The sequence below is a fragment of the Corynebacterium sp. ACRPS genome, assembly GCF_022346005.1.
GTDB lineage: Bacteria > Actinomycetota > Actinomycetes > Mycobacteriales > Mycobacteriaceae > Corynebacterium.
On record NZ_JAKRMY010000013.1, the window covers coordinates 1 to 56,254 of the forward strand.

The following is a 56,254-nucleotide window of genomic DNA, read 5'->3' on the forward strand; positions in this document are numbered from 1 at the left end:
GTTGTAATGTGGGCCTTAGGGGGTTGGTTTTGGGGGTGGGCGGTTAGATTGATTTTCATGAGCCCGTATATCCGCACCGTGCGCACCGCCTTCGGGTCGACTGCCGTGCAGGTCGTGTACTCGCAGAAACGCGGCGCCAAGACCATGAAACATCTCGGTTCGGCGCACACTGACGAAGATCTTGCACTGCTTTAGGCCTAGGACCAGTGTCTTCTTGACGGCGACCAGGTGAGCCTGGATCTTGGTGTGGACACCACACCCGCCGGCAGCGGATCCGCCGATGCGCCGGTGCCGATTACCTCCGAGCGCGCCGGCCGCCTCCTCGAGGTCATCCGTGCCGCGTACAGCGAGCTGGGTTTCGATGAGGCCACCAGGGATGATCAGGTGTTTTTGACCTCGTCACCGCCCGGATCGTGCAGGCAGGATCGAAGGTCGACAGCATTGAGACACTGGCGGAACTCGGTGTGGCCTTCGCCAGCTACCGCACCATCCAACGACACCTGCCGGCCTACGCCACCGACGACTTCCGCGACCGGCTTACCCAGGCTTGCGCGAACCATGCCGGGATCGGACCCGGTGTCCTGGTTCTTTACGACGTGACTACCGTGTACTTTGAAACCGATGAGGGCGATAAGTTCCGCAAGCCGGGCTTTTCCAAAAACGCAGGCTCGAGCCGCAGATCACCGTCGGCCTGCTGGCGGATGCCCGGGGCTTCCCGCTGGCCGTGGGTGCGTTTGAGGGGAACATGGCTCAAACACGCACCATGTTTCCTATGATCAGAAACGTCCAGGACGCCTACGGCGTGGAAGAGGTCACCGTTGTCGTCGACGCCGGGATGTTCTCTGCCGGCAACAAGGCCTCGATCATCGAGGCCGGCCTGCACTGCATCCTCGGAGTGAAATTCAACGACATCCCCTATCCGGTGGCGCAGTGGCGCAAGAACAACCCCGGCCAGGACTATGAGGACCAGCAGATCTGGACGTGAGCCGACCGGACGGGCCGTGGCCCAGGCGGTGTGCCGCATTCGGTCACCTACTACCGGTACTCCTGGGACAGAGCACGCCGCACGTTGAAGGGTATTGATGAGCAGGTCGCCAAAGCGGAGAAGGCCGTGGCCGGGAAGTTGCCGGTCAAGCGCAACCGGTTCGTGGATCTCAAGGCGCCGAATAAGCAGGTCAACTGGGCGTTGGTGACCAAGAACAAGGCCCTGGCCGAGCTCAAGGGGTACCAGACGTCCCGGGTGGATCTGCCTGCCGAACAGGTGATCCACGCCTACCGGCAGTTGTTGAAGATTTAAGAAGGCGTTTCGGATGTCGAAGTCCGATCTCGAGGCCTGGCCGATCTACCACCACAAGCGGGAATCCATCGAGGCGCACCTAAGTGTGGTGATGGCGGCGATAGCTGTGGGGCATCTGCTGGAGGAGCGCTCGGGGTTGTCGTTGAAGCGGCTGGTGCGGACGTTGCGGAGGTACCGGACCTTCCAGGGCAGGTGGCGGGGCAGACGATCCATGCTGCTTCACCGGTACCTGATGACGTCACGGAACTGCTGGGACGGCTGAGTTCAGGGAACCAAGGTGTGCACTAATATGGCCTAAGTCGGGGTTGAGCAAGCTCCGTGTCTTTTTATTGCTGGGATTTCGCCATTGCTTGTGCAGTGGTGGCCTTAGTTTTGCGGATCCACTTGTGCAGTGTGGCTGGGTTGATATCGAATATCCCGCCGATCTTTTGGCGTGCACCGGACTTCGTGGCACCATCTTCGGCCACAGCCTCGCAGTACAAGCCTAACGCGCGCTCACAGGTATCCTGATCGTACTTCGCAACAGTTATGGGCCAAGTATCTCCTATGTAAGTCCATGCCCGTCACAAACCCAGTACCCCTCAGAAAGTGCTTCACACCCATGAAATGGCCGGTTGTACAGCCGACCGCCGTAGAAATCAACCGAATCTCCCCTAAGTGATACCTTCGTATCCTTCACAGAACTAAACATTCTTAAATGACCGCTTCTGTAATAACTTTCCTCAGGGGGCCTTATGGCGAAAGCCCTGATTTCATTGCAAACCGAATCCCAGAAAGTTATCTATGTCACTTCAGAAGTTTTACCGCAAGTCAATCGCAGGTGCCCTAACTGCTTCACTCATCTTCGCTGTTCCGGTGGTTGCTTCAGCCCAGGAGTCCATCTCCACGGCCTCCGTGTCCAACGCGACGGAAACGCGGGAGCGCCCATCACGCACTAATTCCATCGAACGAGTTCCGGTTGAGCAAGTTCAGATCAAGCAGAATTCGGGCACTCCCGAAGCCGAGGAACAGGGAAAGATATCAGCAATAATCAAGGCTGCTCTTGCGGCCCTCAAGAAGATCAATAAAGGGTGGTACAACAAAGTCGTATCTAAAGCCAAAGAAGGAAAGGACGCATTCGTTAATTGGTGGGATGCATCAGTTCCAGCATGGATTAAGAACTTGTTCAGTGGCATAGCTGCGTCTGCTATTTGGGAGTTTATTTCCACCTATATTCTGTAACGGAAACCTTTATGGCCGGGCGCCATGGAAGGCTACCCGGTCATGCTCTTAAGTATCGAGTAAAATCAACCAGCATCCCGAGCGGGATGGCAAGCAGAGGAGTGAATTTCCATAGGGCTTCCATTGTCTCTTGCATACCCTGATTGTGGAAATATACATGTAACATAGCGAATCCTGCGGCTCCCAAAATAAGTCCCACCAATGTGAATAGGTAGTACTTCTGCTGCTCTCGGTCCGGGTAGAGGGCTCGAACGTATGTCTCGGGAGTTCCAAATTCTTCAACCGGTGTTGAGCCTGAATGTTCTAAAGTTTCTTGAACTCTTGCTAGTGTATGCTGCATCTCCGAGGTTGAAACGCTATGCCTTTTCAACTCTTTTGACAATTTCGCCAGATATACGTCGTTTTCGTTCATGCTCTCATCCTTTTCTAAAGTACTTTCATCAGAATCAGTAAGCGTTCTAGTTTTTCTAGCTCTGTTTGGAGAGTTTTTTCTCCTGACATCGTTAAGGAATACACCTTTCTCGCAGCGCCTCTATCGGGAATATCCTACTTGAAAGAGATTAGATTAGCTTCTTCCATGCGTTTCAGCAGTGGATAAATGGTTCCACCCTTGAAGTCACCAAACCCACTTTCACTGAGACGCCTCCGTATTTCATACCCATGCGCAGGCGATGTGCCGACACACGCTAAGACAAATACCGGAAGAAAGGCGCTTACGGTATTGAGGTTACCCTCGTTTAGTGGACACCCGATTAGTGCGGATTTTGTGTCCGTAAGAGAGGATGTTCATTGTGAGTCAACAACGTCAGAAATACACGCCGGAGTACCGGCGTGAAGCCGCGAACCTGGTAATCGAGTCAGAACGCCCGATTGCTCATGTGGCTAAGGAGATTGGTGTCGCACCTGGCCTTTTAGGTCGGTGGGTGAAAAATGAGCGTCAACGCCGAGGATCCTCCGATGGGCTAAGTGAGGCGGATCTTCGTGCTGAGAACGCTCGTCTGCGTCGTGAGCTGGCAGAAGCCAAGATGGATAACGAGTTTTTGTCAAAAGCGACAGCCTTCTTCGCCGCACAGCAACGCGATCAGAAAAGTTCGAATTGATGCAGCAGGAGAAGGCGAATTTCAGTATCAAGCGCATGGCGCGCTTGTTGAAGGTGTCTCGGTCTGGATATTACAAATGGGCCCATATACAGCAGAAACGCTTATCCGGTAATGATGATCGGACATCTTTTTACGATGATGTTGATCGCAAGATTCATCAGATCTGGAAAGACTCCGACGAGGTCTATGGTGCCCCGCGGATTACCGCAGAACTCGCCGAGCGCTACCAGATCAGTGTAAATCGTAAGACTGTGGCCAAGCGGATGCGTCTGATGGGAATTGAAGGGATTTCACCGCGTGCTTTTGTGCCCGTGACAACGATTCAATCTAAACGTAAGTCAAGTCTTCCTGACCTGGTCAAGCGCATGTTTGATGCTGGTGAGCTTAACCGGGTGTGGATGTCAGATATTACTTACCTGCGCACCGGCGAGGGCTGGTTGTACTTATGTGCGGTCCGCGATGGTCATTCCCGCAGGGTACTGGGCTGGGCTATGGATAGCGTGCAAGATACTTCCCTGGTCGAAAGGGCCCTACGGATGGCGCATACACTTCCGCGGTGACGTTCCTGACGGGCTGGTGTTTCACGCCGACCGTGGGACGCAATTTACCAGCGAGAAGCTCTGGGAGGTGTGCCGCAACCTGGGCATTGCTCAATCTGTAGGGCGTACCGGGGTGTGCTTCGATAACGCGATGGCCGAGTCGTTCTGGTCGACGCTGAAAACCGAGTTCTACGACCGGAAGCGCTGGGCCACCCGCGATGCTGCCCGCAAGGCCGTTGCCTACTGGATTGAAGTCGTCTACAACCGTCGACGCCGGCATTCCGCTCTCGGGATGGTCAGCCCCGTCGACTTCGAAAACCACACCAGCCTAACCACCAGCAGAAAAGAAATCGCTGCCTAACCACTAGGTAGCTCCACTACGTGTCCACGATTTGCGGGCAACCCCAGACTTACGCGGTCGTTTACGTGCATTGATGTCAGCGACGCCAGCCTCGTGCAACCATTGTGCGATTAAAGCTCGTGACGGTGGTTGGTCGTAGCCGAGTTCGTCGAGGAAGAAGTAGAAGATTGACCATGGGCCGCAGTCTTGGCCGCGGGCTTTTAACGTACCGCGAGCTTGCAGGACCTGTTGTCGAATCTTGTCATCGTAGACCCGTCGTGGGTTCAGCGGTGCCGTGCTGTCCGGCACGATGCCAGCCCGCCCGCGTTCGGCGATACGTGCTTTGATGTTGTAGTACGTCTGCTTCGATACGCCGATGTTCTTGCAGAACTGCTGGACCGTGATGCCCTCACGGATGGGGTCGAAATCCGCTATCTTCTTGCGGAGAGTAATGGGAATTGCCATCCCCACATTGTCAAGAAGCCAGAGTCCAAAAAGTAGTTAGACATCCTGTCCATAAACTTCCTGGACTCCGCGTCAAAAAACTAACTGGACTCCGAGTCCAAAAAGTCAATGGACTCCGAGTCCAAAAAGTCACTAGACATCACAGTTCTAGCTAAAACGTACGAGTTAGTTGGCTCGAATGGAATCGGCTCGAGCGAATCCACATGTGCCCCGCCGCACGACTTAGGTAGCGCGGCGGGGCATCGCTTAAGATTCCTCGTCGGCGAAGGGATCCATGATCTTATCGGGAATATCTGCAACCGACTTAAACACGGCGGTTGGGCGGTAAGGATAGCGGGAGATTTCGCGGTCATCGGAAATGCCGGAGCGCACCAAAATGGAGCGCATACCTGCTTCTAAGCCCGCCTTCACATCGGTATCCATGCGGTCACCAATCATGATGGTGTTCTCAGAGTGCGCGCCTATGTGGTTGAGCGCTGAGCGCATCATGACAGGATTAGGCTTTCCCACGTAGTAGGGCTCGCGGTGGGTAGCGGCGGTGATCAATGCGGCCACCGCGCCGGTTGCTGGGAGCACGCCCTCGGGAGCAGGACCCGTAACGTCTGGGTTCGTGGCGATGAAGCGGGCGCCATTACGGATGAGGTTGATAGCGGTGGTAATCGCCTCAAAGGAGTAGGTGCGGGTTTCACCAAGGACCACAAAATCGGCGTCATCGTTGGTGAGGATCCAACCGGCCTCGTGCAGCGCAGTAGTCAGACCGGACTCTCCCACGACGTAGGCCTTGCTGGAGCTGGCCTGGGTGGCCAAGAAGTTTGCCGTCGCAGTGGCGGAGGTCCAGATACGCTCGGCCGGAATATCAAGTCCGGTATTGCGTAGCCGTGCCGCCAAGTCGCGCGGGGTGGACATGGAATTATTGGTGAGCACCATGTACTCAATGTCGTTATCTTTCAGCGTTTGAATGAATTTATCAGCGCCGGGGATCATTTCCCCTTCCTTGATGAGTACGCCGTCCATATCGGATAGGTAAGAAATCATTGGTGGTCCTCCAAATAGTCAGCGATATCGCCGATGGTCTCGCAGTTAAGCATTGTTTCCTCAGTAAGCCGTACCTTAAAGAGCTCTTCGGCACGCACGGTGAGCTCTATAAGCTCGAGGGATTCCACGCCGACATCGGAAAGCGCGGTGTCCCTGCCAAGTTCGGCCTCGGTTCCGGTGACTTTGACGATGAGGGCGATGAGCTCGCTCAACGTATCACGAGCCTGGTTTTGGTTCTTATCCGGAGCAGAACCCTGAAACTTTGCCTGCAATTGGGCACTGAGGTCATTTGCCATAGTGACCAGTGTAGTAGCGATTGGTGCGTGACATAGGAGAAATAGGCTCACGCGGTACTGGTTAGGGGGATTGGGTGAAAAATAATTCAGGCGCTTCCAGCATTAAGCCGGAAGCGCCTGAGCTACATCTCCATGGCGGAGGTGCGGGCGATATTACTCGCCGCTATTAGGTGCAGTTGGATCATCCAACTGCAGCTCGGAGGCCGCCTTTTCTACGACGGAGCGCTCAATCTTGCCGTCGCGGGCAAGGCCATCGAGCACGGCGACGACGATGGATTCCGCGTCGTTGTTGAAGAAGCGGCGGGCACCCTCGCGCGTATCGGAGAAGCCGAAGCCGTCTGTGCCCAAGGTGATGTAGGTACCTGGGACGTAGGGGCGAATTTGTTCCTGCAGCTCGGTGGTGAAGTCCGAGACACCAACGAATGGGCCCTCGAAGTCCTTGAGCTGGGAGGTAGCGAATGCCTCGGAAGGCTCCTCGCCCTTGCGCAGCGCTTCCTTATTGCGGCGAGCACCGTCGCGGGCCAGCTCGTTCCAGGAGGTCACGGAGAACAGCGATGCCTTGACATCGTAGTCCTCAGCCAGCATCTTCTGTGCGCGAAGAGCTTCGTGCACGCCAACGCCCGAGGCCAGGATATTGGCCGGGGTGGAACCCTTTTCGGCGGTATTGAAGTGGTAGATGCCCTTGTGCAGACCCTCCACGTCCAAGTTCTCCGGCTCGGCCGGCTGGTGTACCGGCTCGTTGTACACGGTGAGGTAGTACATGACCGGCTCGTTGTCCTCGCCGTACATGCGCTCGATACCGCGGGCTACCAGGTGGGCAACCTCGAAGCCGAAGGCTGGGTCATAAGAAATGACCGCCGGGTTGGTGGCTGCTAAGACAGGGGAGTGGCCATCCATGTGCTGCAGGCCCTCACCGGTCAGGGTGGTGCGGCCGGCGGTAGCACCGATGATAAAGCCGCGGCCCATTTGGTCGCCGGCGGCCCAGAAGGCATCGCCAGTGCGCTGGAAGCCGAACATCGAGTAGAAGATGTACAGCGGGATCATGGCCTCGCCCTGGGTGGCATACGAGGTAGCGGCGGCGGTAAAGGATGCTGCCGCACCGGCCTCAGAAATGCCCTCGTGCATAATTTGGCCATCGGTGGCCTCGCGGTAGGACAACATTAGGTCGTGGTCCACCGGCACGTAGTTCTGGCCGCGCGGGTTCCAGATCTTCATGGTGGGGAACCAAGAGTCCATGCCGAAGGTACGGGCCTCATCCGGGATGATGGGCACGATGCGCTTGCCCAGTTCCTTATTGCGCATGACCTCCTTGAAGGTGCGCACCAAGGCCATGGTGGTAGCGACTTCTTGCTTGCCAGAGCCCTTGCGCACGGAGCGCAGCTTGTCCAAGGAAGGTGCTTCCAATGGGGTGAAGTCCGTGCGACGCTCAGGCAGGAAGCCGCCGAGTTCTTTACGGCGCTCCAACATGTACTTGATCTCCGGGGAGTCCTTGCCCGGGTGGTAGTACGGCGGCAGGTAAGGATCCTTTTCCAGCTCTTCATCGGAGAAGGGAATCTCCTGCTTATCGCGGAAGTTCTTGAGATCCTCCAGCGTCAGCTTCTTCATCTGGTGGGTAGCGTTGCGGCCCTCGAAGTTGTGGCCCAAGCCGTAGCCCTTAATGGTGTGGGCCAAGATGACGGTCGGCTTGCCGGAGCCCTTGTTCTCCAGGGCGCGGGCATACGCTGCGTAGACCTTGCGGTAGTCGTGGCCGCCGCGGCGCAGCGCCCAGATTTCCTCATCGGAGACGTCCTCTACCAGCTTTGCGGTGCGCTCATCGCGGCCGAAGAAGTGCTCGCGCACATAAGCGCCGTCGTTAGCCTTGAAGGTCTGGTAGTCACCGTCAGAGGTGGTGTTCATGACGTTGACGAGGGCACCTTCGGTGTCCTTGTCCAGCAGCTTGTCCCAGCCGCGGCCCCAGATGACCTTGATGACGTCCCAGCCGGCGCCGCGGAAGAAGGACTCCAGCTCTTGGATGATCTGGGTATTACCGCGCACTGGGCCGTCGAGGCGCTGCAGGTTGCAGTTAATCACGAAGGTGAGGTTATCCAGCTCGTACAGCGCAGCGGTTTGCAGCAGGCCGCGGGATTCTGGCTCGTCCATCTCGCCATCGCCCAAGAAGGCCCAGACGTGCTGCTTGGAGGTGTCCTTGATGCCGCGGGTTTCCAGGTACTTATTAAAGCGTGCCTGGTAAATGGCGTTCATCGGGCCAATGCCCATGGACACGGTGGGGAACTCCCAGAACCATGGCATCAGGCGCGGGTGCGGGTAGGAGGGCAGACCCTTGCCTTCACCGAGGGAGACTTCCTGGCGGAAGCCGTCGAGGTCTTCCTCAGAGAGGCGACCTTCCATGTAGGCGCGGGCGTACATGCCCGGGGAGGCGTGACCTTGGAAGAAGACCTGGTCGCCGCCTGAAGGATCGTCCTTGCCCTTGAAGAAGTGGTTGAGGCCAACCTCGTACAGCGGGGCGGCACCCGCGTAGGTGGAGATGTGGCCGCCGACGCCGATGCCGGGGCGCTGTGCGCGGTGCACCATGATGGCAGCGTTCCAGCGGATCCAGCGGCGGTAGCGCTTTTCTAGTTCTTCATCGCCAGGAAATTCCGGCTCCATGTTGGTGGGGATGGTGTTGACGAAGTCCGTCGACGTCAACGAGGGAAGCTCCACGCGCTTGGCGGTGGCGCGCTCCAGAAGGCGCAGCATCAGGTAACGCGCGCGCTCTTGGTCAGAATGGTCCAGCAGACCATCGAGGGAATCCATCCACTCGCGAGTTTCTTCTGGGTCGCTGTCGTGAAGGTACGATGCAACACCATCGCGGATAAGCGGGAAGTTGGAATCGCCCTTGGCGGGGTCCTTCTCGGCCATGTAAACCTCCTAATAAAGGGTCTGCAGAGTTTATCTCCTACGATACGCGTTCCCAGATCACGAGTGGGAGTCTATCCCGGATAAAACGCCGTGCTTGCCGATGCACCCCCTACCACCTGCGGTTTGCCTCCCTCACCCGGTGTGCAAACGTGGGTAGTAGGCCCCTAAACGGCGCTAGTTCTCCCACAAAACAGACGTCGGTGTGAGCAGAAAAGGGCCTGCAAATTGGGGGAAAGGGGTGCTATAGCAAGTAAAAGACGCCCTGGGACGTTAAACTACATGTAATAACACACGCCCTCCGCGTTAAGCGCGGGCCGGGCGTGAGTAAGAATTCACCGGATAAGGAAGGAAATGCATAGTGGCTGACGCTGCAGTCAAGCTCGGAATCAAGGAAGGGCAAATCGCTCTAGAGCTTGGTTGGGACGAGGATTGTGACAACACAATCTCTGAATCGATCGAAGCCGTACTCGGTGAGGATTTCCTCGAAGAGGAAAATGATGAGCTGTGCGATGTAGTCCTTCTCTGGTGGCGCGAGGAAGACGGTGACCTCGTGGACGGCTTGGTGGATGCCAGTCGGCCGCTTGCAGACAATGGCTCCGTCTGGTTGCTGACTCCGGGTGCCGGCAAGCCGGGCACCGTCGAGCCTGGTCTCATCTCCGAATCGGCGCAGCTAGCCGGTTTGGTGCAGACCAAAGCTGAGCGCTTTGGCGAGTGGCAGGGTTCCTGCCTGGTACAGCGCGGCTACACCAAAAAATAGCCTTCACCAGCTGATTTGTGTAGCTTCACAATCCTGCGCTACTGTACATAACAGCGCAAGGGCGCATGCGGCTTTAGCTCAGCTGGAAGAGCAATTGGTTTACACCCAATAGGTCGGGGGTTCGATCCCCTCAGGCCGCACCAAATTAGACCCCGCTTTTCGAGAAATCGAAGAGGGGGTCTTTAACATTTTTACTACAACCATGCGGCATCCGGCCTAAATGACATTTTGTGTTGGTGGGGTGTGTGGTTTAGAGCATGTGACCTTTGTATATTCCCATAGAGTGGTTGTAGCTAGAGTCGATGCCGCTGTTGAAACATGCTGGTCGGTCGTCTCCACGGCCGTTGGTGGCTTGTGCTGCTTGGTGTGTCCACTTTCCGGGGTCAGGACCGTATGATCGCGTTTAGGAAATAATTGCTGTTTCACAGGATAATAAGGCGGTGAAACGGAAACGTGGCGGAAAGTATAGCTTTTGTTACTGATGCTCGGCTGGCTAGAGTAATTAAGATTCTCGATACAGCTGGAGAGTGCCTTAACCTAAAATCTGATGATGATTCCCAGGAAACTTACAGATTTAACACTCCTAGTGGTGCTTATGTAACTGCTTTTTGGGATTTGAAACCAGATATCGACGAATATGAAACGGTTGTCGATGTTTATGAACAAACTGATACTGGAGCGGCTGCGCGACTTTTTGAAGTAGTTGCTAGCTCCATAGAACAAAGAATTGTTTTGTTTGGTCCCGATTCTGATGAAGTAGTTGCCGAGTCAAATGTCTACTAACGGAAGGTCCCTGTTCGGCTTATCTCCTTATGCAGGTTGGGAACCTACACACAAACCATTAGACACTCTCAAACTCGGGGCACTTCAATTTTGGTATGGAATGGTTGGCCATCGCACTGGGTATTCTTTCCACCTCATTGCTCACGGCAGGCCTAGCTGCGGTGATCGGTACCGCAGGTGTGGGAATTGGCGAGGTGCTGACTATCTTCCTTGACAACCCACTCTCAGGCCTAGCCACCGGACCATGGTTGCTCTCTGCTGGCTGGGTTACCTTGGGGCAGTGGATGCCCATTGGCGCTACGGGGTACCTCGTTCGTTCCTTGTCCTATTTTGATGGCCAAGGCGCAGGACACGCGTGGTGGGTATTCGCGGCCTGGATAGCAGTAGGCTTCGCATTACTCATGTGGGACCGGTCTGCCAGCGATACAGAATCGAGTGCGGGCCAGGTGAGCTCGGAAAGTTAGTAGCGCTCGCGGCGGCGCTTTTTCAGCTTGGCGTAGTGGTCCGGCTTGGAATCGCCGTAGCGGGAGCGGTTGCGCAGCTCGGTGGCGAGAGGTGCCGGATCGGTGTTGGTATCGGCAGCGGCAGTGGCAGCGGTGCCAGGTTCGCCGTTGGAGGTTGGGGCATCGGCAAGCGATTCTGCATCCGCGTCGAGGGCCTGCATGGCGGCTTCTTCTTCGCGCAGGCGGCGGCGCTCGCGAATCTCGGACCAAATAAAGTAGCCCAAACCCAGCGGGGCCATGATGCCAAAGGCAATCCACTGGTAGCCGTAGGAGAGGTGGTTGCCGCGGTCGAGCTGCGGGATGGGCATGGCGTTGAGGACTCCCGGCTGGTCCTCGGAGAGCTGGATATAGTCTTGGCCTAAGTCAGCACCGATAAGCGAGCCCACCTGCTCGGTGTGGATGGAATAGACCTGCTGGTAGCCCTCCTGCGTGATGGGCGCGGTTTTGTGCTCGGCCTCATTCGAGCGCACCATGCCGGTAATCGTTACCTCCTCGGAGGGGGCGGGCGGAATATCCGGCACCGCATTGCCCTCCTCAGCGCTGACCCAACCGCGGTTAACCAGCATGGTCAGGCCCGCATCGGTGCGGAAAGGAACCAAGGACTGATAGGACGGGCCGGAACCGGCGGGGCGCAGGCGAAGCAGCACCTCATCCTCGGGCAGGTAGTGGCCCTTCAGAGTGGCGCGGGACCATTCATCGCCGGAGATGGCCCCGTCAGCGTCCACGACCTGGTCAATCGGCTGCGGATCGGCCTCGTAGGCGTGGGTGATGTTTTCATTGCGCTCCACAATGTCATCGTCCTTTCCCAGTTGCCACGGGGCAAGGACACTAAAGGCCAGGTAGGAAAATGCCACCACGAAAAGCAGCATGAGCACCCAGCCAGGCTTGAGGAACGTCTTTAGCATGCCCCCAAGTCTAGTCGTGGTTCTCGCGAATCCAATCCAGCAGGCCGGGGACGGCGGCTTCGATATTCTTGCGCGCGGTTTCGAAGTCTTCTTCGGTACCGTAGTAGGGGTCTGCGACCTCGGCGCCTTCCGGGGAATTGGGATCGAAGCTGCGCATCAGGCGGACCTTGGCGGGCTCGATACCTAAATCGATGAGCGAATCATAGTGCCCGGAATCCATCGCGATGAAGAGATCGGCGTCCATGTGCTCTTCGCCCAATTTGGATGCGCGGTGGGAGGCGCCATCGTGTCCGGCGCGGCGTAGCTCCGCCACGGCCCGCTCATCCGCGCCTTGCCCCACGTGCCAGCCGCCGAGCCCGCAGGAATCCACCGTGGCGAGGAGATCCAGCATGTCATCTTCCATTTCATCGCGCACGATGATTTCGGCCATGGGCGAGCGGCAAATATTGCCGGTGCACACAAAGACGAGGTAGAGACCCGAGTGAGAAGAAGATTCAGTCATGCGAAAACCCTTTGCGCAGATAGTACTGTAGTGCGGGAGACAGGATATAGCACTAGCGTAATTTACAAGAATCGAGCATAAAGGAGTATCCCCATGTCTGCTGTGCGAGTGGGCGATGTGCGCCGCGTTTTGGACCAGGCCTATCCGCCCCATTTGGCCGAAAAGTGGGATGCCGTAGGCCTTATTTGCGGCGATCCCGCAGACGAGGTGCGCACCGTCGCCTTTGCTTTGGACTGCACCCAAGAGGTTGCGGACCGCGCGGTTGAGCTCGGCGCGGATATGTTGGTAGTCCACCACCCACTGCTACTGCGCGGCGTGGAATCCGTGGCGGCCGACACGCCCAAGGGCAAGGCCGTACACACCCTGATTAAAAATGGCGTGGCGCTTTTTGCCGCCCACACCAACGCCGATAAGGCCCGTCCAGGGGTTAACGATAAGCTCGCGGAACTCGTGGGCATTACTCCGGGGCGGCCCATCGTGCCGGAGGCCCCAGAGACCATCGATAAGTGGGGAGTGCATATTCCTACCGGCAGTGCGGAGCAGGTAAAGCAGGCGCTTTTCGATGCCGGCGCAGGTCACATCGGCGCCTATTCTCACTGCTCCTTCGATATCGCAGGCAAAGGCCAATTCCAGCCGGAGGAGGGCGCGGACCCGGTAGAAGGGGACATCGGCAAGCTGCACCGCGGCGAAGAGATACGGGTGGAGTTTGTGGCTCCCGCCTCGTTGCGGGCCACGCTGATTGCGGCGCTGCACGAGGCGCACCCGTATGAGGTGCCCGCCTATGACATCGTGGAAACGGCCGGAAACGGCGACCTTGATACCGCGCTGGGCCTGGGGCGCGTGGGCGAACTGCCCCGCGAGATGACGCTGCGGGAGTTTACGCAGCAGGTGGCCAACGCCCTGCCAGAGACCGCGTGGGGCATCCGGGCTGCCGGCGACCCGGAGCAGACCGTGCGCACCGTGGCGGTTTCGTCTGGCGCCGGGGATTCCTTCCTGGCAGCTGCGTCAAAGCTGGGCGTCGATGTCTATGTCACCTCCGATCTGCGCCACCACCCGGTGGACGAGCATCTGCGCGCCGGGGGACCAGCCGTCATCGATACGGCCCACTGGGCCAGCGAATTTCCCTGGACGGCCCAAGCAAGCGATATCGTAGAAGCAGCATTAGAACTAGATACGGAAATTATTAGCCTGCGCACTGATCCGTGGACTATCTCCGCGCACCCAAAGGAGTCATAAGTGAAACTATCGCAAGAACTACAGCCGGTACTGCTGGAATTGGCCAACCTGGAACGCTCGCAAGGCATTGGCGGGGAAAAAGAGCTGCCAGAAAAGGTTGAGTACGACAAGGCGCAGCAGGAACACAAGCGCCTGCTCGATGCTTCCGGCTCCGCGCAGATGGCAGTCGATGACATGGAAAATGAAATCCTGCGCATCCAGGCCGATGAGCGCAAGCTGCGCCGGCGCGAACGCGATGACAAGGGCCAGCTCGGTGCCGAATTGGATACCGAAAAGCGCAAGGACATCGAGCACGATCTCTACGCCACCAAGTCCCGCATCGCAGATCTAATGAGTGAGCTGCAAGAAGCCCACAACGAGATCCACGCGCTGCGCTCCAACTTGGACGTCCACGGCGCGCGTGTCTCGGATTCCGAGCGCAAGCTAGAAATGCTGCGCCGCGCCGCCGACGCCGCCCAAGAGGCCGCGGATAACCAGCCCGATCCCGCCGTGCGCATCGCGGATTTGCGCGAACAGCTGCCCTCCGATGTCCTGGAGGAATACGACGCGCAGCGGCAAGAAAACGGCGTTGGCGCCGCGCAGTTTAAGGCCAACCGGGCCTGCGGCGGCTGCTTCATCGTCTTGCCACCCGCCGATAAAAACGCCGTGCGCAATGCGCCTGCCGATGAGCTGCCGCAATGCAGCGACTGCGGCTCCTACCTGGTGCGCCTGGCATCATGAAGGTCATCATCTACGCAGATGGCGGCTCGCGCGGCAATCCCGGAGTAGCCGGTTCAGGCACCGTCGTTTATGCCGCGGATGGCACAACCACCCTGCGCGAAATCGTCTATGTGGTAGGTACTAAGGCCACCAATAATGTGGCGGAGTACCACGGCTTATTGCGCGGACTCGAGGCCGCCTCTGAGCTCGGTACCAGCGAGGTGGAGTTCTATATGGATTCCAAGCTCGTCGTGGAACAGATCAACGGGCGCTGGAAAATCAAGCACCCCGATATGCAAAAACTGGCCCTTAAGGCTCGCACGCTTATCGGCGGCTTTTCTTCCTTCAGTCTCGAGTGGGTCCCGCGCGCGAAAAACAAGGTGGCGGATGCGCTATCCAATGACGCGATGGATGCGGCCGCGGCGGGGCACAAGGTGGGCATCGTCAAGAGCGAGACCGACGAGCCTGCCGCCGAATCCTCGTCCGATGCCGAGCCAGCTAAGGGCGAGCAGGAGTGGGATACCTCCGCGCCGCATCCCTCCGACTGGTTGGGCGAGCGCGGCGATACAACCCGGTTTATTTTGCTGCGCCATGGCCAAACCGAAATGTCTGCCGCCAAGCAATACTCTGGCCGCGCCAATCCGGAGCTTACGGAATTGGGCAAAAAGCAGGCGCTCGCCGCCGCGCAGGCCCTTGCCGGTACCACCATCGACGCTATCGTGTGCTCGCCGCTGAAGCGCTGCCAAGAAACGGCTGCCGCCGTCGCGCATGGCCGCGATATCGAGGTAGTGACCGAAGAGGGCCTGAGCGAGGTGGACTTTGGCGAGTGGGAAGGAAAGACCGCGGCCGAAGCGCACCAGCGCGATCCTGAGATCCACGAGCAATGGCTCCACGATGCCGCCACACCGTGCCCCGGCGGGGAGTCGCTGCAGGCCGTCAACCGCCGCGTGCGGGCTGTCCGCAAGGAATTGCAGCGGCGCTATAGCGGCAAGACGGTGCTGATTGTCAGCCACGTCAACCCCATCAAATCCTTCCTCTGCCAGGCCCTGAACGCAGGTCCTGCCACCTTCCAACACCTGTTTTTGGATCTGGCGGCGCTATCGGACGTTGAGTTCTGGGACGGCGGCTCTATGGTGCATGGATTCAACGATGTGGGACACCTGGAGGGGCTGCGCTAGACTAAAGAGCGCGAATGAGCCGGCCGGGCGATCGCGTCGCCGCAAACGGGCAGCGTTGGTGCTGCTACGTGGGCGCCGAGGAAAGTCCGGACTCCACAGAGCACGGTGGTTGCTAACGGCAACCCGGGGCGACCCGCGGGCAAGTGCAACAGAAAGTAGACCGCCTTGTGCCTCCACTTGCGCTTCGGCCCAAGTTGGGGGCACAAGGTAAGGGTGAAACGGTGCGTTAAGAGCGCACCAGCACCGTCAGCGATGGCGGTGGCTGGGTAAACCCCACCGGGAGCAAGGCATCACGGCCCTGCCACGTTGCAGAGCCCGATCAGGCGTTTTAAGGCTGCTCGCTCGAGCCTGAAGGTAGCTGCTGGAACCAACCGGCAACGGTTGGTCTAGATGGATGTTCGCCGCGCGGCGTTCTGTTTAATGGGGCGCCGCGGTTAGACAGAATCCGGCTTATAGGCCGGCTCATTCGCCCTTAATCTTCTACCTTGGCTGGCTCGCCTGCGGCCAGATTCACCAGCAGGAAACCGTCTTCTGCCAGATCCGCCGCGAAGTTTTCCGCGCGGTTGCTGGGGACATAAGCAATAACGGCGCTAGATAACCCCGCATGCGCCGAGCGCGCGGCCACCGCCCCGCGGACCGTGACCAGCTCCGCGAGTTTTTCTGCGGAATCGAAGCCATAGATATTGGTCAGCGAGGCCTGCGATTGCAGCACAATGGGGAAAAGCTCATTGCGGCGGTGCGAGCGCAGGTAGCGCACGAAGTGCTCCACGCGGGAGGTCTCTTCCTCATAAAATGCCATCCACTCGGTAGCCGCATTGATGCTGGGGCGGCCCTCCTCGCCGTAGACCTTGTGCACCGCCTGGAGCCACTCCACCACGCGCTGTTGAGCATCGGGCAATAAGCGCAGCGACTCTGTGCCGAAAGAATGGCAGGCATCATCGACAAACTGCTGGCGCTGGCGGATGGAGTCAATTGCCTGTGACTGTTCTTCCGCAGTGTTCCCGGGCACCGCCACGGCGAAGGCCACCACGTCTTGGTCCACGACGTGGGGCGCGTGGGTGACCGAGCCATCGGCATAGTCGATGATGCACACACCGTCGCCACTGCTGCGCAGCGCGGCGGTGTGGCGCGCGCGAAGGGCGGGCTTATGGGCAAAGGTGGTCACCGCCTGCGTGCAGACATCCGCAACGCGCACGCGCAAGGGCGCGTCGAGGTTATCTGTTGGGCCCATTAAGGCAAGCGCTACGGCAACATCCGCCGCCGATGCGGCGCCTAAGCCGATATCGTTGGGGATATCGCTCACGATGGTGATATCCGCCCCAGCCGTCTCCCTGGACAGTAACTGGCGGTTGACCATGGTGTGTACGATGCCGCCGATGCGCGCGGCCAGCCCACCTTCTGGTGCGGGCGGAATGACCGGTTGCCCCTCCGAATCCGTCGTGGGCTGTTGCGCCGCAGCGAGCGCAGCCACCTCCTTCAGGCCAATGGAATCGTGCGCAGGCTCCCCAATTGCCGGCACGTAGTGGACGGAAACGATGCCATCCGTGCGCGAACTGACGGCCGCCGCTGCGCGGAGATCCGACAGGCTTGCGGCGACGATGCCTCCATAATGATCGATATGCTCACCAATGAGCGGCCAGGTCGCGGGCGCGCTGGCGACATGGGTGGGCTCCGTTCCCACGATAGAAGCGTGTTGTTGTGCAACGCGCTCAGCGATAGGGGACTTAGGCGTCGACCACAGTGGCATGAAGGCAAAAGCTCCTTTTCCAATTCGGCGGATAAAAATCACGCGGCTACGTGGCGCGGTCAAGCGCCATGGACAAAGTAGCCGGTAAAGCGGCTCCCTTGCTCTGCTTGACGGTGCAAGGGAGGCATGAAAAGTAATACTGCCCTCATATTCTAGCGGGCGCGTGTTTTCATGCATGGGTAGTGTGGGCACCAACCACAGGCGGGCAGCGCACACGTGCTGTCCAAAGTATATAGACGAAAGGGACTACCGTGGCGACTACAGCAGATGAGAAGTGGTATTACGACCCTTCCACCAAGGAAGTTAGCAAAGGCAAAGTGTCCGGCTGGGAAAACCGCATGGGGCCTTATGACACCCGCGAAGAGGCCGAGCACGCCATAGAAATCGCGCGCGCTCGCACCAAGGCCGCCGATGCTGCAGATAAAGAAGATGATGGCTGGGACTAGTTAACTTCCCAACCATCATCTAGCAGCTACCAATGCGGCACGGCTGGTGCCGCTGCCGCGCGCTACTTCTTCAGCTTCTTGCGCAGCGGCTTAAATGCGGCCTTGATGTCCTTGAAAGACTCGTTGTAATCATCCAAGGCGGCCAGGCCGATGGCGCGTTCGCGCTGGTACAGCAGGCCGTAACCAAAGGTATCTTCCCCGCGGCGGTGCGAAGCGTGGGCCAGTTCTAGCAATTTATCCCGTGAGGTAACCGAGTCTTGGAAATCCCCCAAGACCGATTGCATCTTCTTGCAGGCCTTGTATAGGCGCTTGGTCTTTAGCTTCGTTGCGGAACCGGCTGCTTCTGCTGCGTAACGCAGTTTCTTGGCAGCCTTGCGCATATCGTGGAAATAATCCTCGCGCTCGTGCAGCGAAAGCTCCGCGTTATCCCAATTGTCCACGGCCTTCTTATGCCGCTTGACTAGCTTCTTATAGGCCTTTTCCAAGTGGCGTGCCATGACGGCATCGACGTCCTCGGCTTCCGCATCGCCGGTGGAAGGTGACTTTTCCGTCTTCTTTTCAGCGGCCGATTCTTCCTCTGCGGGGTGCGTTTCCGCAGATTCATCGGTTGAACTTTCGGCTGCATCCTCAGACGTATCCCCGTCCGCGTCCACGGTAGCGGAATCGTCCTCGCCGTCGGCATCTTCTGCAGATTGGGCACCGGCCGTTGGGGGATCCGCCAAGAGGCGGTCGAGGGACTCGAGCAATTCGAGGTATTCCTCAGAATTTAGCGCGGCGACAACCCTGCGGTGCGCCCGGCGGTAGGCGGTACCCATGTCGCGGGAGATGTGTTCGCGGGTGGCGGCATCCAAGGTATCGGAGTCCTCGGACTCCAAGAGCTCTTGCCAGCGCTCTTCCACGACCTCTGCATCGCGGGCTACGCCCAAAATGCCGGCGAGTTCTTTGAGGTCGGCTTCGATCTTCTCAATCTGTGGGCCGACGACAATGCCGTGAAAAGTCTGCAGGTGGCTGCGCAGCTCGCGGGTGGCCACGCGCATCTGGTGCACCGAGTCCCACTCATCGCGGCGAACGCGCGGATCGTAATCAATGAGCTTGTCCCGGTTGGCTTGCAGCGCTGTAATAACTGCGGCTGCCGGGGAATCCTCGTCAACATCCGGGGTTACGAGTGCTGGCGGTAGGGGAGCATTGTTGTAGGAATCTCCCAGGGCTGACTTCAACTTAGACGGGGAGGAGGAAACGCGAGCCCCAGCGCCGATGAGAAGGGAAGTGGCGCGGCGAATGAAGTGGCTTCCTTCTTCGGTGCCTGGAAGCTCACCGGCAAGCTCCACTTCCCATTCGCGCCAGGATTGCTGCTGCCCGCCGGGCAGGAAGGAAAAGGCGGTGACGTGGTCATCGCAAAATTCCGCGACAGGATTATTGTGCTCATCCGCAAGCAGCATCTCGGTGCGGTTATTATCCACCTGCGCGATGGGGTTTAACTCGTTGTGGCGAACGATGGAACGCACCTGCCGTACCAGCTCTTGGGGTACCTCGTACTTGCCGTCTACCGGTTCTCCCAGCTCGGCATGGAGCTCGGTCCGGCCACCCTCGCTGGGGATCTTGATGTGCCAGCCATCGTCATTGCCGCCGGTGCGGCGGCGCAAGGTGATTTTGGCGTGCGTTAGGCGCAAATCTTCTGTGTCGTAATAGATGGCGGATAGAGCGTGGTGGCGCGTTTCTGCAATATGGTCAACGGATTCGAGTCGAGTGAGTTCAGGCAGTTGAGTCGATTCTGCTACGGCGAATTTCGCTTCTACTTCCAGGAAAGTCTGTGTTGACATTCACATACCCTTAAGCTTTTACAACAATTAATTTCACCTGTGATCCTACCCGTGACGAGCAGCACGCGCCTGAAAAATTTCGCAGCGTTTGCTGTGCGCACAGGTAGAAATGCGCAGCCGGCACCATGGGCTGAAAGCGGGCAGAAGAAGCCGCGGGGTGAGGGGCCGTCGGTATTAAGAATCGATGCCAGTGGCAGGCCCACCCAAGTGAGACTTATCCGCAGCCGTGATGCCATCAGTGATGCCATGCAGGCTATTCATGGATAGCGAGGATGTGGTCAGATTGGGAAATAGGCGGTCTCGGGTTTCCACAGCATGATCGGTGCGCGCCTGGAGCGCAGGTAGCGTCTGGGTGGCGATGAGCTCTGCGTGGTGGCTGCAATAGGGAGATTCATCGAGTTTTTCTTCGATGCCCTCTTCATTGGCCAACTCCAGCAGCTCCCCGATCCGGGCGGCATAGGAAAGCCGGAAGCTCCGGCGATAGGACGCGGTGGTCTGTGTCGCGCGTGCAAACTCGGCACCCTCGCTATTGCGCATGTACCAATCGCATTGGCGGTTCAGCGAGGAGAACAGATCGGCGCAGTGGGCGGCGTCTTCGGGCGCGCCGATGATGCAGGCAAGACCCTTTTCGTGGATGAGGAGGGTGGTGCATCCATTGGCATTGGCGATGGTGCCTAACAATGTGACCTGGTGCTTGATATATGGCGGGTGAACGTGCACGCGGTGGGAAATGAGGCGGGGCTGGTCCACGGTTAAGAGATCTTCGATGCGGTATTTCTGCTGCAGCGACTGGGCCTTAGAAATAAGCACCTCTGCCTCTTCTGCAAAGGATGTGGACTCGGCCTTGCGCAATAGCCCCAAGACCTTTTGTCGGATTTTATCCTGCTTGTCGCTAGAGCCATCGGCCTGGCTGAGTTCGCCGCCGGACAAAAGCTCGGTATCGCGCAGACGCGGCAGGTGCACCAGCTCTTTCATGATGGCGCGCATCTTATCGCGGGGAATGAAATTTTCTTGCGGTGCTTCTAATTGCAGCCACGCTTTGCGTAGCGCGGGTGAGGTGATGCGGGCAGGTACGTGCGGGCTAGCGCGGTAGATGAGGGGATAGGAATAAGCGCCCAGGACGTGGCACAAATCGTCCGGGGACCACCCGTATTGGGCGGCAGTAACTACGGCATCGATAACGCTGGCAGAAAGTTCATCAACGTGGGAGGTCATACTAGTTTCTTCCTTTAGAAAGGTTGTACAGGTGTTCGCTTGCCCCACTAGCAAAGCACGTCCACGAAGCCGTACCTGCTGCATTAACCCCCGCTTGCTACCCCCTGAATACTCTGCCGACCTGCGAATCTGACCATGTGGAAATTGACTAATGAACTGCACACTGGCTAGCGGTGAGCCGGTAAGGTTTAGGGCATGAATAGCCAACACGAATTCGTCTTACGCACCGTTGAGGAACGCGATATCCGCTTTATCCGCTTGTGGTTCACGGATATCATGGGCGCCCTCAAATCCGTAGTGATGAGCCCCTCCGAACTCGAATCCGCCTTTGAGGAGGGGATTGGCTTTGATGGCTCGTCGGTAGAGGGGTTTTCCCGCATCTCGGAATCAGACACCATTGCGCTGCCGGATCCCTCCACCTTCCAAATCCTGCCCTTTGATGACAACGAACCGGACCTGCAAACGGCGCGCATGTTCTGCGATATTGCGCAGCCAGACGGCCAGCCCTCTGTGGTAGATCCGCGCCATATCCTGCGCCGCCAGGTCACCGAGGCCGCCAATGATGGATTTACCTGCATGGCCTCGCCAGAAATTGAGTTCTACCTGCTGGAACACAGCAAGGAACTGACAGACTTGGTCCCCACCGATAATGGCGGGTATTTCGACCAAGCGACGCACGATACCGCGCCGCTATTTCGCCGCCGCGCCATGCTTGCGCTGGAATCACTCGGCATCGCCACCGAATTTAGCCACCACGAAACCGCGCCGGGCCAGCAGGAAATCGATCTCCGCCACGCCGATGTGCTGACCATGGCGGATAATATTATGACCTTCCGGCGGGTTATTAAGCAGGTGGCCACGGATTCCGATGTGCGGGCAACGTTTATGCCCAAACCCTTTGAGGACCTTCCGGGCTCAGGAATGCACACGCACTTTAGCCTGTTTGAAGGCCAGTCCAATGCCTTCCACGATCCGGACGATGAATTTTCGCTCTCACACACCGCTAAGCAATTCATCGCCGGGATTTTGGAGCACTCTACGGAGATGAGCCCCATTATCAACCAGTGGCCCAACTCCTATAAGCGGCTGATGTTTGGCAATGAGGCGCCGGGCTCGGCCACGTGGGGTGTGCAGAACCGTTCCGCCCTAGTGCGCGTGCCTACGTACCGCCTGACCAAGGAAGAATCGCGCCGGGTGGAAATCCGCTCCATCGATGCCTCCATGAACCCATACCTGGGCTATGCCGTCATCCTCGCCGCAGGGCTGCGGGGCATCCGGGAGGGCTACGAATTAGACGATCCCGCAGAAGACGATGTCCACCAGCTCACCCACCGGGAACGCCGGGCCATGGGGTATAAGGATCTTCCCTCCAGCATGGATCAGGCCCTGCGCGAGTTCGAAAAGTCCGAATTTATGGCAGAGGTCTTGGGCGAGCACGTCTTCGAGTTCTTCTTGCGCGCCAAATGGGAAGAATGGCGCGATTACCAGCGCCAAATTACGACAGTCGAGCTGCGCAACAACCTGAACTTCTAGGAGAATAATGCGTCCTGCCACGGTGCCGTCGCCGGCGTCGCTGGGCCTTAGCCGGTCCCATGCCGCACAAGACTTAGAACAACTGGGATGGAATAACCCGGAGTCCGTTGACCTCTTATGGACGCTGGCTGCGGTCGGTGATCCAGATTTAGCGCTTAATAACCTCGTGCGCATTTACGAGCAGGCCCCGGAGCTCGATGCGGAAATCCGCAGCAATGAGCAAGTGCGGGTGCGCCTTCTTTCGCTCTTGGGTGCGTCGACGGCGTTCGGGGATCACCTCGCCGCCCACCCGGAGCTGTGGGAGGAGCTGAAAAAGCCCCTTCCGGAGCCAGAAGAGATGCTTACTAGCCTGCTTGAAGTGGTCGGCGCGCAGCCGGCAACGTTCGCTGCGGAGCTCGATGCTCCCGATCCGGCGAGGGAGGATCTCAGCGCGCCGGGTACGTACCGCGCGAGCGAGGGCGAGCATAAAAAAGAGATGCGGACCCAGTACCGCACGCTGATGATGCGGCTTGCCGCGCACGATGTGGCGGGTACCTTCCACTCCCGCAAGGGGCAATCCCGACCGCAGCCGGAGGTAAGCTTCCGGCAAGTCACCACGCTGACTACGGCGCTTGCCGATGCCGCCCTCACGGCCTCCCTTGCCGTTGCGGTGCGCAAGATCTACGGCGACGATCCGCTCGATGCACAGCTTGCGGTCATGGCGATGGGCAAGTGCGGTGCCGGGGAGCTGAACTATATCTCCGACGTGGACGTCATCTTCGTCGGCAGCGAGGCAACTCCCAAGGCCACCCGGCTCGCCGCGGAGTTTAACCGGATCGGGTCGACGACATTTTTTGATGTCGATGCGAACCTGCGGCCAGAGGGTAAGTCTGGGGCGCTGGTGCGCACGTTGGATTCACACGTGACCTACTACCGCCGGTGGGCAGAAACCTGGGAATTCCAGGCGCTGCTCAAGGCGCGGGCGATGACCGGTTACCTGCCGCTGGGAGAGGATTACTTGGAGCAAATCCGGCCGATGGTCTGGACGGCCTCGCAGCGCGATTCCTTCGTGGAAGACGTCCAAGCCATGCGCCGACGCGTATTGGATAATGTGCCAGATGAGCTCAAACACCGCGAGCTCAAGTTGGGCGTCGGCGGGCTGCGCGATATCGAATTCGCGGTGCAATTGCTGCAATTGGTGCACGGGCGTTCTGATGAATCCCTGCGCGCGCTGTCGACGGTACATGCCCTCGACGCGCTTATCTCTGCAGGCTACGTGGGTCGCGAAGACGGCACGCAGCTCATTGAGGCTTATGAATTCTTGCGCCTTTTAGAACACCGCCTGCAATTGGAGCGCTTCCGCCGTACGCACACCCTGCCAGCAGACGATGATGAAGCGGGCTTGAACTGGCTCGCGGTGATTTCTGGATTCTCCCCGCAGGGCACTAAGTCTGCGGTGCAGGGCATGCTCGCGCATTTGCGGCGCATCAGGATGCGCATTTCTGAGTTGCACTCGCGCCTGTTTTATCGCCCGCTGCTCAATTCCGTGGTGACCATGTCCGCCGATGAGCTCAAACTTTCGCCGGAGGCGGCAAAGCTGCAGCTTGCGGCATTGGGCTATAGCTCGCCGGATCGCGCATTCGAGCACCTGACCTCTTTGGCATCCGGTACGTCCCGCAAGGCACGCATTCAAGCCATCTTGCTGCCGACCTTGATGGAATGGCTGGCAGACACCGCCGATCCAGATATGGGGTTGCTCAATTACCGCAAGTTATCTGAGGCCGCCCGGGATAGGTCGTGGTTCCTGCGCATCCTGCGGGATGAGGGGATAGTCGGCCAGCGCTTGATGCATATTCTGGGAACCTCGCCATTTACCGCGGACCTTATCATCAGCGCCCCGGATTCGGTGAAGCAGCTTTCCGATGGCGCGACCGGCCCCAAGCTGCTCGAAACCAAGCCGGAGCAGGTGTCTAAGGCGCTGGTCAATTCCAGCAAGCGCCATGCGCACCCGGATAAGGCGGTGGCGGTCGCGCGTTCGCTGCGCAGGGTGGAGTTGGCGCGCATCGCCAGTGGCGATCTCTTAGGGATTATCCCCGTTGAGCAGGTGTGCCAAGAGCTGTCGACCATCTGGAACGCGGTATTGGAAGCCGCCCTCCGCGCGGAGGTGCGGGCCTGGCGGAACGACCACGAGGATGCGGAACCGCCGGCGCGCATTGCGGTGATTGGAATGGGCCGGCTCGGCGGCCGTGAGCTTGGGTTCGGTTCCGATGCGGATGTCCTTTTCGTGGCAGAGCCTGAGGCTGCGGACGATGAAGGCGAGGCCATGCGGTGGGCCATCGGGATCGTCGATAAGCTGCGACGCCGCCTTGCCAAGCCCTCTGGGGATCCGCCCTTGGACGTCGACCTGGGCCTGCGCCCGGAAGGGCGATCTGGTGCGGTGGTGCGCAGCATTGCCTCCTACAAGCGCTATTACCGCGAGTGGGGCGAGGCCTGGGAAATGCAGGCGCTGCTGCGCGCGGCCTTCATCGCTGGGGACGAGGAAGTGGGCCAGCGCTTTATGGAGATGATCGATGAATACCGCTACCCGGATAGCGGCGCGAGCCAGTCCACCATTCGCGCCATCCGACGCATGAAGGCTCGGGTGGATAACGAGCGCTTGCCGCGGGGAGCTGACCGCACCACTCACACGAAGTTGGGGCGTGGCGCCCTGACCGATATTGAGTGGACGGTGCAGCTGCTGATTATGATGCACGGGCACGAACATCCCAAGCTGCGGCAGCCAGGGACCTTGCCGGTATTGGATGCGCTGGAAGAAAGCGGCATATTAAGCGCCGATCAAACCGGTGACCTGCGAGATGCGTGGTTGATGGCAACGGATGCCCGCAATGCGTTGGTGCTGGTGCGCGGCAAGCGCGTGGATCAATTGCCTGGGCCCGGACCACAACTGGCACAGGTGGCCGGTGCGGCCGGCTGGACGCCGGAGAATAACCAGGATTTCTTAGATACGTACCTGAAATTGACCCGGCACGCGCGCAAGGTGGTCGATGAAGTCTTTTGGGGAGAGGAGGAATCCTTCGAGCATTCTTAAAGTTGCCGCATAACTTGGTCTATGCAGCGCTAATTCCCTTAACTTTTAAAGTATCGGACTCTAAAGTAGGAACAAGTTAGAGAAAGGATCTTTGGTTATGTCATTTCAGCTGCAGCTCGATGTGGACTCCGCCACGGTTGGAGAATTGGCCGCGTTGCTTTCTGCCGCTCGCGCGGCTGGGGTCCGTGATGATGACGTCCTAGAATTAGATGGCACCACCTTGACCATCGCGGTCTCGGCCCCGCAGACGGGCGCGTCCCGCGCCGGGCAGAACGTCGATGCGCCGCAGCGCGCAGACGACTTCGAACGCGAGGGCAGTGCGGACTCCCGCTCCCGCGGGCGCGGCGACCGCATTGGGGAGGCCACGATCCGCTCGCTTATCGATATCTTGAATGAACGCGGCACTGGCAATTCCTCGCGCGGTAATGGATACGGATTCTTCGGGGGAAGTTCGGATTACCATGGCTAAATCACCGGGGGCCCACCGCAGAAAGCTTATCTACCTCTGGGGCTGTATCGCCGTGGCGGCCATAATCGCCGTCGTCGTTGGCACGTGGGCAACCAACCGCCATCACCCGCCTAAAGGGACGATGACCGTGGGCGATGCCGTAGCCGGGGGCGTGGTGCAGGAAGAAGCGCCCGCCCAGGTTAATGGTGCAGTGGGAGGCGATGCGTCTTCAGAGGCCAATCGCGTGATGTCGCTGGCGAAGGCGTTGGGTATTCCGTTGGAATCGGTGCCGCGCGATATTACCCAGAATAAATCCGGAAAGTCTGATGTCCGGCAGTATCTAGAGCGCGAGTTAAAGAGCGCCGTGGCCTCTGGTGAGCTGGATGAAGACGATGAAAAGGCCATCATCGGTGCCTTTGAAAAGGGGATTGTCATCCCAGCCAGCGATGGCATCGTGGCTGAAAGCGCCCCGGCTAATTAGGTCAGTACCAGTCTCTGCTTAGCCCCCGACTCGTGCTTCGGCTGGGGCAGCCGCTTGAGCGCCTTCCAGTCGAGGAATGCCCAAGAAGTTTCAGGAAACCGGCAGACTGGGGGCATGGCTTTAACAGCTCGTCTCCCTAGAGTTATCCCATAACGAAACGGTAACGAAGCAAGCTGAGCGTTACCGAGGGACTGGAGGAGACGATGACAATCAAGAATAAGTTATCCACAACCGCGGCGGTGGCCGCAGCCATAGTCTTTCCTATTAGCGGGGGATTAGGTATTGCCTTTGCGGTAAACGCGGTTCCAGCAGAGACCATAGCCCAAGCAGCAACCGGGGACCCATTACTCCTGCACCTCAAGTCCGCATTCGATCTAGCAACTGCAATAGCGCGGCGATGACGTGAATACCCCATCCGCGCACCGCCGCAGCTGCTAAAGTGCCAGGCATGTTGGTTGATGCCGTTCGCCTGAAATCCATGCCGCGGGATTATCGCCGTAGCCTGCCTGTCTTTGATTACCTGGCAGATTTAAGGCGCTTTTCCTTTACCCGCCCGGTGACGATTTTCGTCGGTGATAACGGCATAGGAAAATCCAGCCTGCTGGCCGCCATGGCAACGGATCTTGGGTGTTCTCCCAAGGGCGGCCGGATGGGGGATCCGGAAGCAATCTTGCCGTTAAGCCCGGTGGTCTGCGAGGGCACGGGACTCATTCAGCGGGCCTATTTTTTGCGCGCGGAAACCCATGAATACCTCCTTTCGCGCGAGCAATCCCCCGAGGAATCCGGCGGGCGTTCCATCCTGCCCTCCCAGGTGGACGTGCAGGCCCGCTCGCACGGCGAGTCCGTTTTCGATGTGCTCTATGAGCGCGTCGATGGCGCGGGGGTATATATCTTTGACGAACCAGAATCGGGCTTATCCGTTGTCCGGCAACTGGCGCTGATCGCTGAAATCGCCCAAGCCGTTGACCGCGGTGCACAGGTATTTATCGCCACGCATTCACCGATCTTGCTGGGCTGCCCCAATGCCGATATCGTGGAATTAAATGACACCGGCTTCCAGCGCATTTCCTTTGATGAGGCCGAAGCCGTGGCAGCGACCAAGGAGTTCCTCGCGGATCCAGAGGGAACCATCAACTTTATCTTGGATCCAAAGGCAGAAGAAGCGGAAGAAGAGACGGAAGCCACGGAGATAGCGGCTGTCGATGAGGCCGAAAGGACCGAATAAGCAGCGTTAGGTTACCTCCACGATCCTCACGGAGGGCCCCGCGTAGCCACCGCGTCGGCGCAGGATGTGGGTGATGACGACTCCGACCATGCCGCACAACCATACGGCCAAGACAGCGAGGGAGGCGGAGGTGAAATCGGGCATGGAGTAATTGGGGGCATCGGCAGAGTGGTCCAATACCATGCCGAATAATTGCGCGCCCAACATGCCGGAGGTAAACCCGCCCATATTGCCCAAGCCGGTTGCGGTAGCGACGACAGAGCGGTCCATGTTCTCGCGGACGATGTCGAAGCCATAATTCGACGTCGGCGTGCACAGCGCCAGGATGAAGGAGACCGCGGTGATGGCAGCGAGGCCCCCGCCGGTGCCGAAGGCGAAGAATAGCACCCAAGTCAGCACGTGCAGGCTGACGAACCCGAGCGCGACCCAGGGGCGGATATTCTGCGCGCGGGAAGAAATCCGGCCGTGCAGGGGCCCGACCAGAACCAAAAACACGGCCAAGAGGGTCAGTACGAGGCTGGCCTTGCCCTTGGACAACTCCATGCCTTGGGTCATCATGGGCATGCCCCACAGCATGACAAAGACAATCAGCGGCAACATGCCGCTGTAGTGGATAAAGTATGCCTGCCAGGCAATAGGCGAGGTAAAGACCGCCTTCAAGCGCGCACCGATGCTGCTGCCCTGGGAGTTTGGTGGTTCCTTCTCCAGCGGAATAACCCCGAGCTTTTCTGGGGAGTCAGCGACCGCGACTGCGGCGGCAATGGCGACGAGGATGCCCACTGCACCCAAGGTCACGAATGCCGCGGTCCATCCGGCTGTTCCTAGTAACCAGAGGAACGGGACGGCGGAAATGAATTGACCCATCTGGCCAATGGAGGAGGTCACCTGGGTAAACATCGGTGTGCGGTGCAGCGGGAACCAGTAGGGCAGGATGCGCATTACCGATAAGAATCCCGTGGCATCGCCGGCGCCGATGAGCACGCGCGCGAAGATGGCTACCCCGTAATTGCTGGTAAAGCCGAGTATGACCTGGCCGACGCCCATAATGACCGCGCCCACGACGAGCAGGATGCGGGGGCCAAATTTATCGATCAGCATGCCGGTGGGGATTTGTGCGATGGCATAGACGCCCAATTGCACGGAGGTAAATACCGCGATGCGCCCGGCATCGACGCCGAAGCGCTCGATGGCATCGAGGCCGGCTACGCCGAAGGAAGACCGCCCGGTAATGGCTACGAGATAGACCGCCATGGCCGCGACCCAAATCATTAACGCCTGGGTTGTGATAACTTCTCTTGGATTTGGCTGCGACATGGCTGATACCTTACGCGTTAACTACTAGGATTCATCTTGTGAAGTATATTTCGACCCGTGATACCACCGGCCAGCCCGCATCCTTTACGGATATCCTCTTAGGAGGGCTAGCGCCCGATGGTGGCCTATACCTGCCTGAAACCTACCCGCAACTGGACTCCGCCACGCTGGATACGTGGCGCACAGTGGTCAAAACTGACGGCTATGCCGCCCTTGCGGCTGAGGTAATCAAGCTGTTTATCGATGATATTCCAGAGGAAGATCTGGATAAAATCGCCGCCCGAGCATATACCAGCCCGAAGTTTGCCTCCCCTGAGATCGTCCCGGTCACTGAGCTTGGCGATGACCTCTTTATAGGCCACCTTTCCGAGGGCCCCACCGCTGCATTTAAAGACATGGCCATGCAGCTTTTGGGCGAGCTTTTTGAATACGAGCTCGCCCGCCGCGGGGAGACGCTGAATATTTTGGGCGCTACCTCTGGCGATACCGGCTCTTCTGCTGAGTACGCCATGCGCGGGCGCGATGGCATCCGCGTTTTCATGTTGACTCCGGCTGGGCGCATGACCGCCTTCCAACAGGCGCAAATGTTCGGCTTGGATGATCCGAATATTTTCAATATCGCCCTCGATGGTGTCTTTGATGATTGCCAGGACGTGGTAAAGGCCGTCTCCAGCGATGCGGAATTTAAAGCCAACTACCGCATCGGTGCGGTCAACTCCATTAACTGGGCCCGCCTGTTGGCCCAAGTGGTTTACTATATTTCCTGCTGGATCAAGGTCACCGATAATAACGAACAAAAGGTATCCTTTAGCGTTCCCACCGGTAACTTTGGCGATATCTGCGCCGGGCATATCGCCCGCAGCATGGGCCTTCCCATCGATCGCCTCATCGTGGCGACGAACGAGAATAACGTATTGGATGAGTTCTTCCGCACCGGCAACTACCGCCCGCGTCCGGCCGCGGAAACCATGGCCACCTCGTCGCCGTCTATGGATATTTCCCGCGCCTCCAACTTCGAGCGCTTCGCCTTTGATCTTTTAGGCCGCGATGTCACCCGCGTTGCGGATCTCTTTGGCACCAAGGTCAAAGAAGGCGGGTTTAACCTTGAAGAAGATCTCATTACGGCCGCGCGTGAAGACTACGGTTTCTTGTCCGGTTCCTCCACCCATGAAGACCGCCTCGCCACCATCAAGGACGTGAACGAGCGTTATGGTTACCTGGCGGATCCGCACACGGCCGATGGCATCAAGGTGGCGCGTGCGGCCCAAAAAGAGGGCGTGACGACGCCTATCGTCTGCTTGGAGACGGCACTGCCGGTAAAGTTCAGCGAAACCATCACCGAGGCCATCGGGAGCGCGCCGCAGCCACCGGAGCGGTTTGCTGACATCTTGAACGCGGAGCGCCACGTGGCGGATCTGCCCAACGATGCCGCAGCGGTCAAGGACTTTATTACCTCGAGCATCAAGAACACGGAGGTGTAGCAAACACATGGCATTAGAAAACTTCGCAGGGCCGGAGCACTATACCGAATTCGATCCGGAAAAATTCATCCGCGACTTAAAAGCACAAGCAGAGGCGGATAAGGAAGAACAGGACAAGGACTCTGCAGGTGACGCGGGTACGGATAGCCAGTAGTCTGCTGGCAGCAGCAGGGCTGTTTATGGTGGCATCGTGTAGCACCGATGCCACCCAGCAGCAGGATGGGGTGGTTGCGCAATCCACCGACACGCCACCGCCGGCGCCGCCGAACGAGTTTTATGAGCCCGCGGTGGTGCCGGTGCCCCCAGGCGCCGCGCTGAACTTAACCACGAGCGACCCACAGCCGGGCGAGTACTTTAACTTCCAGTCCTGCACGGCGGCGTGGTCCTTCGCGCTTGCCGATGGCCGCACCATCGCCGTGACGGCCTCCCATTGCGGCAAACCTGGCGATAAGGTCTGGGCCGGAACCCAAGAGGGCGATTTTGTATACCCAGCCGATCCGGTAGGCGAGGTGATCTATTCGGATTTCTTTGCCGAGGAGACTAATCACTTGGACGTTGCCTTCATCGAGCTGTACCGCGACGCGGACTACTACACCCCAGGCGAGGTAGCCACCACCGTAGCGACGCAGCTGGACAAGCTGCCGGATGCGGTATGCAAGCTGGGCAGTTTCACCATTGTGACCTGTGGGAACGTGAAAAACGCGGTGGATTCCACACAACTAAATTACCAGGGTCTAGAACATGATTCCAATGCGGCCCTGGCGGAGATGTGCAGCGCGGTCGGGGATTCCGGCGGGCCCGTCTACGGCGATGTAGACGGCCGGCAGACCATCGTGGGGCTGGTCTCTGGAATCACCGAGCCCTTGGACGAGGGGCATAGCTGTGAAGACACGCAACAAAACATCGACGTGGCCTTTACCACCGCACCGGATATCCAGGAACTGGCGCTGAAGGTCCTCGGCCCCGTGGCATAAGACCAGCCAAGATTGGCTACGCTAGGTGGTATGCCAACGCCTGATTATATTGTGAAGCTGCGTGAATCTATCGGCCACGATCAGCTCTTCGTCCCCGCGTGCAGCGCCATCATTCTCCGCGATGTACCAACCGGTGCGGCCCTGTGGGAGGTGCCGTCCGTACTTCTGGTCAAGCGCGCGGATAATGCCGTGTGGACCCCTGTGGAAGGCATTTGTGAGCCTGGCGAGGAGATTACGACCACCGCCTTGCGCGAGGTCAAGGAAGAGGTAGGCCTCGATGCCAAGGTGGAAGCGCTCCTTGGCGTTGGCCAGTCCGGCCCAGTGACCTATCCTAATGGCGATGAATGCATGTTCATGGGCACCGCGCTGCGCCTATCTGTCGCCGACGGCGCTGAGCCCGTCATTAGCGATGAAGAAAACACCGAAGCGCAGTGGTTCTCGGTGGCCCACCTTCCGGATAGCTTGTCGCGCCGCCATCGCCTGATGGTCGCGGATGCCGTGGCGCACCTCAAGCACCCGCAGGGGTTTTCTCCCCGCATGGGCTGGATGAAGCGCAGCGAGCAGCCCGGGCTCTAGCGCGTTTCCTCCGCGCCGATGAGTAGTTGCTTGAGCTCATCCGCGCTCTTCGCTACGACCAGCTCTTGAGCGATACATTTTTGAGCCTCCGCCGCGTCTTTATCGGATCCGCAGCAGATGACCGTGGCACCGATAGTCATCAGCAGCTTTCCCCGCCGCGCGAGCTCAAAAAATAGCTCGCAATCTTCTGGACCCCATTCCCAGGCGGTGCCATAGAAATCCTGGGCGCCATCGCCAAGCCAGGAGGTTTCAAGAACCAGGCCTGCTCGGCACAAAAAGACCCCGTCGCGCCGCAGACCGGCGAGCACTTCCCTCACCCCGGTAAGGTCCGCAGCATCCCAGGCGATGAAGGTAATAGGCGAAGAGCTCATAGCCCGATGATAGACGAGGAAAGACACCTCCTAGTGAGTCAGTTCTTTGCGCGTGCGGCCCTCCCAGAGCCAGCCTAAGAAACGCGCCGAGCACAGGCACCAGTGCGCGATAAGGAGCAGGGGAATGCTCAGCGCGATAACGTCAAGCCATTCTGAACCATTGACCAATGCTGTCTGGTGCCCGCCCATGCTCACGGTGCCAGGCGGGAAGGTGCAGGCCCACCACGCAGGGGAGTAGGGAACCCAGCGGGCTGCTTGCGGATAGAAAGTCACCATCGCATAAAGCGATAGCGGGATGGCAATAGCAAGGGCAATAAGACCGTAGTACACGGAGATACTGCCGGGGTAGAGGATCTGCATTGCGGTGGTAGATTGCCCAACCACGCCTAGCGGCACCCACGCGGTGGCGGATTTACCACCACTAAAATCCACCGTGCCGTGCCAGGCCGCCCAGTAGACGTAGGCAAATACCGGGACTGCCGTCAGCAAGGACATGGCGAAGAGCGCGGTGCCCATGATGTGGTAAATCTGCCCATAATCGCGGGCCAGCCACCCGGCTACCGATGCCGAAATCATCGGCCCTACTAAGGGAAGGCCCCAGGTAAAACGCGGCTCTCCATCGAAGCGGGTGAGCTGAATGCCCCACGTGATAACGGTGACGGGGCCACCGATCCAAAAGCCGACGAGGCGGAATACTCCAATGCCCGTCAACCCGGATAGTGCCGCCCCAAGCGCGAGGACGCCGATGAAAAACATGGACCATTCCGCCATGGTGGTCCGCTCAAACCGCGGACTGCGGTAGAGGGCGTAACCGGCAGTCAGCACGACGAAGATGGCGCATGCGAGTGCCGCAAATACACCTGCGGCAACGAGCATGTCTTCTTCAACCAACATGCGCGAGACGATGGAGGTGCCCATGAGGCTGCCGGCCCAGGCAGGACCAGGAGGGGGAAGTTGGCGGAATTTATCAGTCACTACCTAGATTCTAATTTCATCTAGAGCTTCTTACTTAGACTGAGCCGCTTTTAATTTGGTGAAAACCCTCATGCGTGCGCTGGAGAGCGTCCATCCTCAAAGTGGGCAGCGATTATGGCGAAGCTCTCGGATATACCTAGCAGTGCCACCGCAAGCAAAAGAAAGCAGCCACCTAAGCATTGGTTAGGTGGCTGCTTTGTAGAAAATGCAAGCTGAGAACTTGCAGTGACGGCTTAGCAGTCGAAGTAGAGCTCGAACTCCTGCGGGGTGGGACGCAGGCGCGCGGGGTTGATCTCGTTTTCGTACTTGTAGTTGATGTAGGTCTCGAGGAGATCCTCGGTAAAGACATCGCCCTCGGTCAGGAAGTCCATGTCTTCCTTCAGCGCCTCCAGGGAAGCCTCCAGGGAGGTTGGTGCCTGCGGGATGGACTCAGCCTCTGCTGGCGGCAGCTCGTAGAGGTCCTTATCCACCGGGGCGTGCGGCTCAATGCGGTTCTTCACACCATCCACACCGGCCATCATCATGGCGGCAAAGGCCAGGTATGGGTTGCTGGATGGGTCCGGGGCGCGGAACTCGATGCGCTTAGCCTTCGGGTTGGAACCGGTAATCGGGATGCGGATCGCAGCCGAACGGTTGCGCTGGGAGTACACCAGGTTGATCGGCGCCTCGAAGCCAGGAACCAGGCGGTGGTAGGAGTTCAGCGTTGGGTTGGTAAAGGCGAGCACGGCGCCGGCGTGGTGGAGGATGCCGCCGATGAAGTAGCGGGCGATATCGGAAAGCCCGGCGTAGCCAGCCTCATCGTGGAAGAGGGGCTCGCCGTCCTTCCACAAGGACATGTGGGCGTGCATGCCAGAACCATTATCGCCAGCCAGCGGCTTAGGCATGAAGGTCGCGGTCTTGCCCCACTCCTGGGCGGTGCGCTTGACCACGTACTTGAAGGTCTGGATGTCATCGCCGGCGTGCAGCAGCGAGTTGAAGCGATAGTTGATCTCGTTTTGGGCCGCGCCCACCTCATGGTGGAAACGCTCGATCTGGAAGCCGACCTCTTGCAGGTTGGCCACGATGTCATCGCGGACCTCGCTGTGCTTATCGTACGGCGGGGTGGGAAAGTAGCCGCCCTTTACGCGGGTCTTGTAACCGGTATTGGGGGTGCCGTCCAAGTTGGTCTCGTTATCGCGGTTCCACCAGCCTTCGTTCGAGTCCACCTCATAGAAACCGTGTTGCATATCGGTGCCATAGCGCACGGAATCGAAGAGGTAGAACTCGGCCTCGGCGCCAAAGTTACAGGTATCGGCGATGCCCGTGGACTGCAAGTATTCCTCGGCCTTGCGGGCAATATTGCGCGAGTCACGGGTAAAAGGCTCAAAGGTAAAGGGATCGTGGACGAAGAACTTGATATTCAGGGTCTTCGCCGAACGGAACGGATCGATATGCGCGGTGGCCGGATCCGGCAGCAGCGTCATATCGGATTCTTCAATGGTGGTAAACCCACGAATGGAAGAACCATCAAAGGCCAAGCCATTTTCGGCATCTTCTTCAGTAAATTCGCTGGCAGGGATGGAAAAGTGGTGCTCGGTGCCGGGGACGTCCGTAAAGCGGACATCCACGAACTTTACGTCCTCATCCTGAATATATTGGACGATGTCCTGCACTGTCTCGAAAGACAAGATTGCCTCCTGTTTGTTGGCCGATGAATTATCTGCCTATAGCCTACTAGTTTTATCCACCCAGCATGGCCATTGGCCTCGTTTCACTTCTGGGTGAGGGGCAACTAAATTGGTGAGCATGGCAGACAAGCGCACGTGGCTCGACGGGCCCAATATTCCGGGCGAATATGACGATGCAGGAACCCCCAGCCGGTGGCCCGGTGAAAACTTGGGCTTGCCGGAATCCGGACCTGGGTCCATGGCGTCGGTAGGCCGCCGCGCAGGCGCCGTAGCCATTGACTGGATCATTTGCATGCTGCTGGCCAACGTCATCCACATGGTCACCACGCAGCTCGGCGGCGTGTCCTTTTTGGGCTATGCGCTCTGGGCATTAATGGGCATCGTATGTGGCTGGTTATTCGCACGCACCCCGGGCATGCTCATCCTTGGCATGGGCGTGGCCCGCTTGGATGTGCCTGGCGCGCAGGTGGGTTTCTGGCGCGCGGCAGTGCGCACGCTGCTTACCGGCGTCATCTTCCCAGCCGCCATGGTGGACGCGGACGGGCGCGGCATGCACGACCGGGCGACGGGCACCGTCGTTATCAATTCTTAGCGGCGCGCGGGGATAAGTCCCGCGCACCGTAAAACTACGAAAACCACGACAGTCCCTGCAACCTTTCCCAATCGGGCGGTTGCAGGGACTGTTTGTGTTGTAGAGCAAGGCGAGAGCCGAAAGCCTAGCCAAGGCGAGTGGCTAACGGTGCGTTTAGCCCTTGCCCTTGCGCTGTTGCGCGCGGCGCATGCGGCGGTTCATGCCGGACATGTTCTGCGCCTGCTGCGGCATTGGGCCATTGGGCATGCCCGGCATCGTCCCAGGCATGGAGTCCATGGCCTCAATGCGGCGGATATTGTCGTAGGTGGCGTTCTTATTGTAGTTGCGAGGCAGCTTCATGAGGTGGTTGCGCAGCTTGGATACCGGCACCTCGTCTTCGCCGGTGCCGACGTAGACCTCATAGACCGGCACGCCGCCGGCAATCTTGTCCACGCGCTTTTTTAGCTGGTTAAGGGTGGGGCGAAGGCGGTTCTTATTGCCCTCGCACACGAAGATGACGCCCGCATTGCCGATGACCCGGTGGATTAGGTCCTGCTGGCGGGTGGCGGCGATGCCGGATTTTACGGACCATACAATGCCGACGGTATTGCGCAGCTGCTGCTCCAAGGCCCAACCGGCGGCGCCGGGTTGGTCTTCGACGCGCTTGTACATATCGCGTTCCAAGCGGCGGGTAAACAGGAACATCGCCAAAAGCGCGCCCAGGCCCAAGCCGATAATCAGCATGAACCACTGGCCATTAAAGAGCATGCCAATGAGGAAGAACAGAAGGCCGACGCCGAGGAAGGCGGCCAGCATGATAGGGATGAGGGCCTTATCCTGCTTGCGCTGCAAATTGAATGCCTGCCACAACTGTGACCAGGTTTGCTTACGCTTTTGGCGCTTAGCCGCGCGTTCTTGCTTCTTGGCAGCTTTCAGGGCTGCTTTGTCATCTTTCGCCATGGTTCCTACTTTAAAGGTCAGGTGGCATAAATGTTAAACGGCCCCCGCAGATGGCGAGGGCCGAGTAAGAATATTCCGCGGTTTAGCGCACGGTTGCCGCGACCGAATTAGCATTGGCCGGAGTCTTGGCCATGCGGGTGGTCACCGGGGTTTCTTTCGAGGGACCGTACTTATCCAGCAAGGTGGATGCCTCCTGGGCGGTAGCGCCCTGGGACGTTTCCTTCAGGTGCTGGAGGTTTTCCGGCAATTCCAAGCCGCGCTTTTCCATGGCCTGCACGTACAGGCGGCCGGCGCGGTAGGAGGAGCGAACCAACGGGCCGGACATGACGCCGCCGAAGCCCAGCTCCTTGGCCAGCTTGGAGTGGGCCACGAATTCCTCCGGGCGCACCCAGCGCTCGATGGGGTGGAAGCGCGGGCCGGGGCGCAGGTACTGGGTGATGGTGATGATGTCACAGCCAGCCTCGCGCAGGTCGCGCAATGCTTCCTCAACCTCGTCCTCGGTCTCGCCCATGCCCAAAATCAGGTTGGACTTGGTAATAAGGCCGTAGTCGTGGGCCTGGCGGATGACATCGAGGGAGCGCTCGTAGCGGAAGGCCGGGCGGATGCGCTTGAAAATGCGCGGCACGGTCTCCAGGTTGTGGGCGAAGACCTCCGGTTGTGCCTCAAAGACCTCTTCGAGCAGGTCCGGCTTGCCAGAGAAATCCGGGGTGAGGTTCTCCACGCCGGTGTGTGGGTTGAGCTCGTGGATCTTGCGCACGATCTCCGCATACAGCCACGCGCCCTCATCCGGGAGGTCATCGCGGGTTACACCGGTAATGGTGGTGTAGTTGAGGTCCATTTCCTGGATGTTTTCGGCCACGCGGCGCGGCTCGTCGCGGTCGAGCGGCTCCGGCTTGCCGGTAGCAATATCGCAGAAGTCGCAACGACGGGTGCACTTATCGCCGCCGATGAGGAAGGTTGCCTCGCGGGATTCCCAGCATTCGTGGATATTCGGACAACCGGCTTCTTGGCAGACGGTGTGCAGGGAGGCGCCGGCCACGCGGGACTTCATGTCCTCATAGCCCGGTCCGGTGCGTACCTGGTTGCGGATCCACCGCGGCTTTTGTTCGATGGGCGACTCCGCATTTTTCTTCTCAATGCGGAGCATCTTGCGTCCTTCAGGCTTTACAGTCACAAATACTCACTTTATCGATCAAAGATGGTGATGGCTAATAGCTCTTCTAGCTTCAAGGCGCGCGGGCACACAACTATTCCACGCTAGCCCCAAACTAGGGCCACGGGGCTTAAGCCTGCGCTTGCCGACGCCGCTCCCGCGCCTTCTCATTCGCAATCTTTGTGGGATCGGGTGCGGAACCGAAACTGTGATCGGCGACGATGAGGCGGCCGGAGAGGGCATCATCAAGCGCCCGTAATAGCGGCTGTGAGGCTTCTTCCATCGTGACCTCGCGGCCGAGTTCCAGCGAAAGCGTGGTGATATCAGCATCATCGATGCCACAGGCCACGATGTGGTCGTAGTACTCCAGCGTATTGCTGCAGTTAAGCGCTAGGCCGTGCATGGTCACCCCGCGGGTGATGCGGATCCCCAGCGCGGCAATCTTGCGATCGCGCTGCGAGGCGGAAGGATCTTTGGCCTGGGTGGTAGAGGGAACCCATACCCCAGAGCGACCATCGATGCGGCCTGCGGTAGTCACGCCCAGCTCGCGCACCGCCTGGATGGTGGCCTCCTCGAGGCGGCGGACATAATCGACGACATCGACAGGCTCCGCCAGCTTGATGATGGGGTAGAGCACCAACTGCCCTTCCCCGTGCCAGGTGATGCGCCCGCCGCGGTCCACGGTGATAACCGGCAGATCGTTATCCGGCATATCCTCCGGCTGCGTGCGCTTGCCCGCAGTATAGATATTGGGGTGTTCGACCACTAAGACCACATCGTCCTGCGTGCCCTGCGCGCGCGCCGCCGCCACCTCCGCCTGATAATCCCACGCCTCTTGGTAATCCATGCGGCCCAAGTGGCGTATTTCAAGGGGATTGTCCGAGGCGCGAATGGAGCGTTCAGCGGGAAAGAAAGGATCGCGTGGTGCAGTCATAATCTCTAGTGTCGTCTTCTTTGGTAGGGAAAAGCAAAGCGAGGAAAAGCAAAGCGGGAGAATGCCATGGCATCCTCCCGCCTATTTTTCTGTTCGAGTGGGTCGAACGAACCGTCTTTTAGTCCAGGCCGTTCGCGGAGGCGTATTCGTCAGCCTCCATGAGCTCGCCTGCTTCATCCACCTCGACCTCGAAGAGCCAGCCTTCACCGAAGGGATCGTTGTTGATGACGGCGTAGTCATCGTGCACGGCATCGTTGACGGCCTTCACGGTGCCGGTGACCGGGGAGAACAGGTCAGATACGGACTTGGTGGATTCGACCTCGCCACAGGAATCGCCGGCGGTGATGGTATCGCCAACCTCAGGCAGCTCTGCGAAGACGACCTCACCCAGGCGGTCTGCGGCCACGGAGGTGATACCGATGCGAACGGTCTTGCCTTCTACGGCGTCCTTGGCGGCGTTTACCCATTCGTGGTCTTCGGAGTAGGAAAAGTCTTGGGGCAGGTTAGACATAGTATGTAGTCCTTTCGGGCTGAATATTTAGGGTGTGCGGATGGTTTACTTATCGCGCTTGTAGAACGGCAACGCGGTTACCTCAAAAGGATAACGCTTGCCGCGGATTTCTACCTCGACTGCGGTGCCCGGTTCGAGATCCGCGCTGGTATCGAGCAGCGCGATCGCCACCGGGTGGCCGAGCGTGGGGGAGGGCTGGCCAGAGGTGACGGTGCCGACCTTGGTGTCATTGAGGAAAACCTCGGCGCCGGCGCGCGCGGCGCGGCGCTGATCCGAGGTGAGCCCGGAGATAACGACCTGTGGGCCCTCCTCGGCGCGCTTGCGGATGACCTCTGCGCCGACGAAGTCCGCTTCCTTCTTAGCAAAGGCGCGCGACATGCCCGCCTCTACCGGGGTGATATCGCGGGAGAGCTCGTTGCCGTAGAGCGGCATGCCAGCCTCCAATCGCAGCGAATCGCGCGCGGCTAGGCCGCACGGCTTGATGTCATATTCCGCGCCCGCCTTGAGCAATTCTTCCCACAGCTGCGGGGCATCGGAGTTATAGACGATGAGCTCGAAGCCGTCCTCACCGGTATAACCGGTGCGCGCGATGATGGCGAAGGTGCGCGCCACCTTGCCCATCGTGGCGGCGTAGTAGCCCAGCTCGTAGACGGTGTCTTGCTTATTGTCCTCTACCAGCGGGACGAGGATTTCCGCGGCCTTGGGGCCCTGCACGGCGATCATGGCGACGTCGCGGGACTCGTTTTTGAGCTCAACGTCAAAACCCTCGGCACGCTTATTGAGCTCGTCCCAGACGGTATCGGCATTGCCAGCATTGGGCACAACGAGGAACTTTTTCTCCTCGAAGCGATAGGAAATCAGGTCATCGATGATACCGCCGTCTTCAGCGGTGATCATGGAGTACTTGGCCTTGCCCACCTTCAGCGAATCTAGATTAGAGATGAAGGAGTAGGACAAGAACTTGCCGGCATCGGGTCCATTGACCCAGATTTCTCCCATATGGGAGAGATCAAACAGGCCGGCGCTGGTGCGAACGGCGCGGTGTTCTTCCAGTTCGCTGTTGTACTTCAGCGGCATATTCCACGGCCCAAAGGCCGTGAAGGTAGCGCCGAGTTCCTCGTGCTTGGCATTGAGCGGGGAGGTTAGAAGTTCGGTCATTGTTACTCCTCGGAATCGTCGATCTCGAATGCTTCTGGCGGCGGGCAGCTGCACACCAGGTTGCGGTCACCGTAAGCCTCATCGAGGCGGCGAACCGGTGGGAAATACTTGTAGCTATGCAATAGGGACTTGACTGGCCACGCGGCCTTGTCGCGGCCGAAGGAGTACTCCCAGTTATCGGTTGCTACCGACTCAGCCGTAAACGGTGCGTGGTGGATAACGGAGTCCTCGTAGGCCACCTCACCGTCGATGATCTCCTGGATTTCGGCGCGGATGGTGCGCATGGCTTCGACGAAGCGATCCAGCTCGCCCTTGTCTTCAGACTCGGTGGGCTCAATCATCAAGGTGCCGGCCACAGGGAAGGCCAGGGTGGGGGCGTGGAAGCCGAAGTCGATGAGGCGCTTGGCCACATCGGCGGCGGTGACCCCGGAGGCATCGGTAAGCTCGCGCAAATCGATGATGCACTCGTGCGCCACCAAGCCCTCGTTGCCGGTGTAGAGGACGGGGAAGTACTCGTTGAGCGAGGCTGCCAGGTAGTTAGCGCCCAATACGGCGTGGCCGGATGCGGCGGCAAGGCCCTCGGCGCCAGTCATGGCCAGGTAGGCCCACGAAATGGGAAGGACGCCGGCGGAGCCGTACTTGCTACCGGTAATGGGAACGCCCTGGCTCACCGGGGTTTCCGCGGTGGCGTCCAGCTCAGGGGATGCGGCATCGCTGGGCAGGAACGGGATGAGGTGCTCTGCCACCGCTACCGGGCCAACGCCCGGGCCGCCGCCACCGTGGGGAATGGTGAAGGTCTTGTGCAGGTTGAGGTGGGAGACATCGCCGCCGAAATCGCCCGGGCGTGCCCAGCCGGTCAGCGCGTTCATGTTGGCACCATCGATGTAGACTTGGCCGCCGACCGCGTGCACCTTATCGCAGACATCGCGCACCTCGGGGTCGAAGACGCCGTGGGTGGAGGGGTAGGTGACCATGATGCCGGCGATGTGGTTGCCGTGCTTTTCGATCTTTTCTTCCAGGTCCGCGACGTCAATGGAGCCGTCCTCGGCGGTCTTGACTACGGCGACGCGCAGGTTTGCGAGGGTCGCAGAGGCAGCGTTGGTGCCGTGCGCGGAGGCCGGGATGAGCACGACATCGCGCTCATTATCGCCATTGGCCACGTGGTAGCGGCGGATGGCCAGCAAGCCCGCCAACTCGCCCTGGGAGCCGGCATTGGGCTGGATGGAGACCTTGGCATAGCCGGTAAGCTCGGCGAGCCAGCCTTCGATTTCTTCCACCAGTGCGCGCCAGCCCGTCGTGGTTTCTTCCGGGGCATATGGGTGGATGCCGGCAAATTCTGGCCAGGAGATGGGCTCCATAGCCGCGGTGGGGTTGAGCTTCATGGTGCACGAACCCAGCGGAATCATGGAGCGGTCCAGCGCCAAGTCCTTGTCCGCGAGCTTGCGCAGGTAGCGCAGCATCTGGGTCTCAGAATGGATGGAGTGGAAAATCTCGTGCTCCAGCGGTTCCTCGGCGCGCTGCAGATTCTCCGGCAGGTCAAAGTTCGCTTCAGCCGGGCTGGCGCCGAAGGCCTCTGCCAGGTGCGCGACATCGCGCTGCGTGGCGGATTCACCGAAGGATACGGATACCTTGTCGGTGCCAATTGCGCGCACCAAGTAGCCCGCATCCTGCAGTTCGGCCTTGATCTTCTGCGCGTCGACACCGCTAACGGTGACGGTATCGAAGAAGCTCTGCGATGTAACCTCCAGGCCAGCATCCACGATGGACTGGGCGAAGGAGGAGGCCAAGCCGTGCACGCGCTCGGCGATGTCCTTCAGGCCCTTTGGCCCGTGGTAGACGGCGTACATCGAGGCGACATTGGCCAAAAGGGCCTGGGCAGTACAGATATTGGAGGTCGCGCGCTCGCGGCGGATGTGCTGCTCGCGGGTCTGCAGCGCCAAGCGGTAGGCCGGGCGGCCATCGGCATCCTTGGAGACGCCGACGATGCGGCCCGGCATCTGGCGCTTGAGCTTATCCGTTACCGCCATGTAGGCAGCGTGTGGGCCGCCGAAGAAGAGGGGCACACCAAAGCGCTGGGACGAGCCCAAGACGATATCGGCACCCAAGTTTCCGGGGCCTTCCAGAAGCAGCAGGGACAGCGGGTCAGTGACCACGGAGGCCAGCGCGCCGCGGGTGTGCAGCTCTTCAATCAGGGCAGAGGGATCTAAAATCTCGCCTTCGGTGCCGGTGTAGGCGATGACAGCACCGATGAGGTCTTCGCCCACCAAGCCCTCGCGCACGTCCACGATCTCTACTTCGAGGTCAATGGCGCGGGCGCGCTCAGCGGCAACGGTAAGCACCTGCGGGTGGAGGCGGGAGTCCAGCACGACGCGGCGGCCCTTCTTTACCGCGCGCGACATCAAACCGACCGCCTCGGCGGTGGCGGAAGCCTCATCCAATAAGGAAGCATTCGCGATGGGCAGCCCCGTCAAAGACTCGATCATGGTCTGGAAGTTGAGCAAGGCCTCCAAGCGGCCCTGGGAAATCTCGGGCTGGTAGGGGGTATACGCGGTATACCAGCCGGCATCCTCAAGCAGGCCGCGGCGGATGACGGCCGGGGTCAGGGTGTCCGAGTAGCCCTGGCCATAGAAGGGCTTCAGTACAGTGTTTTGGTTGGCGAACTCCCGCAAAGCGGCCTGTGCCCCGTCTTCAGAGAGCGCTTCTGGCAGGTGGGGAAGTTCCTTAGCGCGGATCTTGGGTGGAATGGCGGCATCGACAAGCGCTTGCACGCTGTCGTAGCCCACCGTCCCGAGCATGGCGGACTGCTCGGCAGAATCCGGCCCTAGGTGGCGGGAGATGTAATCCATCTGTGAGGTCTCCTTCATCGGGTGCAATGGTCTTAACCGCCCCTAAGTATATGTTTAATAACCGGTAAAAACAGCGCCCTTGACAAACTTTTATGCAGTAACTCACCGATGAAAATGTGTTGTAGCCTGCTTACCTCCCACTTAGTGAAATATGTCCTGTAGTGCCGGGATAAAACTCCTCTGATATTTGTGCCGGAAGTTCTCCCGCTACACCCCCGCGGAGTACCCCAGGCACGACAAAACCTCCCGTCCCCTTCGCGTGGAAGGAGCGGGAGGTATGCCAGTTAGCTAACTGCTTTAGATATCGAGGTCAGCCTCGAAGTCTGCAGTCTCCAGGCGGTCCTTGATGGTGGTGATGAAGCGACCAGCGTCTGCACCATCGATGACCTGGTGGTCGTAGGTGAATGGCAGGAAGCACATCTGGCGGATGGCGATGGCATCCTGGCCGTTCTCGTTGACCACGACGGCGCGCTTCTGGATAGCCGCGGTACCCAGGATTCCGGCCTGTGGCGGAACCAGGATCGGGGTATCGAGCAGGGCGCCCTCGGAACCGATATTGGTCACGGTGAAGGTGGCACCGGTCAGGTCATTCGGCTTCAGCTTGTTATTGCGGGCCTTATCAGCCAGCTCCGCAATCTGCTGCGCGATTTCCGGCAAGGACAGGTTCTGTGCCTTGTGGATGACCGGGGTGAGCAGACCCTTCGGGGTGTCTACGGCGATGGCGACGTTGACATCCTCGTGGTAGGTCATCTCCTTGGTCTCTGGGTCATAGGAGGCGTTGACGTTCGGGTGGGAAACCAGAGCCTCAGTGGTGGCCTTCACAATGAACGGCAGGAAGGACAGGTTGGCGCCGTACTTATCAATGAACGCCTGCTTGCTCTTCTTGCGCATATCCCAGATAGGAGTCATGTCGACTTCCTGCACGTGGGTAAGCTGTGCGGAAATCTGCAGCGCTTCCACCATCTTGGTAGCGGTGATTTCGCGGATGCGATTGACCTTCTTGGTGGTGCCGATAAGCTCCTGCTTTTCCGGATCTACGGACTTGGTGGACCAGCGTGCGCGTGGGGAGTCAGCAGCCTTCTTATCGTCGCCTTCCGATGCCTTCGCATCGCCCTCGCCAGCAGCGGCCAAGACGTCCTGCTTGCGGATGCGTCCGCCTACACCGGTGCCCTCAATGGAGTTGAGGTCCACGCCGTGCTTATCAGCCAGCTTGCGCACCAACGGGGTGACGTATGGAACGTTATCGCCGTTGTTGACCTTGGCGGAGGTGTTCAGGGAAGAATCCTGCTTCGGCTCTTCCTTCTTCTCGTCAGACTTGGACTCTTCCTTCTTGTCCTCGGACTTGGTTTCTTCCTTGTCTTCGGACTTGTCATCGTCGGAGTCGTCAGAGTCGTCGGAGGATGGTGCGGCGTTTTCGTCGCCGACGCGGGCGATGGCTTCGCCGACCTCGATGGTTTCGTCTTCTTCGGCGAGGATTTCTACCAGGGTGCCGGCAACGGGGGAAGGAATTTCGGTGTCGACCTTGTCGGTGGAGACTTCGAGTAGTGGTTCGTCTACCTCGACGGTGTCGCCGACGGACTTGAGCCACTGGGTGATGGTGCCTTCGGTGACGGATTCGCCGAGCTCTGGCATTTCGACATCGGTGGTCTCGCCGGAAGCCTTGGAGCTGGAGCCGGACTTCTTCTCGTCCTTGTCTTCCTTCTCCTCGGACTTGGATTCTTCCTTGTCCTCAGATTTGTCATCGTCGGAGTCGTCAGAGTCATCGGAAGAGGAATCAGCCTCGTCTTCATCACCGATGAGTGCGATGACCTCGCCGACCTCGATGGTGTCGTCTTCTTCGGCCTTGATTTCTAGGATGGTGCCTGCAACGGGGGAGGGGATTTCGGTGTCGACCTTGTCGGTGGAGACCTCGAGCAAAGGCTCGTCCACCTCGACGGTGTCGCCGACGGACTTAAGCCACTGGGTAATGGTGCCTTCGGTTACGGACTCGCCCAGCTCGGGCATCTCAACGGAGTTCGCCATGAGTTTTAAGACTCCTCGAAAAGTTGGAAGTATTCTATCGCTACCGCACAATCTTACAGCGTGATGACCGTCATCGTGCAGTAGTGGGGTTAGTAATACCCTCCATGCGGGTAAACTAGTGGGTTATGTTCAACCTCTTCCGCCGCAATAAGTCCCGATCGCCACTGCGACCGCCCCGCGGTCCGGGAGAAACTATCCGCCCAGAAGACGAACAAGAACTCAAAATGTGGGCCGCCGATAAGGCTTTTATTGAGGCATTTATCGAGCCAGAGACCGTGGTCAATGAAATGTCCGTGGTCGTTGTGGATGAAAAGGGTGAGTTTATTCGCCGACGCATCGGCGGGCCGAAGGGGATTGACGCGGTAGGAAAACTATTGCAGTGCGACGTTTTTGATGTCGAAGAAACCGGGTACCCCCAACGCATGCGCGAGCGCATGGAACGCCAACGTATCTTGCGTAAAAGGGAAGAACAGCGCCTTCGCCGCGCGCGCTTTGAGCGCGGCGAAAACCCTGATTCGGGGCAGGACTTAAGTTAATCGGCCTAGACGATGGTGGCGCCGGCCTTTTCTAACTTAGCCAAGGCGGCATCCCCGCGGTCCGGATCAACGGGAGAGCAATACTCGCTTAAGACGCGGACGGAAAAGCCTTCCTTTAAAGCATCCGCCGCGGTTGCCTGCACGCAGTGATCCGTGGCAATGCCGACGATATCTACTGCGTCGATATCGTGCTCGCGCAGCCACTCCGCCAGCAAAACGCCGTGTGCCGCGCCCTCGAATCCGGAATACGCGGCGGTGTATTCGCCCTTTCGGAAATATGCTTGCGCAGGACCGATCGTCTCGTGCATCTGCGCCCCATAGGAATCGGCGACGCAGTGCACCGGCCAAGAATCGATAAAATCCGGGTCCTTAGCAAAGTGGGAACCCGGATCGATGTGCCAGTCCTGCGTGGCAACGACGGTGTCATACTCGGTCTGCAAAGAAGAGATCTTCTCTGCAACCTCGTTGCCGCGATCGGTGCCAAGCGCGCCGCCTGGGCAAAAATCGTGTTGGACATCAACGATGATTAAAGCAGTGTTCATAACTCCGCCATTTTATGCTCAGGCGGCTGCGCGGGGTATTACTTTGATTCAGCAATCTCGCGCAGGGCAGCAATGACGGTGCGGGTGGGAACGCCCGTACCCATCTTTGGCGTATAGCCATAAGCGCCGGTGGTATTGAAGGAAGGCCCAGCGACATCGATATGTGCCCATTCGATGCCCTCGCCCACGAACTGCTTTAAGTAGGTGCCGGCGTATTCCATGCCTCCCTCGCGCTTGGCGTTGATATTGCGGATATCGGCGCTGGCGGATTTCACGGATTCTTCGTGCTCTTCCAATAGCGGCATGGCCCAGGCATTTTCGCCGACCTCGCGGCCGATGCCCGCCATCCGGTCGCGGAAGTCTTCTGAACCCATGACGCCGGCGGTGCGCTCGCCTAGGGCGACCATCTGGGCGCCGGTTAGCGTGGCGGTTTCGATGAGGAAGTCGGGCTTATCCTCGCTGGCGCGCGCGATGGCATCGGCAAGCACGAGGCGGCCCTCCGCATCGGTATTGAGAACCTCAGAGGTGATGCCGCCGTAGTGGGTGATGACATCGCCCGGGCGGGTGGCGTTATCGCCCGGCATGTTTTCTGCCAGCGGCAGGGTAGCGGTGATCTTCACCGGCAGGTTGAGCTTGGCCGCAGCGATGATGGAGGCGGCCATGGCGGCGGAACCGCCCATATCGGAAATCATGTCCCACATGCCAGAACCCGGCTTCAAGGAAATGCCGCCGGTATCGAAGGTAATGCCCTTGCCCACGAGCGCCACGTGCTTCTTCGCTTTCTTCGGGTTCCAGCTCAGGCGCACCAGGCGCGGCGGGCGAGCGGAACCGCGGCCAACGGCGGTAATGCCGCCAAAGCCCTGCTTCTGCAGCGCCTTTTCATCCAGGATTTCTACCTCGAGGCCAACCTCTTTAGCCTGGTCGGAGAGGAAGTCTGCATAAGACTCTGGGTACAGCAGGTTGGACGGGGTATTGACCAGATCGCGGGCAATCACCACGGACTCCGCTGTGATCTTGGCCGCCTCGAACTCCTCGCGGGCGGACTTTTCTGCCACCACGGTAAAGGCGGCGGGCTGCTCGGAATCCTTGCCGGACTTAGAACGAAGCCCCTTGAACTTGTAGCCGCCCAAGGTAAGGCCCTCTACCGTGGGTGCGATGCCAAAATCGCCCAAGGAGGTGGCCACCTTTTCCAGCTTGGAAATCGAACGTGCGGCGCTGCCGGCGGCGCGGCGCAAGGTTTCTGCATCGAGGTCCTCGGCATCGCCTAGGCCGACGGCGATGATGGAATCGACCTCTGCCTTCTCAGGCGCCGGGATGCGGGTGACCTCATTGGCCTTACCGGTTGCCCCCACGGCAATGAAGGACTCGTATGCTTCGCGCAGCGCGGCCGGCTTGAGCAGCGAAGTCCCTGGAAGTTCAATGTTGTCTTCACCTTCGAATGCCGCGATGAGTAGCGCCTGGGCATTCTTCGGGGCCTTCTTTTCTAGCTTAAGTTCCGGAAACGCCCCACGTGCGGGTCCATCGTGCTGAGACATAAAATCCTCCTTTTTAATTGGTACTAATGAAACTTCTGCCCATGATACCGCGCTAAAGTGAACATATTCCTACCCAGCTATAGATAAAAGGAGTAGATTGTGGTCATGCTTGATTACACGATTACCCGTACGAATCAACCAACGGCGGCAGCAGATTTAGATAAAATCCTGGCCAATCCCGGCTTTGGCCAGCACTTTACGGACCACATGGTTACCATTGATTGGTCCACGGACAAGGGCTGGCACGACGCGCAAGTCCGCCCCTACGGCCCACTCACGATGGACCCGGCGAGCAACGTCTTCCACTACGGCCAGGCCGTATTCGAGGGCATTAAGGCCTACCGCCAGCCCGATGACTCCATCGTGACCTTCCGCCCCGATCAAAACGCGCAACGCTTTATTAATTCGGCGCAGCGCTTGGCGATGCCCGAGCTACCGCAAGAAGAGTTCATCGAGGCGCTGCGCCAGCTGGTGGACATCGATAAGAGCTGGGTTCCAGAGGCCGGCGGGGAAGCATCGCTCTACCTGCGCCCATTTATGATTTCTACCGAGGTATCACTAGGAGTTCACCCGGCTAATGCGTATCGTTTCATTCTCTTGGCCTCGCCCGCCGGTGCGTATTTCAGTGGCGGCATTAAGCCTGTTTCGGTGTGGCTGTCTACCGACTATGTCCGCTCCGCGCCGGGCGGAACCGGTGCCGCGAAATTCGCTGGCAATTACGCCGGCTCTTTATTGGCGCAGGCCCAGGCCGAAGAAAAGGGCTGTGACCAAGTGGTCTGGCTGGATGCCATCGAACGCCGCTACATCGAAGAGATGGGCGGGATGAACCTCATGTTCGTCTACGGCACCGGCGACGACGCCGAGATCGTTACCCCGGCGCTGTCCGGCTCCCTTTTGCCCGGCATTACCCGCCAGTCCCTGCTGCAGGTCGCCGAAGACATGGGGTACAAGGTAATCGAGCGGCGCATCACCGCCGAAGAATGGCAGCGAGATGTGGAATCAGGGAAGATGACCGAGGCCTTTGCCTGCGGTACCGCCGCAGTCATTACGCCGGTGGGGCGCGTGCTTGGTGAGGATATCGACTTCAGTGTCAATAATAACGAGGCCGGCGAGGTCTCCATGGCCTTGCGCGAGCGCCTGACCGGTATCCAGCGCGGTGCTGTGGAGGATGCCCACGGCTGGTTGCAGACTTTGGTCTAGCACGCCACGGTGTAACGCGGCGCGAGGAGGACCTGCGCCGCGCAGTTAGGCCTCTGCCTGCGCGGCGTCCGCAGTAATTTCTACGCCCAGCAATAAAAGGGGTAGGGCAGCCAAGGCGCCAAGCGCCGGCACCGGCTCCATCTGCAGATCCAGCAGGGGATCCAGCCGCAGCTTCTTTAAGGCCAACCGGTGAGCCGGCTGCGGCGAGATGTTGGTAGCTAGGAGCCAGTCATGGATCCGCGTGTCTGCGGCGGCGGATACGGCGGCGGTGGCGGTTAAGGGGGCATCGACAAGCAGGGGCGTGCGCCGCCTAGCCGCCTGGGACATAAAGCCCACCAGCGCGGCCAATACGGGGGAGCCGCAGGCCTTAATGAGCTCCCGCCCAGTCAGATCGCGCATCCGAAACATGGAATCGCGAATGGCCGCAACCTTCGTCTTCCAGTCCTCGACGCTCGGCTGCTTGCCGACGACCACCACCGGCTCCTCCTGAGCCAAGACACCCATGACGGCTGCGGCAACCTGCGTGCTGTCGATGCCGCCCGGAATAAGCAGATCCGCACCGCCATCGATTTCCGCATCCGCCGCCTGCACTCCTAAGTCATAGGCGGTGGAGCAATCCGTCACCGTGACAGAATTAATGCTGGCCCCAACCCGCCGCGCCGCGGTCTCCGTGGCCAGGGGGATCCCTTCACCGTCCTCGGCGAAAATTACGGCCCGCACCCGCTGTGGCTCGGAAGCGGGGGATCGATCTTGGCAGGCGGCGAGCCACTGTGCGGCATCGCTTAGCCGGCCATAGGGATAAAGCTGCAGGGAATCAGCCATCAGTGTGCTTCCTTAAACGTCGGCCCCGCGCTCTACGCGCGGGCGAGGAATGCGCCACTTGCGGGGCTGGCTGGCGCGGGAAAACGCGTAGAATCCCAGGCCAAAACCGGTGGCGGTGGTTCCGGGGAACTTCTTGCGGACAGCATTATTAGCGCGGCGACCCAGCCAGATGCCGTCGATGGCGAAGATGAGGATAACCACCATGGCAATAGCATTGATGAGGCCGGCGATGCTTGGAGCTGCATAGGTCACAAAGACCACGACGATAAGGGCAAGCGCCATCGGCATTACCCATTCCGAAAGCGTACGGCGGGCATCGATCCAATCGCGCACGTAGGCGCGCTCTTCGCCCTGATCGCGGGCTGGGAGGAAGCGTGGATCGCCTTCGGCCATGCGCTCTTGGCTTTCGCGGTTGCGCTGGTTGCGCTCCTTGCGCTCTTGCTTTTTATATTCTTTCCATTCGTCCTTGCTCATGGACTTTTTGAGTTCCTTGCGGCGCTTATAGCGCTGCGCATCGGATACCCCATGTGGATCGCGCTTCACACCGCGCGCGATTTCTTGTTCCTGGCGCTTTGGCGTGGGACGACCCTTCGGCGGGGTATACCCCTTGCGGTGGGTATTTTCCTGAACTTCTTCCTGCACGGGAGCGGGTTCAGGGGAGGTCTTGTCATCTTTTTGCCACGGAAGTTTCACGCTGATCAGACTACAAGGTTTCGGCCCCAAGAGGGGAATAGGCCCGCCCACGGCGTTGTTATTACTATGGGCTACCTTTTCCCTCCTTGTAGATGCGGGTAGGGTAGTGGCTACGCAACCAAGACACATTTGAGGAGAAGTGATGACCGCTCCAGTTTCCGAAACCGGCGTCATTCTGACCGAGGCCGCAGCCGCAAAGGCAAAGGGCCTGCTTGATCAGGAAGGCCGCGACGATCTCTCCCTGCGCATCGCAGTACAGCCCGGCGGCTGCGCTGGCCTGCGCTACCAGCTCTACTTCGATGACCGCAGCCTTGATGGCGACAAGGTCGACGAGGTGGGTGGCATCAAGCTCGTCGTGGACAAGATGTCCGTGCCATACCTTACCGGCGCCAAGATCGACTTTGCTGACACCATCGAGTCTCAGGGATTTACCATCGATAACCCGAACGCTACCGGCTCCTGCGCGTGTGGCGATTCCTTCAACTAAACAGAAGGATAAAGAAAGAGGGTGAGCGCTTCGCGGCGCTCACCCTCTTTTTATGTCTTTAAAGCTCAGCGTGGAACTTTGCCCAGTTCGGCTTAAAGCTTGACCGGGTAGTCGCGCTGCTCGATCTGCGGGTCGATGCGCTTTTCCACAAAGATACCGTGCCAGATCATAACTGAAAGCACGGTCCATAGGCGGCGGGAGTGATCGGAGACGCCATCGCGGTGCTCCTTGAGCATCTCCAGGACTTCCTTCTTATTGAAGATGTCCTCGGTCTGGGAATCCTTGATGGTGTCTTGTGCCCAGCCGTAGAGCTCGTCGCCGGCCAGCCAGTGGCGCATGGGAACCGGAAAGCCCAGCTTCTTGCGGTTGAGCACGTGCGCGGGAACGATCTGTTCCATGGCCTTGCGCAGCGCATACTTAGTGGTGCCGTGGGAGATTTTCAGGTTATGCGGGATGGATTCTGTGACCTTGAATACTTCCTTATCTAGGAATGGCACGCGCAGCTCCAAGGAGTTGGCCATGTTGATCTTATCGGCCTTGACTAGGATGTCACCGCGCATCCAGGTAAATAGGTCAAGGTGCTGCATGCGGGCTACTGGGTCAAAGTCTTCCGACTGCGCATAGATGGGCGCGGTGACCTCACGGTGATCCCATTCGCGCTTGGCCCATGGGATAACGCGCTGCATCTGTTCAAAGTTAAAGGAGCGTGCGTTGCCGTAGTAGCGCTCCTCCATGGTCATGGAGCCGCGGTTAAGCAGGGACTTACCCTTCATACCATCCGGCAGCACGCGGGAGAGCTTGCCCAGGCCTTGGCGCAGGGGAGAAGGGATCTTCTCAAATGGCGCGAGGGACAGCGGTTCCTTATAGATGGTGTAGCCACCGAAGAGCTCATCGGCACCCTCACCGGACAAGACCACCTTGACGTGCTTGCGGGCTTCTTGGGCCACGAAGTACAGCGGCACGAGGGAAGGATCGGCCACCGGGTTATCCAGGTACCACATGATTTTAGGAATCGACTCGGCGTATTCTTCCGGCGAGACGATCTTGACGATGTGCTCCACGCCGATGGCGGCCGCCGATTCCGCGGCCACGTCCACCTCGGAATAGCCTTCGCGCTCGAAGCCAGTAGTAAAGGTCAGCAGATCTGGGTTGTGGCGCTTGGCCAGGGTAGCGATGGCGGTGGAGTCGATGCCACCAGAGAGGAAGGAACCCACGGTGACATCGGCACGCATGTGCTTAGCGACGGAATCCTCCAGCGCTTCTGCAATCCGGTCAAAGAGCTGTTGTTCCTCGCCTTCTGGAACCTGCTGGACCGGGAAACGCGGCTTGAAGTAGCGCTCGGATACGACCTCCTCGCCCGGCTTCAAGGTCACCGTGCAGCCGGATTCCACGCGCCGAATATTGGCGTGCAAAGATTCCGGTTCCGGCACGTATTGCAGGTCCACGTAGTGCTCGATGGCGCGGCGGTCAAGGTTGAGTTCTAGACCAATGTCCTCGGCCATGTCCAAGATGCACTTCATCTCGGAGGCAAAGACCGTGCCGGCGTCCGTGGTGGCATAGTAAAGCGGCTTGATGCCAAAATGGTCGCGCGCGGCAAACATGGTCTTGGTCTTGGTATCCCAAATGACGATGCCAAACATGCCGCGGAGGTGCTCGACAACGTCCTTGCCCCAGTGGTGGTAGCCCACCGCAATGGGTTCGCCATCGCCTTCCGTATAGAAGGTATAGCCCAAGGCCTTGAGTTCTTCGCGGAGCTCAACGTAGTTGTAGATCTCGCCGTTAAAGGTAAGGGCATACCGCTCTGGCTCGTCCTCAGGGCCCCAGCGCAGGGGCTGGTGGGAATGTTCCAAGTCAATAATGGACAGGCGGTTAAAGCCGAAGGCGGCGTCGCCATCATGCCAAGTACCGGCTGCGTCCGGTCCGCGGTGGTGCATGCAAGGAAGCGACCGCTCCAACGCGTCGACATATTTGTCCACGTCACCGGTGGCCGCGAGCATGCCAAGAAGTCCGCACATGTAAAGATAGCTCCTTTTAATTAAGCGACTGGTGCTCGTTGTTCTACTTTACGGTGCGTGGGGTGGAAACCAGAAAGCGCCACGGCTTGGAGGAAGCTGCAGAAAAGCTTAAATTAAGCTTCCCCGTAAGGGTGCGAACTTTCGTATGATGGTCGGAATAGTTCCTTGTGAGTTAAGGCACATGGTGAAAGCGCAGACTGGGGGTACGGTTGGAACATTGTGCAGGTGGGGCGGTAACCTACTGAAACGTGGATATAAATTGAGCGCGCTGGGTTTCTTTTAAAGTTTCAAAATGGCTGGGAACCAAGCATTTATCCATTATTCTGATTGGGTAAGGGTGCTCTGTGAGTATTCGAGAAGTTTGTGTGGACAGAAAGGCAGAACACACGTGGGACAGCGTAATAAGCGCACCTTCGCCCGTAAGGCGGGCGTAGCTGGCGCACTTGCCCTAGGCGGTCTCGCCCTGGCTGGTTGTGACGTTCAGGCGCCAACTGCTGTAGAGAACCTCCTGGGATTCGGTTGGCCAAAGGGTGTTACCCCTGAGGCTGAAGCAATGTACAACTTCTGGATCTGGGTCTGGGTTGCAGCTTGGATTGTCGGCTTCATCATGTGGGGCCTATTCCTTACTGCAATTTTCCGCTGGAGCGCGAAGAAGGCAAAGCGTGATGGAAAGGGTGAATTCCCGCGCCAGACGCAGTACAACGTGCCATTGGAAATGGTATTGACCATCGTTCCAATCCTGATCATCATGACCTTGTTCTTCTTCACGGTGCAGACCCAGCAGAAGGTCACCGCATTGGATAAGGATCCAAAGGTCACCGTTGATGTCACGGCATTCCAGTGGAACTGGAAGTTCGGCTACGCCGAGAACCACGTCAACGGTGAGAACTACAACGGTGCGGACGAAGCACGTCAGGCTGAAGCGGAAAAGACCGCCCATGACCCTGAGGGTGTGGACAATCCCAACCCAATTCACGGTAAGTCCAAGGGTGACCTTTCCTACCTCAACTACAACAAGATTGAGACCGTAGGCTCCACCGAAGAGGTTCCGGTTCTGGTACTTCCTTCCGATACCGCAATCGAGTTCCGTTTGGCTTCCGCTGACGTTTCTCACGCGTTCTGGGTGCCGGAGTTCTTGTTCAAGCGCGACGTCTATGCACACCCTGAGGCCAACGCCCAGGAACGCAGCTTCCAGATCGAATCGATTGATAAGCAAGGCGCCTTTGTCGGCCGCTGTGCTGAGATGTGCGGTACCTACCACTCCATGATGAACTTCGAGGTTCGCGTTGTGTCCCCAGAGGACTTCAATGCCTACATGGACTTCCGTGAGAAGAACCCGAACGCCACCAACGCCGAGGCGCTGAAGGAAATCGGCCAGGATCCGTACGCAGTTACCACCCACCCGTTCTCCGGTGAGCGTGACACCGCCGATGGTGACAACTACGTTAAGACCGCGGCATAAGAGATAAGGACATTACACAATGCGTGCAACATCGAAAGTCTTTTACTCAATCGCGACCTACCTTTTCGTCTCGCTGATTGTTTATATCTTTGGCGTCACCCTCGTGAAGGATGATGGTTACCTCTACGGCGCCGAGTGGGTGGGCATCGTGGGTATGTTTCTCTCCGTCGTGCTCTGCCTCATGCTGGGCGGCTACCTGCACTTCACCGATAACCGCAGCGACGTTCTGCCGGAAGACTGGGAAGAAGCAGAGACCGAGGACTCCGCCGGTATCTTGGGCTTCTTCTCCCCAAGCTCCATCTGGCCACTGGCCATGGCAGGCTCCATCGGCTTCTTGGGCCTCGGCGTCATCTTCCTGTACTACTGGCTCATCGCCTTGGGTGCCGTGTGCTTGATTGCTGCCTGCGCCGGCCTGTCCTTGCAATACGGTCTGCCTAAGGAAAAGCACTAGAAATCATCTAGTCGCAGCCACTGCCTAAACTTCTCAGCCCTCCTCACCATTCCTCGGTGGGGAGGGCTTTGGCGATCTGCGTCGGAAATCGACGGGCAAAGTTCCCGCGGTGCCCAATTTTTTTAGAGGAGGGGGAGAGGGGTTGTGCCCAGGTTTTAAGTGGGCAGCAAAAGTGCATACCAGCACGTAAACGGCTATTTCTGTGGGGGTCAACCGAAAGTTGCAAATGGGCCATTTTTCCCGAAAACCACCATGTGATTTATCTCTCTAAGAAAATTGCCGAAACCGGTTGCGGACGAGAGCTGAACCGTCGCGGCCGAGACGGCTACAGCGGAGTGGATTGTGACAGAACTTCAAGTTTGCAGGCGTCACCTGCATTGATGTCTCGTCGGATGAGAATAGAAAAAGTTCCCAGGTAATTATTAATAGCGAGTTCCACACGCTTCCTTATTGGTGGCTGGCAATTCGGTAAAAAACGATTAGCGAAGGCGGGGGGAATTGAAGTGACTTTAGGGTCCGGAACGGCCATAATTACCACTGTGACGAGCGTAGTTTCTAACCAAGGTATGACAGCACCACGTGTTGCCTCGCTGAACCGACCCAATATGGTCAGCGTGGGCACCATCGTGTTCCTGTCTCAGGAATTGATGTTCTTTGCCGGACTGTTCGCGATGTGGTTCACCTCGCGAGCGAACGGCCAGGAAGGCGATTGGGCGGAGCACACTGCCCATATCAACCTGCCAATGGGTTTTCTCATTACTGCAGTGTTGATTTCTTCCTCCGTGACCTCGCAGTTCGGCGTGTTTGCCGCAGAAAGGGGTGACGTTTACAAGCTTCGACTCTGGTACACCATCACGCTGGTATTGGGTGTTGTCTTCTTGGGCATCATGGCGTTTGAGTGGGCTGAGTTGATTCACGCAGGCGTGACGGTACAGTCCAGCGTCTTTGGTTCGGTGTTCTACATCATCACCGGCTTCCACGCTGCGCACGTAACCGCCGGTTTGATTTCCTTTGCAATCATCCTGGCCCGTATCGCTAAATCTAAATTCACGCCGGCACAGGCAACTGCCGCCATGGCGGTGTCCTACTACTGGCACTTCGTTGACGTTGTGTGGATCGGTGTGTTCACCGTTATCTACTTGATTCAGTAGTGTCGGCGAACCTCTCCCCAAAACAGTCCTCCCGTGTTCGAGTTATCTAAAGGAAAATGATGGATAACAATTCGCAGTCCGAGTCAGTGGAGCAGACCACTGTCGCGGCTA

General features: G+C 58.8%; 52 protein-coding genes, 1 tRNA gene, 1 other RNA gene and 3 pseudogenes (1 of these 57 cut by a window edge). 29 read left to right on the forward strand and 28 right to left on the reverse strand.

Features of this window, described 5'->3' with window-relative positions:
• Positions 1-57 precede the first annotated feature (57 nt).
• A pseudogene (locus MHX65_RS08650) lies at positions 58-1,585 on the forward strand (IS1634 family transposase).
• Between the two features lie 38 nt (positions 1,586-1,623).
• Here the strand turns inward: MHX65_RS08650 and MHX65_RS08655 are convergent.
• On the reverse strand, positions 1,624-1,764 hold the full coding sequence (locus tag MHX65_RS08655) for a hypothetical protein (RefSeq protein ID WP_239269708.1): 141 nt from the start codon (positions 1,762-1,764) through the stop codon (positions 1,624-1,626).
• A gap of 316 nt (positions 1,765-2,080) precedes the next feature.
• Here MHX65_RS08655 and MHX65_RS08660 point away from each other — a divergent pair, with 316 nt between their 5' ends.
• Entirely contained in the window at positions 2,081-2,518 is a 438-nt protein-coding gene (locus tag MHX65_RS08660; RefSeq protein ID WP_239269709.1) for a hypothetical protein, read from the forward strand.
• Between the two features lie 40 nt (positions 2,519-2,558).
• Here MHX65_RS08660 and MHX65_RS08665 read toward each other — a convergent pair whose 3' ends face one another.
• Complete coding sequence (locus MHX65_RS08665; RefSeq protein WP_239269710.1) at positions 2,559-2,930, reverse strand: hypothetical protein; 372 nt, start codon at positions 2,928-2,930, stop codon at positions 2,559-2,561.
• Positions 2,931-3,064: 134 nt separating this feature from the next.
• Complete coding sequence (locus MHX65_RS11625) at positions 3,065-3,271, reverse strand: PadR family transcriptional regulator (protein WP_349819893.1); 207 nt, start codon at positions 3,269-3,271, stop codon at positions 3,065-3,067.
• A gap of 29 nt (positions 3,272-3,300) precedes the next feature.
• Between MHX65_RS11625 and MHX65_RS08670 the strand changes: the two are divergent.
• Positions 3,301-4,518 (forward strand): annotated as a pseudogene (locus MHX65_RS08670) (IS3 family transposase).
• 45 nt (positions 4,519-4,563) lie between these two features.
• Here MHX65_RS08670 and MHX65_RS08675 read toward each other — a convergent pair.
• From MHX65_RS08675 to aceE, 4 genes and pseudogenes are all read right to left on the reverse strand, one after another.
• Positions 4,564-4,962 (reverse strand): annotated as a pseudogene (locus MHX65_RS08675) (transposase); the annotation flags it as partial.
• A gap of 246 nt (positions 4,963-5,208) precedes the next feature.
• Positions 5,209-5,997, reverse strand: coding sequence for an HAD-IIA family hydrolase (locus MHX65_RS08680; protein WP_239269712.1), 789 nt, complete (start codon positions 5,995-5,997; stop codon positions 5,209-5,211).
• Positions 5,994-6,293 carry an acyl carrier protein gene (locus MHX65_RS08685; RefSeq protein ID WP_239269713.1) on the reverse strand — a complete coding sequence of 100 codons (300 nt, stop codon included), beginning with the start codon at positions 6,291-6,293 and terminating at the stop codon, positions 5,994-5,996. Before MHX65_RS08685 ends, MHX65_RS08680 begins: the two co-directional genes overlap by 4 nt.
• Before the next feature lie 153 nt (positions 6,294-6,446).
• Positions 6,447-9,191: a pyruvate dehydrogenase (acetyl-transferring), homodimeric type gene (aceE, locus tag MHX65_RS08690; protein ID WP_239269714.1), complete on the reverse strand. Its 2,745-nt coding sequence runs from the start codon at positions 9,189-9,191 to the stop codon at positions 6,447-6,449.
• Positions 9,192-9,549: 358 nt separating this feature from the next.
• Between aceE and MHX65_RS08695 the strand changes: the two genes are divergently transcribed.
• The 4 genes from MHX65_RS08695 (at position 9,550) to MHX65_RS08710 (ending at position 11,195) form a co-directional block, all read left to right on the forward strand.
• Positions 9,550-9,948, forward strand: coding sequence for a DUF3052 domain-containing protein (locus MHX65_RS08695; RefSeq protein ID WP_005278208.1), 399 nt, complete (start codon positions 9,550-9,552; stop codon positions 9,946-9,948).
• A 67-nt stretch (positions 9,949-10,015) separates the two neighbouring features.
• Positions 10,016-10,091: transfer RNA gene (locus MHX65_RS08700), tRNA-Val, on the forward strand.
• Between the two features lie 310 nt (positions 10,092-10,401).
• Complete coding sequence (locus tag MHX65_RS08705; protein ID WP_237791676.1) at positions 10,402-10,731, forward strand: hypothetical protein; 330 nt, start codon at positions 10,402-10,404, stop codon at positions 10,729-10,731.
• A gap of 95 nt (positions 10,732-10,826) precedes the next feature.
• Positions 10,827-11,195 (forward strand): SNG1 family protein, encoded by a 369-nt coding sequence (locus MHX65_RS08710; protein WP_239269715.1) that lies wholly within the window; start codon positions 10,827-10,829, stop codon positions 11,193-11,195.
• Here the strand turns inward: MHX65_RS08710 and MHX65_RS08715 are convergent.
• Both MHX65_RS08715 and MHX65_RS08720 read right to left on the reverse strand, forming a co-directional pair.
• A complete protein-coding gene (locus tag MHX65_RS08715) occupies positions 11,192-12,139 on the reverse strand; it encodes an SURF1 family cytochrome oxidase biogenesis protein (RefSeq protein ID WP_239269716.1) in 948 nt (315 codons plus the stop codon). The two genes, MHX65_RS08710 and MHX65_RS08715, sit on opposite strands and share 4 nt — an antisense overlap.
• 10 nt (positions 12,140-12,149) lie before the next feature.
• Complete coding sequence (locus tag MHX65_RS08720; RefSeq protein ID WP_005285561.1) at positions 12,150-12,641, reverse strand: low molecular weight protein-tyrosine-phosphatase; 492 nt, start codon at positions 12,639-12,641, stop codon at positions 12,150-12,152.
• Positions 12,642-12,734: 93 nt separating this feature from the next.
• Here MHX65_RS08720 and MHX65_RS08725 point away from each other — a divergent pair, with 93 nt between their 5' ends.
• The 4 genes from MHX65_RS08725 (at position 12,735) to rnpB (ending at position 16,223) form a co-directional block, all read left to right on the forward strand.
• A complete protein-coding gene (locus MHX65_RS08725; RefSeq protein WP_239269717.1) occupies positions 12,735-13,877 on the forward strand; it encodes a Nif3-like dinuclear metal center hexameric protein in 1,143 nt (380 codons plus the stop codon).
• Entirely contained in the window at positions 13,878-14,597 is a 720-nt protein-coding gene (locus MHX65_RS08730) for a zinc ribbon domain-containing protein (protein ID WP_239269718.1), read from the forward strand.
• Complete coding sequence (locus MHX65_RS08735; RefSeq protein WP_239269750.1) at positions 14,594-15,754, forward strand: bifunctional RNase H/acid phosphatase; 1,161 nt, start codon at positions 14,594-14,596, stop codon at positions 15,752-15,754. The genes MHX65_RS08730 and MHX65_RS08735 overlap by 4 nt, the downstream gene beginning before the upstream one ends.
• Positions 15,755-15,769: 15 nt before the next feature.
• An RNA gene (rnpB, locus tag MHX65_RS08740) (RNase P RNA component class A) lies at positions 15,770-16,223 on the forward strand.
• 3 nt (positions 16,224-16,226) lie between these two features.
• Here the strand turns inward: rnpB and MHX65_RS08745 are convergent.
• Positions 16,227-17,501 carry a galactokinase family protein gene (locus MHX65_RS08745; RefSeq protein WP_239269719.1) on the reverse strand — a complete coding sequence of 425 codons (1,275 nt, stop codon included), beginning with the start codon at positions 17,499-17,501 and terminating at the stop codon, positions 16,227-16,229.
• A 251-nt stretch (positions 17,502-17,752) separates the two neighbouring features.
• Here MHX65_RS08745 and MHX65_RS08750 point away from each other — a divergent pair, with 251 nt between their 5' ends.
• Positions 17,753-17,947 carry a hypothetical protein gene (locus MHX65_RS08750; protein WP_023023202.1) on the forward strand — a complete coding sequence of 65 codons (195 nt, stop codon included), beginning with the start codon at positions 17,753-17,755 and terminating at the stop codon, positions 17,945-17,947.
• Between the two features lie 62 nt (positions 17,948-18,009).
• On the opposite strand, the gene MHX65_RS08755 is transcribed toward MHX65_RS08750, so the two are convergent.
• Together MHX65_RS08755 and MHX65_RS08760 are read right to left on the reverse strand one after the other, a co-directional pair.
• Positions 18,010-19,767: a CYTH and CHAD domain-containing protein gene (locus tag MHX65_RS08755; RefSeq protein ID WP_239269720.1), complete on the reverse strand. Its 1,758-nt coding sequence runs from the start codon at positions 19,765-19,767 to the stop codon at positions 18,010-18,012.
• 174 nt (positions 19,768-19,941) lie between these two features.
• Positions 19,942-20,982 carry a DUF2786 domain-containing protein gene (locus MHX65_RS08760; protein WP_239269721.1) on the reverse strand — a complete coding sequence of 347 codons (1,041 nt, stop codon included), beginning with the start codon at positions 20,980-20,982 and terminating at the stop codon, positions 19,942-19,944.
• Between the two features lie 195 nt (positions 20,983-21,177).
• Here MHX65_RS08760 and MHX65_RS08765 point away from each other — a divergent pair, with 195 nt between their 5' ends.
• From MHX65_RS08765 to MHX65_RS08785, 5 genes are all read left to right on the forward strand, one after another.
• Positions 21,178-22,515, forward strand: a complete 1,338-nt coding sequence (locus MHX65_RS08765) for a glutamine synthetase family protein (RefSeq protein ID WP_239269722.1) — start codon at positions 21,178-21,180, stop codon at positions 22,513-22,515.
• Between the two features lie 7 nt (positions 22,516-22,522).
• Positions 22,523-25,582: a bifunctional [glutamine synthetase] adenylyltransferase/[glutamine synthetase]-adenylyl-L-tyrosine phosphorylase gene (locus MHX65_RS08770; protein WP_239269723.1), complete on the forward strand. Its 3,060-nt coding sequence runs from the start codon at positions 22,523-22,525 to the stop codon at positions 25,580-25,582.
• Between the two features lie 97 nt (positions 25,583-25,679).
• Positions 25,680-26,051, forward strand: a complete 372-nt coding sequence (locus MHX65_RS08775) for a hypothetical protein (RefSeq protein WP_239269724.1) — start codon at positions 25,680-25,682, stop codon at positions 26,049-26,051.
• Positions 26,044-26,511, forward strand: coding sequence for a hypothetical protein (locus MHX65_RS08780; RefSeq protein ID WP_034659092.1), 468 nt, complete (start codon positions 26,044-26,046; stop codon positions 26,509-26,511). Before MHX65_RS08775 ends, MHX65_RS08780 begins: the two co-directional genes overlap by 8 nt.
• A gap of 448 nt (positions 26,512-26,959) precedes the next feature.
• Positions 26,960-27,736, forward strand: coding sequence for an AAA family ATPase (locus MHX65_RS08785; protein ID WP_239269725.1), 777 nt, complete (start codon positions 26,960-26,962; stop codon positions 27,734-27,736).
• Between the two features lie 6 nt (positions 27,737-27,742).
• On the opposite strand, the gene MHX65_RS08790 is transcribed toward MHX65_RS08785, so the two are convergent.
• The gene (locus MHX65_RS08790) at positions 27,743-29,050 is read right to left on the reverse strand and encodes an MFS transporter (protein WP_239269726.1); all 1,308 of its coding nucleotides are present in this window, start codon (positions 29,048-29,050) and stop codon (positions 27,743-27,745) included.
• A 38-nt stretch (positions 29,051-29,088) separates the two neighbouring features.
• On the opposite strand from MHX65_RS08790, the gene thrC reads away from it, so the two are divergent.
• From thrC to MHX65_RS08810, 4 genes are read left to right on the forward strand one after another with little or no spacing between them, the layout of a single operon-like run.
• On the forward strand, positions 29,089-30,531 hold the full coding sequence (gene thrC / locus MHX65_RS08795; protein WP_239269727.1) for a threonine synthase: 1,443 nt from the start codon (positions 29,089-29,091) through the stop codon (positions 30,529-30,531).
• Positions 30,532-30,538: 7 nt separating this feature from the next.
• The gene (locus MHX65_RS08800) at positions 30,539-30,685 is read left to right on the forward strand and encodes a hypothetical protein (protein ID WP_005278279.1); all 147 of its coding nucleotides are present in this window, start codon (positions 30,539-30,541) and stop codon (positions 30,683-30,685) included.
• A 25-nt stretch (positions 30,686-30,710) separates the two neighbouring features.
• The gene (locus MHX65_RS08805; RefSeq protein WP_239269728.1) at positions 30,711-31,505 is read left to right on the forward strand and encodes a S1 family peptidase; all 795 of its coding nucleotides are present in this window, start codon (positions 30,711-30,713) and stop codon (positions 31,503-31,505) included.
• 30 nt (positions 31,506-31,535) lie between these two features.
• Positions 31,536-32,081, forward strand: a complete 546-nt coding sequence (locus MHX65_RS08810) for an NUDIX hydrolase (protein WP_239269729.1) — start codon at positions 31,536-31,538, stop codon at positions 32,079-32,081.
• Here MHX65_RS08810 and MHX65_RS08815 read toward each other — a convergent pair.
• The 3 genes from MHX65_RS08815 to glnA form a co-directional block, all read right to left on the reverse strand.
• Positions 32,078-32,452, reverse strand: a complete 375-nt coding sequence (locus tag MHX65_RS08815) for a hypothetical protein (protein ID WP_239269730.1) — start codon at positions 32,450-32,452, stop codon at positions 32,078-32,080. The two genes, MHX65_RS08810 and MHX65_RS08815, sit on opposite strands and share 4 nt — an antisense overlap.
• A 30-nt stretch (positions 32,453-32,482) precedes the next feature.
• The gene (locus tag MHX65_RS08820) at positions 32,483-33,427 is read right to left on the reverse strand and encodes a hypothetical protein (RefSeq protein WP_239269731.1); all 945 of its coding nucleotides are present in this window, start codon (positions 33,425-33,427) and stop codon (positions 32,483-32,485) included.
• Between the two features lie 233 nt (positions 33,428-33,660).
• Positions 33,661-35,094 carry a type I glutamate--ammonia ligase gene (gene glnA / locus MHX65_RS08825; protein ID WP_239269732.1) on the reverse strand — a complete coding sequence of 478 codons (1,434 nt, stop codon included), beginning with the start codon at positions 35,092-35,094 and terminating at the stop codon, positions 33,661-33,663.
• A gap of 118 nt (positions 35,095-35,212) precedes the next feature.
• Here glnA and MHX65_RS08830 point away from each other — a divergent pair, with 118 nt between their 5' ends.
• Positions 35,213-35,686: an RDD family protein gene (locus tag MHX65_RS08830; RefSeq protein WP_239269733.1), complete on the forward strand. Its 474-nt coding sequence runs from the start codon at positions 35,213-35,215 to the stop codon at positions 35,684-35,686.
• A 153-nt stretch (positions 35,687-35,839) separates the two neighbouring features.
• Here the strand turns inward: MHX65_RS08830 and MHX65_RS08835 are convergent, their stop codons facing one another.
• The 7 genes from MHX65_RS08835 to sucB all read right to left on the reverse strand — a co-directional run bounded on the left by MHX65_RS08835 (position 35,840) and on the right by sucB (position 45,249).
• Complete coding sequence (locus MHX65_RS08835) at positions 35,840-36,625, reverse strand: DUF4191 domain-containing protein (protein WP_239269734.1); 786 nt, start codon at positions 36,623-36,625, stop codon at positions 35,840-35,842.
• Positions 36,626-36,707: 82 nt separating this feature from the next.
• On the reverse strand, positions 36,708-37,772 hold the full coding sequence (gene lipA / locus MHX65_RS08840) for a lipoyl synthase (RefSeq protein WP_005278301.1): 1,065 nt from the start codon (positions 37,770-37,772) through the stop codon (positions 36,708-36,710).
• 136 nt (positions 37,773-37,908) lie between these two features.
• Complete coding sequence (lipB, locus tag MHX65_RS08845) at positions 37,909-38,712, reverse strand: lipoyl(octanoyl) transferase LipB (protein WP_239269735.1); 804 nt, start codon at positions 38,710-38,712, stop codon at positions 37,909-37,911.
• Positions 38,713-38,830: 118 nt separating this feature from the next.
• A complete protein-coding gene (gene gcvH, locus MHX65_RS08850) occupies positions 38,831-39,223 on the reverse strand; it encodes a glycine cleavage system protein GcvH (RefSeq protein WP_239269736.1) in 393 nt (130 codons plus the stop codon).
• 45 nt (positions 39,224-39,268) lie between these two features.
• A complete protein-coding gene (gene gcvT / locus MHX65_RS08855) occupies positions 39,269-40,381 on the reverse strand; it encodes a glycine cleavage system aminomethyltransferase GcvT (protein ID WP_239269737.1) in 1,113 nt (370 codons plus the stop codon).
• 2 nt (positions 40,382-40,383) lie between these two features.
• Entirely contained in the window at positions 40,384-43,227 is a 2,844-nt protein-coding gene (gcvP, locus tag MHX65_RS08860; RefSeq protein ID WP_239269738.1) for an aminomethyl-transferring glycine dehydrogenase, read from the reverse strand.
• A 297-nt stretch (positions 43,228-43,524) separates the two neighbouring features.
• A complete protein-coding gene (gene sucB, locus MHX65_RS08865; protein WP_239269739.1) occupies positions 43,525-45,249 on the reverse strand; it encodes a 2-oxoglutarate dehydrogenase, E2 component, dihydrolipoamide succinyltransferase in 1,725 nt (574 codons plus the stop codon).
• 125 nt (positions 45,250-45,374) lie between these two features.
• On the opposite strand from sucB, the gene MHX65_RS08870 reads away from it, so the two are divergent.
• Complete coding sequence (locus MHX65_RS08870) at positions 45,375-45,785, forward strand: hypothetical protein (RefSeq protein ID WP_005283964.1); 411 nt, start codon at positions 45,375-45,377, stop codon at positions 45,783-45,785.
• A gap of 5 nt (positions 45,786-45,790) precedes the next feature.
• Here MHX65_RS08870 and MHX65_RS08875 read toward each other — a convergent pair whose 3' ends face one another.
• Entirely contained in the window at positions 45,791-46,327 is a 537-nt protein-coding gene (locus MHX65_RS08875) for an isochorismatase family protein (protein WP_239269740.1), read from the reverse strand.
• Positions 46,328-46,365: 38 nt separating this feature from the next.
• Positions 46,366-47,862, reverse strand: a complete 1,497-nt coding sequence (locus tag MHX65_RS08880) for a leucyl aminopeptidase (protein WP_239269741.1) — start codon at positions 47,860-47,862, stop codon at positions 46,366-46,368.
• 105 nt (positions 47,863-47,967) lie between these two features.
• Between MHX65_RS08880 and MHX65_RS08885 the strand changes: the two genes are divergently transcribed.
• Entirely contained in the window at positions 47,968-49,062 is a 1,095-nt protein-coding gene (locus MHX65_RS08885; RefSeq protein WP_239269742.1) for a branched-chain amino acid aminotransferase, read from the forward strand.
• Between the two features lie 45 nt (positions 49,063-49,107).
• Here MHX65_RS08885 and MHX65_RS08890 read toward each other — a convergent pair whose 3' ends face one another.
• Both MHX65_RS08890 and MHX65_RS08895 read right to left on the reverse strand, forming a co-directional pair.
• Positions 49,108-49,884, reverse strand: coding sequence for a nicotinate-nucleotide--dimethylbenzimidazole phosphoribosyltransferase (locus MHX65_RS08890; RefSeq protein ID WP_239269743.1), 777 nt, complete (start codon positions 49,882-49,884; stop codon positions 49,108-49,110).
• A gap of 12 nt (positions 49,885-49,896) precedes the next feature.
• Positions 49,897-50,577 (reverse strand): DUF3043 domain-containing protein, encoded by a 681-nt coding sequence (locus tag MHX65_RS08895; protein ID WP_239269744.1) that lies wholly within the window; start codon positions 50,575-50,577, stop codon positions 49,897-49,899.
• A gap of 142 nt (positions 50,578-50,719) precedes the next feature.
• Here MHX65_RS08895 and MHX65_RS08900 point away from each other — a divergent pair, with 142 nt between their 5' ends.
• Positions 50,720-51,064: a HesB/IscA family protein gene (locus MHX65_RS08900; RefSeq protein ID WP_005283948.1), complete on the forward strand. Its 345-nt coding sequence runs from the start codon at positions 50,720-50,722 to the stop codon at positions 51,062-51,064.
• 92 nt (positions 51,065-51,156) lie between these two features.
• Here MHX65_RS08900 and asnB read toward each other — a convergent pair whose 3' ends face one another.
• Positions 51,157-53,079 (reverse strand): asparagine synthase (glutamine-hydrolyzing), encoded by a 1,923-nt coding sequence (gene asnB / locus MHX65_RS08905; protein ID WP_239269745.1) that lies wholly within the window; start codon positions 53,077-53,079, stop codon positions 51,157-51,159.
• A gap of 388 nt (positions 53,080-53,467) precedes the next feature.
• Between asnB and ctaC the strand changes: the two genes are divergently transcribed.
• The 4 genes from ctaC to qcrC all read left to right on the forward strand — a co-directional run.
• A complete protein-coding gene (gene ctaC / locus MHX65_RS08910; protein ID WP_239269746.1) occupies positions 53,468-54,541 on the forward strand; it encodes an aa3-type cytochrome oxidase subunit II in 1,074 nt (357 codons plus the stop codon).
• A 19-nt stretch (positions 54,542-54,560) separates the two neighbouring features.
• Complete coding sequence (gene ctaF, locus MHX65_RS08915) at positions 54,561-54,992, forward strand: aa3-type cytochrome oxidase subunit IV (protein WP_023023132.1); 432 nt, start codon at positions 54,561-54,563, stop codon at positions 54,990-54,992.
• 539 nt (positions 54,993-55,531) lie between these two features.
• A complete protein-coding gene (gene ctaE, locus MHX65_RS08920) occupies positions 55,532-56,143 on the forward strand; it encodes an aa3-type cytochrome oxidase subunit III (protein WP_369707792.1) in 612 nt (203 codons plus the stop codon).
• Positions 56,144-56,199: 56 nt separating this feature from the next.
• On the forward strand, positions 56,200-56,254 hold the 5' end (the start) of the coding sequence (gene qcrC / locus MHX65_RS08925) for a cytochrome bc1 complex diheme cytochrome c subunit (RefSeq protein WP_239269747.1). It continues 833 nt past the right edge of the window; 55 of the gene's 888 nt are visible here — the first part of the coding sequence; the start codon lies at positions 56,200-56,202; its stop codon lies beyond the right edge, outside the window.

Bases quoted from the DNA above. Each gene is read 5' to 3' on its own strand.
- MHX65_RS08660 (WP_239269709.1), top strand. From the start codon at position 2,081: ATGTCACTTCAGAAGTTTTACCGCAAGTCAATCGCAGGTGCCCTAACT.
- MHX65_RS08665 (WP_239269710.1), bottom strand. From the start codon at position 2,930: ATGAACGAAAACGACGTATATCTGGCGAAATTGTCAAAAGAGTTGAAA.
- MHX65_RS08680 (WP_239269712.1), bottom strand. From the start codon at position 5,997: ATGATTTCTTACCTATCCGATATGGACGGCGTACTCATCAAGGAAGGG.
- MHX65_RS08685 (WP_239269713.1), bottom strand. From the start codon at position 6,293: ATGGCAAATGACCTCAGTGCCCAATTGCAGGCAAAGTTTCAGGGTTCT.
- aceE (WP_239269714.1), bottom strand. From the start codon at position 9,191: ATGGCCGAGAAGGACCCCGCCAAGGGCGATTCCAACTTCCCGCTTATC.
- MHX65_RS08710 (WP_239269715.1), top strand. From the start codon at position 10,827: ATGGAATGGTTGGCCATCGCACTGGGTATTCTTTCCACCTCATTGCTC.
- MHX65_RS08715 (WP_239269716.1), bottom strand. From the start codon at position 12,139: ATGCTAAAGACGTTCCTCAAGCCTGGCTGGGTGCTCATGCTGCTTTTC.
- MHX65_RS08720 (WP_005285561.1), bottom strand. From the start codon at position 12,641: ATGACTGAATCTTCTTCTCACTCGGGTCTCTACCTCGTCTTTGTGTGC.
- MHX65_RS08725 (WP_239269717.1), top strand. From the start codon at position 12,735: ATGTCTGCTGTGCGAGTGGGCGATGTGCGCCGCGTTTTGGACCAGGCC.
- MHX65_RS08735 (WP_239269750.1), top strand. From the start codon at position 14,594: ATGAAGGTCATCATCTACGCAGATGGCGGCTCGCGCGGCAATCCCGGA.
- MHX65_RS08745 (WP_239269719.1), bottom strand. From the start codon at position 17,501: ATGCCACTGTGGTCGACGCCTAAGTCCCCTATCGCTGAGCGCGTTGCA.
- MHX65_RS08755 (WP_239269720.1), bottom strand. From the start codon at position 19,767: ATGTCAACACAGACTTTCCTGGAAGTAGAAGCGAAATTCGCCGTAGCA.
- MHX65_RS08760 (WP_239269721.1), bottom strand. From the start codon at position 20,982: ATGACCTCCCACGTTGATGAACTTTCTGCCAGCGTTATCGATGCCGTA.
- MHX65_RS08765 (WP_239269722.1), top strand. From the start codon at position 21,178: ATGAATAGCCAACACGAATTCGTCTTACGCACCGTTGAGGAACGCGAT.
- MHX65_RS08770 (WP_239269723.1), top strand. From the start codon at position 22,523: ATGCGTCCTGCCACGGTGCCGTCGCCGGCGTCGCTGGGCCTTAGCCGG.
- MHX65_RS08775 (WP_239269724.1), top strand. From the start codon at position 25,680: ATGTCATTTCAGCTGCAGCTCGATGTGGACTCCGCCACGGTTGGAGAA.
- MHX65_RS08780 (WP_034659092.1), top strand. From the start codon at position 26,044: ATGGCTAAATCACCGGGGGCCCACCGCAGAAAGCTTATCTACCTCTGG.
- MHX65_RS08785 (WP_239269725.1), top strand. From the start codon at position 26,960: ATGTTGGTTGATGCCGTTCGCCTGAAATCCATGCCGCGGGATTATCGC.
- MHX65_RS08790 (WP_239269726.1), bottom strand. From the start codon at position 29,050: ATGTCGCAGCCAAATCCAAGAGAAGTTATCACAACCCAGGCGTTAATG.
- MHX65_RS08800 (WP_005278279.1), top strand. From the start codon at position 30,539: ATGGCATTAGAAAACTTCGCAGGGCCGGAGCACTATACCGAATTCGAT.
- MHX65_RS08805 (WP_239269728.1), top strand. From the start codon at position 30,711: ATGGTGGCATCGTGTAGCACCGATGCCACCCAGCAGCAGGATGGGGTG.
- MHX65_RS08810 (WP_239269729.1), top strand. From the start codon at position 31,536: ATGCCAACGCCTGATTATATTGTGAAGCTGCGTGAATCTATCGGCCAC.
- MHX65_RS08815 (WP_239269730.1), bottom strand. From the start codon at position 32,452: ATGAGCTCTTCGCCTATTACCTTCATCGCCTGGGATGCTGCGGACCTT.
- MHX65_RS08830 (WP_239269733.1), top strand. From the start codon at position 35,213: ATGGCAGACAAGCGCACGTGGCTCGACGGGCCCAATATTCCGGGCGAA.
- MHX65_RS08835 (WP_239269734.1), bottom strand. From the start codon at position 36,625: ATGGCGAAAGATGACAAAGCAGCCCTGAAAGCTGCCAAGAAGCAAGAA.
- lipA (WP_005278301.1), bottom strand. From the start codon at position 37,772: ATGCTCCGCATTGAGAAGAAAAATGCGGAGTCGCCCATCGAACAAAAG.
- lipB (WP_239269735.1), bottom strand. From the start codon at position 38,712: ATGACTGCACCACGCGATCCTTTCTTTCCCGCTGAACGCTCCATTCGC.
- gcvH (WP_239269736.1), bottom strand. From the start codon at position 39,223: ATGTCTAACCTGCCCCAAGACTTTTCCTACTCCGAAGACCACGAATGG.
- gcvT (WP_239269737.1), bottom strand. From the start codon at position 40,381: ATGACCGAACTTCTAACCTCCCCGCTCAATGCCAAGCACGAGGAACTC.
- gcvP (WP_239269738.1), bottom strand. From the start codon at position 43,227: ATGGATTACATCTCCCGCCACCTAGGGCCGGATTCTGCCGAGCAGTCC.
- sucB (WP_239269739.1), bottom strand. From the start codon at position 45,249: ATGGCGAACTCCGTTGAGATGCCCGAGCTGGGCGAGTCCGTAACCGAA.
- MHX65_RS08870 (WP_005283964.1), top strand. From the start codon at position 45,375: ATGTTCAACCTCTTCCGCCGCAATAAGTCCCGATCGCCACTGCGACCG.
- MHX65_RS08875 (WP_239269740.1), bottom strand. From the start codon at position 46,327: ATGAACACTGCTTTAATCATCGTTGATGTCCAACACGATTTTTGCCCA.
- MHX65_RS08880 (WP_239269741.1), bottom strand. From the start codon at position 47,862: ATGTCTCAGCACGATGGACCCGCACGTGGGGCGTTTCCGGAACTTAAG.
- MHX65_RS08885 (WP_239269742.1), top strand. From the start codon at position 47,968: ATGCTTGATTACACGATTACCCGTACGAATCAACCAACGGCGGCAGCA.
- MHX65_RS08890 (WP_239269743.1), bottom strand. From the start codon at position 49,884: ATGGCTGATTCCCTGCAGCTTTATCCCTATGGCCGGCTAAGCGATGCC.
- MHX65_RS08900 (WP_005283948.1), top strand. From the start codon at position 50,720: ATGACCGCTCCAGTTTCCGAAACCGGCGTCATTCTGACCGAGGCCGCA.
- asnB (WP_239269745.1), bottom strand. From the start codon at position 53,079: ATGTGCGGACTTCTTGGCATGCTCGCGGCCACCGGTGACGTGGACAAA.
- ctaF (WP_023023132.1), top strand. From the start codon at position 54,561: ATGCGTGCAACATCGAAAGTCTTTTACTCAATCGCGACCTACCTTTTC.